51 protein-coding genes (1 of these 51 running past the window's edge) are annotated in these 57,316 nt (G+C 68.2%); 16 read left to right on the top strand and 35 right to left on the bottom strand.

The genetic code is table 11. From position 1 onward, the window contains the following. The 31 genes from WKR98_RS14615 to WKR98_RS14465 form a co-directional block, all read right to left on the bottom strand. Window positions 1–1,141, bottom strand: the 5' portion of a protein-coding gene (locus tag WKR98_RS14615) for an acetolactate synthase large subunit (RefSeq protein WP_341433942.1). Its footprint begins 425 nt before the window's first position; 1,141 of the gene's 1,566 nt are visible here — the first part of the coding sequence; it begins with the start codon at window positions 1,139–1,141; the stop codon falls past the left edge of the window. Then, window positions 1,138–2,421 carry a 4-aminobutyrate--2-oxoglutarate transaminase gene (gene gabT, locus WKR98_RS14610; RefSeq protein WP_341433941.1) on the bottom strand — a complete coding sequence of 428 codons (1,284 nt, stop codon included), beginning with the start codon at window positions 2,419–2,421 and terminating at the stop codon, window positions 1,138–1,140. Before gabT ends, WKR98_RS14615 begins: the two co-directional genes overlap by 4 nt. After that, window positions 2,418–2,651, bottom strand: a complete 234-nt coding sequence (locus WKR98_RS14605; protein ID WP_341433940.1) for a hypothetical protein — start codon at window positions 2,649–2,651, stop codon at window positions 2,418–2,420. Before WKR98_RS14605 ends, gabT begins: the two co-directional genes overlap by 4 nt. Window positions 2,652–2,654: 3 nt before the next feature. Continuing rightward, a complete protein-coding gene (locus WKR98_RS14600; protein WP_341433939.1) occupies window positions 2,655–3,632 on the bottom strand; it encodes a Bug family tripartite tricarboxylate transporter substrate binding protein in 978 nt (325 codons plus the stop codon). Window positions 3,633–3,648: 16 nt separating this feature from the next. Next, window positions 3,649–4,191 (bottom strand): 3-phenylpropionate/cinnamic acid dioxygenase subunit beta, encoded by a 543-nt coding sequence (locus tag WKR98_RS14595; RefSeq protein WP_341433938.1) that lies wholly within the window; start codon window positions 4,189–4,191, stop codon window positions 3,649–3,651. A 12-nt stretch (window positions 4,192–4,203) separates the two neighbouring features. Further along, a complete protein-coding gene (locus WKR98_RS14590; protein WP_341433937.1) occupies window positions 4,204–5,547 on the bottom strand; it encodes an aromatic ring-hydroxylating oxygenase subunit alpha in 1,344 nt (447 codons plus the stop codon). Between the two features lie 184 nt (window positions 5,548–5,731). Next, on the bottom strand, window positions 5,732–9,433 hold the full coding sequence (locus tag WKR98_RS14585) for an AAA family ATPase (protein WP_341433936.1): 3,702 nt from the start codon (window positions 9,431–9,433) through the stop codon (window positions 5,732–5,734). A gap of 407 nt (window positions 9,434–9,840) precedes the next feature. Continuing rightward, window positions 9,841–11,055 carry an MFS transporter gene (locus WKR98_RS14580; protein ID WP_124692381.1) on the bottom strand — a complete coding sequence of 405 codons (1,215 nt, stop codon included), beginning with the start codon at window positions 11,053–11,055 and terminating at the stop codon, window positions 9,841–9,843. 85 nt (window positions 11,056–11,140) lie between these two features. Further along, complete coding sequence (pgsA, locus tag WKR98_RS14575) at window positions 11,141–11,710, bottom strand: CDP-diacylglycerol--glycerol-3-phosphate 3-phosphatidyltransferase (RefSeq protein WP_124689875.1); 570 nt, start codon at window positions 11,708–11,710, stop codon at window positions 11,141–11,143. A 62-nt stretch (window positions 11,711–11,772) separates the two neighbouring features. Then, on the bottom strand, window positions 11,773–13,653 hold the full coding sequence (uvrC, locus tag WKR98_RS14570) for an excinuclease ABC subunit UvrC (RefSeq protein WP_341433935.1): 1,881 nt from the start codon (window positions 13,651–13,653) through the stop codon (window positions 11,773–11,775). Window positions 13,654–13,667: 14 nt separating this feature from the next. After that, complete coding sequence (gene nagZ / locus WKR98_RS14565; protein WP_341433934.1) at window positions 13,668–14,732, bottom strand: beta-N-acetylhexosaminidase; 1,065 nt, start codon at window positions 14,730–14,732, stop codon at window positions 13,668–13,670. An 11-nt stretch (window positions 14,733–14,743) separates the two neighbouring features. After that, window positions 14,744–15,175 carry a holo-ACP synthase gene (acpS, locus tag WKR98_RS14560; protein WP_124689878.1) on the bottom strand — a complete coding sequence of 144 codons (432 nt, stop codon included), beginning with the start codon at window positions 15,173–15,175 and terminating at the stop codon, window positions 14,744–14,746. Beyond that, complete coding sequence (gene pdxJ, locus WKR98_RS14555) at window positions 15,175–15,921, bottom strand: pyridoxine 5'-phosphate synthase (protein ID WP_341433933.1); 747 nt, start codon at window positions 15,919–15,921, stop codon at window positions 15,175–15,177. The genes acpS and pdxJ overlap by 1 nt, the downstream gene beginning before the upstream one ends. A gap of 38 nt (window positions 15,922–15,959) precedes the next feature. Next, on the bottom strand, window positions 15,960–16,892 hold the full coding sequence (gene recO / locus WKR98_RS14550; protein WP_124689880.1) for a DNA repair protein RecO: 933 nt from the start codon (window positions 16,890–16,892) through the stop codon (window positions 15,960–15,962). After that, window positions 16,885–17,784, bottom strand: a complete 900-nt coding sequence (gene era / locus WKR98_RS14545; RefSeq protein ID WP_124689881.1) for a GTPase Era — start codon at window positions 17,782–17,784, stop codon at window positions 16,885–16,887. The genes recO and era overlap by 8 nt, the downstream gene beginning before the upstream one ends. 2 nt (window positions 17,785–17,786) lie before the next feature. Continuing rightward, on the bottom strand, window positions 17,787–18,764 hold the full coding sequence (gene rnc / locus WKR98_RS14540) for a ribonuclease III (RefSeq protein WP_341433932.1): 978 nt from the start codon (window positions 18,762–18,764) through the stop codon (window positions 17,787–17,789). A 234-nt stretch (window positions 18,765–18,998) separates the two neighbouring features. Continuing rightward, a complete protein-coding gene (gene lepB / locus WKR98_RS14535) occupies window positions 18,999–19,901 on the bottom strand; it encodes a signal peptidase I (RefSeq protein ID WP_124689883.1) in 903 nt (300 codons plus the stop codon). A gap of 37 nt (window positions 19,902–19,938) precedes the next feature. Beyond that, window positions 19,939–21,732 (bottom strand): translation elongation factor 4, encoded by a 1,794-nt coding sequence (gene lepA / locus WKR98_RS14530; protein WP_124689884.1) that lies wholly within the window; start codon window positions 21,730–21,732, stop codon window positions 19,939–19,941. A 227-nt stretch (window positions 21,733–21,959) separates the two neighbouring features. After that, window positions 21,960–23,420, bottom strand: coding sequence for a DegQ family serine endoprotease (locus tag WKR98_RS14525; RefSeq protein ID WP_124692382.1), 1,461 nt, complete (start codon window positions 23,418–23,420; stop codon window positions 21,960–21,962). Window positions 23,421–23,499: 79 nt separating this feature from the next. Continuing rightward, window positions 23,500–24,519, bottom strand: a complete 1,020-nt coding sequence (locus WKR98_RS14520) for a MucB/RseB C-terminal domain-containing protein (RefSeq protein ID WP_238160012.1) — start codon at window positions 24,517–24,519, stop codon at window positions 23,500–23,502. Between the two features lie 11 nt (window positions 24,520–24,530). After that, window positions 24,531–25,172 carry a sigma-E factor negative regulatory protein gene (locus tag WKR98_RS14515; protein WP_341433931.1) on the bottom strand — a complete coding sequence of 214 codons (642 nt, stop codon included), beginning with the start codon at window positions 25,170–25,172 and terminating at the stop codon, window positions 24,531–24,533. Between the two features lie 82 nt (window positions 25,173–25,254). Continuing rightward, window positions 25,255–25,857, bottom strand: a complete 603-nt coding sequence (gene rpoE / locus WKR98_RS14510; protein ID WP_124689886.1) for an RNA polymerase sigma factor RpoE — start codon at window positions 25,855–25,857, stop codon at window positions 25,255–25,257. After that, complete coding sequence (locus tag WKR98_RS14505; protein ID WP_124689887.1) at window positions 25,854–26,390, bottom strand: hypothetical protein; 537 nt, start codon at window positions 26,388–26,390, stop codon at window positions 25,854–25,856. Before WKR98_RS14505 ends, rpoE begins: the two co-directional genes overlap by 4 nt. Before the next feature lies 1 nt (window position 26,391). Next, complete coding sequence (gene fabF, locus WKR98_RS14500) at window positions 26,392–27,621, bottom strand: beta-ketoacyl-ACP synthase II (RefSeq protein WP_124689888.1); 1,230 nt, start codon at window positions 27,619–27,621, stop codon at window positions 26,392–26,394. Between the two features lie 144 nt (window positions 27,622–27,765). Then, window positions 27,766–28,005 (bottom strand): acyl carrier protein, encoded by a 240-nt coding sequence (gene acpP, locus WKR98_RS14495; protein ID WP_087779058.1) that lies wholly within the window; start codon window positions 28,003–28,005, stop codon window positions 27,766–27,768. Window positions 28,006–28,110: 105 nt separating this feature from the next. Further along, the gene (gene fabG, locus WKR98_RS14490) at window positions 28,111–28,854 is read right to left on the bottom strand and encodes a 3-oxoacyl-ACP reductase FabG (protein WP_341433930.1); all 744 of its coding nucleotides are present in this window, start codon (window positions 28,852–28,854) and stop codon (window positions 28,111–28,113) included. Between the two features lie 163 nt (window positions 28,855–29,017). Beyond that, the gene (gene fabD, locus WKR98_RS14485; protein ID WP_124689890.1) at window positions 29,018–29,956 is read right to left on the bottom strand and encodes an ACP S-malonyltransferase; all 939 of its coding nucleotides are present in this window, start codon (window positions 29,954–29,956) and stop codon (window positions 29,018–29,020) included. 36 nt (window positions 29,957–29,992) lie between these two features. Further along, window positions 29,993–31,009 carry a beta-ketoacyl-ACP synthase III gene (locus WKR98_RS14480; protein ID WP_124689891.1) on the bottom strand — a complete coding sequence of 339 codons (1,017 nt, stop codon included), beginning with the start codon at window positions 31,007–31,009 and terminating at the stop codon, window positions 29,993–29,995. Then, window positions 31,006–32,082 (bottom strand): phosphate acyltransferase PlsX, encoded by a 1,077-nt coding sequence (gene plsX, locus WKR98_RS14475; protein WP_124692384.1) that lies wholly within the window; start codon window positions 32,080–32,082, stop codon window positions 31,006–31,008. The genes WKR98_RS14480 and plsX overlap by 4 nt, the downstream gene beginning before the upstream one ends. Window positions 32,083–32,311: 229 nt before the next feature. Then, window positions 32,312–32,494, bottom strand: coding sequence for a 50S ribosomal protein L32 (rpmF, locus tag WKR98_RS14470; protein ID WP_087840528.1), 183 nt, complete (start codon window positions 32,492–32,494; stop codon window positions 32,312–32,314). 245 nt (window positions 32,495–32,739) lie between these two features. Continuing rightward, the gene (locus WKR98_RS14465; protein WP_238160013.1) at window positions 32,740–33,312 is read right to left on the bottom strand and encodes a YceD family protein; all 573 of its coding nucleotides are present in this window, start codon (window positions 33,310–33,312) and stop codon (window positions 32,740–32,742) included. A 178-nt stretch (window positions 33,313–33,490) separates the two neighbouring features. On the opposite strand from WKR98_RS14465, the gene WKR98_RS14460 reads away from it, so the two are divergent. The 8 genes from WKR98_RS14460 to WKR98_RS14425 all read left to right on the top strand — a co-directional run bounded on the left by WKR98_RS14460 (window position 33,491) and on the right by WKR98_RS14425 (window position 40,477). After that, window positions 33,491–34,108, top strand: coding sequence for a Maf family nucleotide pyrophosphatase (locus tag WKR98_RS14460; protein WP_124689893.1), 618 nt, complete (start codon window positions 33,491–33,493; stop codon window positions 34,106–34,108). Then, complete coding sequence (locus WKR98_RS14455) at window positions 34,105–34,824, top strand: SAM-dependent methyltransferase (protein ID WP_341433929.1); 720 nt, start codon at window positions 34,105–34,107, stop codon at window positions 34,822–34,824. Before WKR98_RS14460 ends, WKR98_RS14455 begins: the two co-directional genes overlap by 4 nt. Before the next feature lie 174 nt (window positions 34,825–34,998). Continuing rightward, window positions 34,999–36,639: an FAD-binding protein gene (locus WKR98_RS14450; protein ID WP_341433928.1), complete on the top strand. Its 1,641-nt coding sequence runs from the start codon at window positions 34,999–35,001 to the stop codon at window positions 36,637–36,639. After that, window positions 36,636–36,959 (top strand): 4Fe-4S dicluster domain-containing protein, encoded by a 324-nt coding sequence (locus WKR98_RS14445; RefSeq protein ID WP_124689896.1) that lies wholly within the window; start codon window positions 36,636–36,638, stop codon window positions 36,957–36,959. The genes WKR98_RS14450 and WKR98_RS14445 overlap by 4 nt, the downstream gene beginning before the upstream one ends. A gap of 47 nt (window positions 36,960–37,006) precedes the next feature. Continuing rightward, on the top strand, window positions 37,007–38,062 hold the full coding sequence (locus WKR98_RS14440; protein WP_341433927.1) for an ABC transporter substrate-binding protein: 1,056 nt from the start codon (window positions 37,007–37,009) through the stop codon (window positions 38,060–38,062). Between the two features lie 14 nt (window positions 38,063–38,076). After that, on the top strand, window positions 38,077–38,907 hold the full coding sequence (locus tag WKR98_RS14435) for an ABC transporter permease (RefSeq protein ID WP_341433926.1): 831 nt from the start codon (window positions 38,077–38,079) through the stop codon (window positions 38,905–38,907). Next, a complete protein-coding gene (locus tag WKR98_RS14430; RefSeq protein ID WP_341433925.1) occupies window positions 38,900–39,697 on the top strand; it encodes an ABC transporter permease in 798 nt (265 codons plus the stop codon). The genes WKR98_RS14435 and WKR98_RS14430 overlap by 8 nt, the downstream gene beginning before the upstream one ends. Beyond that, entirely contained in the window at window positions 39,698–40,477 is a 780-nt protein-coding gene (locus tag WKR98_RS14425; RefSeq protein WP_341433924.1) for an ABC transporter ATP-binding protein, read from the top strand. Between the two features lie 40 nt (window positions 40,478–40,517). Here WKR98_RS14425 and sppA read toward each other — a convergent pair whose 3' ends face one another. The 3 genes from sppA to WKR98_RS14410 all read right to left on the bottom strand — a co-directional run bounded on the left by sppA (window position 40,518) and on the right by WKR98_RS14410 (window position 43,282). Further along, window positions 40,518–41,513 carry a signal peptide peptidase SppA gene (sppA, locus tag WKR98_RS14420; RefSeq protein ID WP_124689901.1) on the bottom strand — a complete coding sequence of 332 codons (996 nt, stop codon included), beginning with the start codon at window positions 41,511–41,513 and terminating at the stop codon, window positions 40,518–40,520. A gap of 96 nt (window positions 41,514–41,609) precedes the next feature. Next, window positions 41,610–42,290, bottom strand: a complete 681-nt coding sequence (locus tag WKR98_RS14415) for an HAD-IA family hydrolase (RefSeq protein WP_124689902.1) — start codon at window positions 42,288–42,290, stop codon at window positions 41,610–41,612. Continuing rightward, window positions 42,287–43,282, bottom strand: coding sequence for an RluA family pseudouridine synthase (locus tag WKR98_RS14410; RefSeq protein WP_341433923.1), 996 nt, complete (start codon window positions 43,280–43,282; stop codon window positions 42,287–42,289). Before WKR98_RS14410 ends, WKR98_RS14415 begins: the two co-directional genes overlap by 4 nt. A 707-nt stretch (window positions 43,283–43,989) precedes the next feature. On the opposite strand from WKR98_RS14410, the gene WKR98_RS14405 reads away from it, so the two are divergent. The 5 genes from WKR98_RS14405 to WKR98_RS14385 all read left to right on the top strand — a co-directional run bounded on the left by WKR98_RS14405 (window position 43,990) and on the right by WKR98_RS14385 (window position 53,136). Continuing rightward, entirely contained in the window at window positions 43,990–47,034 is a 3,045-nt protein-coding gene (locus tag WKR98_RS14405) for an Rne/Rng family ribonuclease (RefSeq protein WP_341433922.1), read from the top strand. 183 nt (window positions 47,035–47,217) lie between these two features. Beyond that, window positions 47,218–50,712 (top strand): response regulator, encoded by a 3,495-nt coding sequence (locus WKR98_RS14400; RefSeq protein WP_341433921.1) that lies wholly within the window; start codon window positions 47,218–47,220, stop codon window positions 50,710–50,712. Window positions 50,713–50,728: 16 nt separating this feature from the next. Next, window positions 50,729–51,556: a CheR family methyltransferase gene (locus tag WKR98_RS14395; protein WP_341433920.1), complete on the top strand. Its 828-nt coding sequence runs from the start codon at window positions 50,729–50,731 to the stop codon at window positions 51,554–51,556. Between the two features lie 12 nt (window positions 51,557–51,568). Beyond that, window positions 51,569–52,129 (top strand): chemotaxis protein CheB, encoded by a 561-nt coding sequence (locus tag WKR98_RS14390; protein ID WP_124689907.1) that lies wholly within the window; start codon window positions 51,569–51,571, stop codon window positions 52,127–52,129. Beyond that, a complete protein-coding gene (locus WKR98_RS14385) occupies window positions 52,126–53,136 on the top strand; it encodes a two-component system response regulator (protein ID WP_202865540.1) in 1,011 nt (336 codons plus the stop codon). Before WKR98_RS14390 ends, WKR98_RS14385 begins: the two co-directional genes overlap by 4 nt. A gap of 9 nt (window positions 53,137–53,145) precedes the next feature. Here WKR98_RS14385 and WKR98_RS14380 read toward each other — a convergent pair whose 3' ends face one another. Then, window positions 53,146–54,441, bottom strand: a complete 1,296-nt coding sequence (locus WKR98_RS14380; RefSeq protein ID WP_341433919.1) for a GGDEF domain-containing phosphodiesterase — start codon at window positions 54,439–54,441, stop codon at window positions 53,146–53,148. A 357-nt stretch (window positions 54,442–54,798) separates the two neighbouring features. Between WKR98_RS14380 and bcsP the strand changes: the two genes are divergently transcribed. The 3 genes from bcsP (at window position 54,799) to moaA (ending at window position 57,261) form a co-directional block, all read left to right on the top strand. Further along, window positions 54,799–55,290 carry a cellulose biosynthesis protein BcsP gene (gene bcsP, locus WKR98_RS14375; RefSeq protein WP_341433918.1) on the top strand — a complete coding sequence of 164 codons (492 nt, stop codon included), beginning with the start codon at window positions 54,799–54,801 and terminating at the stop codon, window positions 55,288–55,290. Next, window positions 55,287–56,060: a cellulose biosynthesis protein BcsQ gene (gene bcsQ / locus WKR98_RS14370; RefSeq protein ID WP_341433917.1), complete on the top strand. Its 774-nt coding sequence runs from the start codon at window positions 55,287–55,289 to the stop codon at window positions 56,058–56,060. The genes bcsP and bcsQ overlap by 4 nt, the downstream gene beginning before the upstream one ends. A gap of 97 nt (window positions 56,061–56,157) precedes the next feature. Beyond that, a complete protein-coding gene (gene moaA / locus WKR98_RS14365) occupies window positions 56,158–57,261 on the top strand; it encodes a GTP 3',8-cyclase MoaA (RefSeq protein ID WP_370282396.1) in 1,104 nt (367 codons plus the stop codon). Window positions 57,262–57,316 lie beyond the last annotated feature (55 nt).

Genomic DNA, 57,316 nt, shown 5'->3' with positions numbered 1-57,316 from the left:
AGGTCCGCGCGGCGATGGCGTTGAAGGGAAAGGCCAGGGTCTTGCCCTCGGCCGAGATGATGGCCTGGTCCGGCAGCCAGGCGGCCACCACGCGCGCGGCGCTCTCGGGCGTCAGGTTCTCGCCCAGGTCCTGGTCGGTCACGCGTTCGACCGTCTCCAGGCCGCGCCGGGCCAGTTTCAGATCATCGGCCAGGGCCGCCAGCGTGGCCGCGCCGCCCCGCCCTTCCTGGCACAGCTCGACCATGCGCGCCGGATCGCCCAAGTAGCTGGGGTAGCCCTCCACGCCGAAGAACGCCACCGGACGCCGCGCGCCGACCAGCGCCACGAGGTCGAAGCCCAGCAGATAGGCATGGGCCTGTTCGGCCGCGGGATTGAAGCGGCGGATGGCCGGCAGGCCGCCGCCATGTTCGCTGCGCGCGGGGAAGGTCTCACCCACGACCTCGACGTTGGCCAGGCCCCGGAACCGCAGCGCCTCCATCAGCGCCGGCTCGTGCAGGGCGTCGCCTCCCAGCAGCAGCAGGATCTTCCTGCCCGCGGCGACGTGGGCCGCCACCTGTTCGACCAGGCCGGCATCGAGCATCGCCGGCGTATCCGGCGCGCGGGCGGCGAAGACCGGCTCGTCCATCGCCGTCGCCTGCAGGTCCATGGGCAGGATCAGGGTATGGATGCCGCCCTGGGGCGCCATCGCGTTGGCCAGCGACTGGCGCACCGACATCACCAGCGAGGCCGGCGAATCGGCCCGGTAGACGCCGGCCGACACGGGCCGCGCCAGCGACTCGATGTCGCTGGCCAGCGGCGGATCGGCCTCCACATGCCACGACATGTGTTCGCCGATCACGTTGTAGACCGACGAGCCGGCGCGCCGGGCGTTGTGCAGGTTGGCGATGGCGTTGGCGAAACCCGGGCCGAGGTGGGTCAGCGTCATCGCCGGCGTGCCGCGCATGCGGTAGTAGCCGTCGGCGGCGCCCGAGCACACGCCTTCGAAGGCGCACAGGATAGGCCGCACCTGCGGCACGGCATCCATCGCGCCGACGAAGGGCAGCTCGGTCGTGCCGGGGTTGGCGAAACAGACCTCGATGCCCGAGGCGGCGGCGCTGCGCAGCAGCCATTCGGCGCCGGTCTGCCGATCGGAAGCGTTCATGCCACCATCTCCTGCCGCGTCGCCTCGGCCAGCGCCTCGTCGATGATGTCCAGGCCTTGTTCGAACACGGGCATGGGGGTATTGAGCGGGAACAGGAAACGGATCACGTTGCCGTAGCTGCCGCACACCAGCAGGATCAACCCACGCGCCAGCGCGTGCTCGCGCACGGCCTGCGCCAGCGCCGCCGAGGGCCGCCCCTGCTCGTCCAGCAGCTCCATGGCCAGCATGGGCCCGAGGCCGCGCACCTGGCCGATGCAGCGATGCCGGGCGCGCGCCGCCTCCAGCCGCTCGCGCATCGCGCGGGCCAGCCGGTTGCCGGTCTCCAGCAGGTCTTCCTGTTCGAACACGTCCAGGACGGCATGCGCGGCGGCCACCGCCAGCGGCGCGCCGGCATAGGTGCTGCCCAGGCCGCCCGGCGCCACCGCGTCCATGGCCTCGGCCCGCCCGACCACGGCCGACAGCGGCATGCCGCCGGCCAGGCTCTTGGCCACCGTGGTCAGGTCGGCCGCCACGCCGAAATGCTCCATCGCGAACATCGCGCCGGTACGTCCCATGCCGCACTGGATCTCGTCGGCGATCAGCAGCATGCCGTGCCGGTCGCACAGCGCGCGCAGGCCACGCATCAGCGCCCGCGGCGCGGGCTGGAAACCGCCCTCGCCCTGCACCGGCTCGATCACGATGGCCGCCACGCGCGCGGCCTCGACGTCGTAGCGCAGCAGGTCCTCCAGCGCGGCCAGGGAACCTGCCACCGCCTCCGGCGTATCGGCGGACGGGAACGGCACGCGGTAGACGTCCCCCGGGAAGGGACCGAAGCCGGTCTTGTAGGGCGCGACCTTGCCGGTCAGCGCCAGGCCCATCATCGTGCGTCCATGGAAGGCGCCGGTGAAGCCGATGATGGCGGTCCTGCCGGTGGCCGCGCGGGCGATCTTGACCGCGTTCTCCACCGCTTCCGCTCCGGTGGTGAAGAAGACCGTCTTCTTCGCGAAGTCGCCCGGCACCAGCGCGTTCAGGCGCTCGGCCAGCGTCACGTAGGAAGCGTAGGGCACCACCTGGTAGCAGGTATGTGTGAAGCGCCGCGCCTGCTCGACGATGGCGGCCTCTACCCGCGGATGCCTGTGGCCAACGTTCAGCACGCCTATGCCGCCGGCGAAATCGATGTAGCGGCGGCCGGCCACGTCGGTCAGTTCGCTGCCCGACGCCTGCGTGGCATAGATTTCGGTCACCAGGCCCACGCCCCGCGGACAGGCCGCGTTCTTCCTGTCGGTCCAGCTAGCGGTCACGACCCCTCTCCTTGTTGATGGCCATCGGCCAGGCCGACGATGTCCTGCGCGAACACGGTCTGTTCGTCATCGCCGACCAGCTCCGGCTCGGACGGGTGTTCCACATAGCGGCAGATCAGCCAGACGCCGTCCTGCGGATTCTCGATCAGCTCGACGATGGCGCCCTCGTTGGTCCGCAGCCGGGCTCCCGGCTTGATGTCGATCAGATTCAGCGCGTTGTGTCCGCTCATGCTTCACCCTTCGGCGCGGATGTTCGCCAGCCGCGCCACTTCCTTCCACCGCGCCAGTTCGGCCCGGTTGAAAGCGGCATAGGCGGCCGCGTCCTTGGTGGCGACCTGGAAACCCACGGTCTCGAAACGCTGCACGTTCTCGGGCTGCTGCGCGCCGCGCACGATGACCTCGCCCAGTTTGCGGATGACGTCGGGCGACGTGCCGGCCGCCGCGTAGGCGCCCAGCCAGCTGGTCACGACGAACTCCGGCATGCCCGACTCCATCATGGTCGGCACGTCGGGCAGGTCCTTGGTGCGCTGGGCACTGGTCACCGCGATGGCACGGAGCGTGCCGGCCTTGACCAGGGCATTGACGGCGGGCGCGTTGGCGAACGCCATGTGGACGTCGCCGTTGCGCAGGCCCGAGATGACTTCGCCGCTGGACCGGTACGGGATGTGGATCACCTTGGTGCCGGCCTGGAGGTTGAACAGCTCCGAAGTGAAATGGGCCGAGGTGCCCACGCCGTTGGTGGCGTAGTTCAGCTTGCCGGGGTTGGCCTTGGCGTACTCGATCAGTTCGCTCACGTTGCGCGCTTTTACGTCGCGCCCCACCAGCAGCACGTTGACGAACTCCGCCACCTGCGCCACCGGCGTGAAGCTGGCCTGGGGATCCACCGGCAGATTGGGATTCAGGATGACGGGCAGGATCAGGCCGCCCAGGCCCCCCGACAGCAGCACGTGACCGTCGTGCGGCTGTTGCAGCACGTATTGCTGGGCGATCGTGCCCGTACCGCCGCCCTTGTTCTCGACGATGGCGGGCTTGCCGAGTTCCTTGCTCAGGATTTCCGCCATCAGCCGCCCGGCGATGTCGGTCACGCCTCCCGGCGGATAGGCGACCACGACCTTCATCATGCGCGACGGAAAACCGTCCTGGGCCCACGCGGGACAGCCACCCAGCGCCGCGGCGCCGGCCAGCATCTTCAGCACATCTCGACGATCCATGTTTCGATACCCCCAGTCAGAAGAAGACGGTCAGCGCCTTGCCCAGCAGCACGGTCTGATCCAGCAGGATCTCGCGCCGCAGGACCTTCCAGCCCGATTCGGTGCGGCGCAACGTGTCGTTGCGCTTGCCGACGAACCAGGCCACCTCGGTGTCCAGGCGGTTCTGGTAGACGATGAAGCGCGAACGGGTCCGGATTTCCTCGTCCAGCCCGGAGCCGGACGTCTCCAGGATGCGTACGTTGGTCAGCAGGTGCGAGGTGCGCGAGGCGGGTTCCTCGGCCCAATGCATGCCGGTGTTGATCTGCTCGACCCGCTGGCGCAGCGTCGGCAGGCCTTCGTCGAACCACGCCGCCTCGAGCCCCTCCCGGGTCCGTTCGCGTTCGCGGTTGTCGCGCCTGACGTTGCGCGCGATCGGCATCCAGTAGCGGATGTCCTCGTGCAGCAGCGTCAGCCATTCGTCGAAGCGGCGCTCGTCCAGCAGGTCGGCCTCGCGGTAGAAGAACTGTTCGACCTCGCGCAGCAGGAAGGCGTGGTCGGGATTCAGGTGAGTGTCGGTCATGGCGCGCTCCGCTTATTCGCCGTAGGTGGGCATGAGGTCGTCCCACGAGCGCCCTTCCATGAACTGCGCCCATCTCGCGTAATAGTTCCGGTTGTTCTCTTCAGTGAACTCGCCCGTCGTCACCGCGCCGCGCAGGCCCGGCACCGGCTTGGCGTGCCCGATGCCCATCTGGTAGTTGTAGTGCAGCGTGCGGGCGATGGTGCCGGTGCTCGACTCGGTGGCGTAGCACCAGTTCTCCATGTCATCGGACTCGGTCATGCCGCCCGGCCCCGAGTAGCGCAGGTAATAGGCGCGCGCCGCGTCCTTCACCTCCTGCGGGGCGTCCTTGTCCACGAGATAGATGCGCCACATCTCGGTCTCGGTCGCGCTGACCGGATGGAACACCGCGATGGTGCGCGGCTGGCGACCGTGCACGGCCATGTTGGGGAATATGGTGCCCACGCTGTGCAGCACGCGCATGGTGCCGGCCAGGTTCCGCTCGCGTTCCTCGTACACCTTGCGGTAGTACTGTTCCACCTCGGGATAGTTGGCGAAGATGGGCGTATAGGGATTTTCCTCGTAGTACGGCGCGCGTCCGACCAGCCCGTGCCCCAGGTCCTTGAAGGAGATCGACACCCGGTGCGGCGTGGGATCGCGCCGGCCCTTGCCGCCGGGCCCGATGCCGACGACGTCCACCGAGCGGTGGCTGATGTCGTGGTAGAGATCGGCGTTGAAGTTCTCGGCCGCGGTCTTCCAGTTGCAGGGAATGCGCCATTTCTGCACGCCGCCTATCATCTCCGATCCGCCCGCGCTGCCGTCGCGATGGTCCAGGGCGAAGTCCAGATACAGCTTCATGTCGCCCAGGTACTCTTCGAACGACGGCGCGTTCTCGTCCCAGGTCGCCCAGATCGTGCCCTTGTAGTTGACCAGCTTGGCCACCGCCTTCAGGCCCCAGTTCTTCTTGTCCAGCTCGCCGTAGTAATGGGTCTTGAAGCCCGGCACGCCGACCAGTTCGCCGGCCCGTTCGACCAGCTTGCCGTCGGTGGAATAGCTCCAGCCGTGATAAGGACAGGTGAAGGTGCGGTTGTTGCCCTGGTCGTAGCGGCACAGCCGCATGCCGCGGTGCAGGCAGCTGTTGAGCAGGACCTGCAGCTGGCCCTGGCGGTCACGGGTCAGGATGACCGAATCGTTCCCCATCCGGCTGACGAAGTAGTCGTCGGGATTGGGCACCATGCTCTCGTGTCCGACGAACAGCCAGGCACGGGAGAAGATCTGTTCCATCTCTTCCTGGAAGATGTCTTGATTGACGTAGACTTCGCGGCTGACCGTGCCCAGCTCGACGTCGACCAGTTGCTGCGGGGACCACTTCCGACTCATGTGTCGTTCTCCGGATTGCGTGAACGGCGGCGGGGATGCGGGCGCGGCCTGATGGCGCGCCGGCGTCCTGCCGGACATGTGTCTAAGGTAGAGGTGGGGCCTTCGGGTGTCTACGCGGGCCCAGCCATACCGGGTATGGCTGACGTGAATATCGGGCCCGCGCGGCCGGGACGGCGGGGTACCGTCAGCGCAGGGAATGGACCACCCGCGCCCCGTAGCGGGACAGCAGGCCGCGCGCGGCGCGGACTTCCCACAGCTGGTCGCCCCCCTGCACGCGCGCCATCATGCGGGCCATCAGCGCCATGTGGTCGGAACTGGGGATGGGGCACGCATAGCGCACCAGGTTGGTCAGCGCGCGCAGCGCCAGCGGCGGGGAGTCCAGCGCGCAGGCGGTGGCCAGCGCCCGCTCCAGCCAGGGGCGGAACACGCTGGCCGGCTGTCCCTGGCGGAACAGCTGCTTGCCCTTGATGCGCTCGAATTCGGACTGCACGTAGCGCGCCTGGGTTTGCGTGACCTCTCGCAGCCCGTGCGCCGTGGCGTCCAGCCCCGCGCCCACGTCCTCCACCAGGTCGCAGGCGTCGGTCCAGCGCGCGACCAGCAGCGGCGCGATGCCCTTCATGATGGCGGGAATCCTCTGGACGCAGGAGGCCATCTCCCCCAGCGCCGAGGCATCGCCGCGCACGGCCTTGACCCAGGCCTCGCTGGTCTCGGCGCAGACGGCCCACAGCGGCGTTCCCATTTCGCGCGCGATCTGCAGCGCCTCGGACGACAGGGTGGCGACCTGGTCGACCTCGCGGTTCAGGCGGTGCAGCTCGGTGGCCGACACCAGCGCGTACAGCAGCGAATAGCGGTGGCCGATCCGGCGCGCGTGGGCCACCGATTCGCGCGAGGCCTGCAAGGCATCCTCGACGTGGCCGGTGTGCCAGCAGGCGATGGACAGAACGGCCAGGTTCGTCACGCGGGCGTCCTCGCCCAGGACCAGGTTGGCCTGCTGAGGCTGGTAGGCCTTGGCGCCGTGTTCGAGATCCGCCACGGCTTCGGCGAAGCGCCCCAGGAAAAAATGGCTGTAGCCCCTGGCGTAATAGGCGTGGGACAGAAGATTGGGATCCTCGGCGGCGCCCGCCATCCGCAGCAGCGTTTCTGCCAGCGTCAGCGTCATCGAGAAATTGGCCCACGAGCTGGCGCTGGTCCACAGCCCCCAATAGATCGGGAACAGCCGAGGATCGTCGCCCAGCGGCTGCGCCAGGGTCAGCGCCGACCGGAAGGTCTCCACCGCCTGCTCGGAACCGAAGCCGTAGAGCGCGCACAGCTGGATGCCGAACTCCATCCGGATGCGCAGTTCCTCCATGATGGCGTCGATACCCTCGCCCTGGCGCTCGAACCATTCCAGGGCGCTGCGGTAGTAGCTGACGGCCTCCCGATAGGCGCACTGCGCGGCCGCCTTGCGCGCCGCCTCGAGCAGGTACTTGACCGCGGGGGCGCGGCTGCCTGCGCCGGAGTAATGCCAGGCCAGCACCTCGGGACTGCCCTCGGCCAGGCTCGACTCGAGCCGCCGGGCCAGGCGCGCATGCGCCTGGACGCGCGCCACCCGCGTCTGCGACTGGTAGGCCGCCTCGCGCAGCAGGGCATGGCGGAAGGTGTAGGTTTTCTCGTCGCAGCGCACGATGATGTTCTGGCGCAGCATGATGGCAAGCGCCTCGGCCAGTTCGGCGCGCGGCTCGCCCGTGGCCTCGGCCAGCAGGTCCAGCGTGAAGTCGCCGCCCACCACCGAGGCGAACTGCGCGACGTGGCGCGCCCGGCCCACGCTGTCGATGCGGGCCATCAGCAGGTCCTGCAGCGAGGCCGGCAGCGACCAGGGCGCCACCGGGTCGCGCCGTTCCGCCAGCACGTCGCGTGTCAGTTCCTCGGCATACAGCGGTATTCCTTCGGAAAGCTTGATGATGTCGCGCAGCAGGTCCGCATCGATGTCCTTGCCCTCGGCCACCGCGTGGACCAGGTCGACGACCGCGAAATCGTCCATGGGCCCGAGATCGAGATGGTCGACCTCGACCGAGTGCTTCCAGGGCGGCACGAATTCGGGACGGGCGGTGATCAGCAGCATCCTGTCGGGCAAGGGACACTCCACCAGCAGCGCCAGGACGTCGCGCGTGGACGGATCGGCCCAGTGCACGTCGTCGAAGCAGATCACGCCGCCCGGGGGCACCATCACGCGCAGCAGCTCATGGCACAGCGAGCCGATCTCTTCCACGCCGCCGGGCCCGCCCGGCCCCGGCGCGCCCATCTGCGCCCCGGCCAGCATGCGCTCGCCGATTGCGTCGAGTATGCGCTCCGCGCTTTCAGGCAGGCCGGGCTGCTCGGCGGCCAGGCGCTCGCGCCAGGCGCGCATCCAGCGCACGAAGGGATGGTAAGGCATCTGCCTGAGCGCGGACGAGCACTGCAGGACCACGCGCTCGACCTGCAGGGTGTCGCAGAAATGCTCGACCAAAAAAGACTTGCCGAGTCCCGCCTCGCCCCGCACCAGGCCGACGTAGCCCCCTCCCCGGTGGTACGCATCGACCAGCCGCGCCATTTCCTCGTCCCGCCCGCAGAACGCTCGCGCCGCCTCCGGCCGTTGCAGGGAACGCTGCCCGCTGACCAGGAACACGTCCACCTCGACCCCGCGGGAACGGTCGGTCAGTTGTCCCGCCGATTCGGTGCTGTATCCGTCGCCCAGCAGGTGCAGGGTGACGTCGCTCACGGCCACGCCGGATCCCCCGGCCATGGCGCCGAGCTGGAAGGCCAGGCGCGACACCATGCCGCCGGCGTCGGGCACGTCGTTCTCGGTGGAGCTGATGGCGATGCCGGTATGCACGCCCAGGGCCGCGCGCACCGGCAGGTTCGTCGATTCGTCGCCCCATTGCCGCGACCAGATGCTGTCGTGGCAAAGCAGCGCCGCCGTCACGGCGCGCCGCGCGGCGTCTTCCTGCGCGAAGGGATAGCCGAAGTAGCCCAGCAGGCCGCTGGGCATGCGCACCACGTGCGCGCCGGCGGCACGCAGCGTGGGCTCGCAACAAGCCATCAGCTGGTGCTGGACCTCGGCGATGTCCTCGGGTTCGCCGGTCACCTCGAACTCGCACGACAGCACGGTCAACTGGCGCCGCTCCCCCAGCGGCGCCTGCCGGCGCGTACCGGCCTCGCGGCCCGCGGCGGACGTCTCCAGCAACGCGGCCACGGCGGCATCCGGGGCAGCGCCCAGTTCCATGTCGAGCAGGTGGCGATAGCGCTGGAATTCCCGTCTTGCCCGGTCCAACTGGCCGGCCTTCACCAGCAGGCGCAGCATCTGGTGCCAGGCCGCGTCGTCCAGCGGCGCCACGGCCACCCATTGCTCGGCGCATTCGATGCCGGCCTGCAGGTTCCCTTCCCGCTCGTGGCTTTCGACCAGCATCCCCAAGGCCTGGAGATAGCGCTGGTGATACTGTTCGCGGCGCATCTGCACCCAATTGCCGAAATCGGGCGCGTCGTCCAGCTCCAGTCCCTGGAGGAACTCGCCGCGATACAGCGCCACCGCATGGGCGATGCGTTCAGCGTCGATGACCGCGCCCATGGCCAGGGCGCGCTGTTCGCTGTCCAGGACGGACGTGAAGGCCCCCACGTCGGTCCACAGTCCGGCCTCGGCCCGCAGCCGCAGCACGTCGCGGCTGCTTTCGATGGCATCGGGCTTGAGCGCGTCCTTCAGCAGGAACAGCATGCGCCGCAGATTCTCCCGGCCGGCCTGCACGCTGGCGTCGGGCCACAGCAGGAAGGCAAGCGCCTCGCGCGTATGGAAGCCACCCTCCAGCGCCAGGTACGCCAGCAACGCTCTTGCCTTGTTGTAACGAATGGAAAGCGGTCCATCCGCGCTTTCCATGGCCAAGGGCCCCAACAGGTACAAAGAGAGCGAAGATCGCATAGCTTCTGGGATGCCGCGCAATAGAAATCCGAAGGGAATCACATCGTGGGAAGAAGGCCCGCCAGGGGCTTCCCGGCTGGCCGCCGCCCCGGCTTGCGGCTCATGCGTGACGCGCCAGGCTGGTGCCGAGCATGCCGGAGTTTTTTGCCTGGTTCTTTACACCACTTTAAAGTGATTTAAATACATCATTTATAGACCGCTTTCCAGAGGCTATCGTTCCGTAAATCTTTTCCAATTGAAAAGAATGTCACAACCATGCGAGTTTGGCATGTGCAACATGTTTCAGTCGGTTTTGCGACCACAAAGGAAAGATCGGACGACCGCCGGGAACGAGGGAAATCCCCGCTTCCGGCGGGCATGGCCTGTCAGTGCGCGCGCCGGGCCTTGGCGGCGATCAGCGCGGCGAAGAAGGCCGCCAGGCAGAACGCAAGAAACGCGCCCAGGTAGGGCCCCTGCCGCAGGCCCGCGTCCAGCATGACGCCGAAGGCGAGCGGCGCCAGCGCCGAGCCCGTGTCCATGCCGGAATAGACCAGTCCGTAGACCGACCCCGTGGCGCCGCGCGGCGTGACGCGGCGTACCAGCATGTCGCGGGACGGGCCCGCGACGCCCGCGCACAACCCCGCCAGGGCCACGCAGGGCACGGCCGCCGCCGCCGGCAGCCAGCCCATGGCCAGCAGGGCCAGCAGCGCGCCGGCCGCCACGAAGGACATGCCGACGATGCGCTCGCTGTGGGGGCCGCTGGAAACCAGGAAGCCGCCCAGCACCATGCCGCAGGCACCGGCCACCATGTAGCCGGACAGCGCCGTGCTGGCGGTCACGCTGGAGATGCCGTAGATGGATCCCAGGATCGGAATGGTGTAATTCTGGACCGCCGAGATCGCGACGGACGAGAACATGAAGAACAGGAAGGCGCCCCAGACCACGGGATTGACCAGCAGCGCGCCCAGCGAGGTGCCGGCCGCGGCCGCTTCCAGGCGGCGGCCGCGGGCCGGCCGGCGCGCCGCCTCCACCGCCAGCAGGCGCCGGCCCACCACCGTCATGGTCAGGATGACCGCTACCAGGAGGCCCGCGCCGAAGGCGGCCACGCGCCAGTTGAACAGGTGGGTAAGCGTCGTGATGAATATGGGCGTGGTGGCCCAGCCCAGGTTGCCGGTGATGCCGTGCGCGCTGAAGGCATGCCCCAGGCGGGGGTTGCTGACGCGGCGGTTGAGGATGGAGAAATCGACGGGGTGGAAGACCGAGTTGCCGATGCCGGCCACCACGGCCCCCGCCATCAGCCAGCCATAGTTGCTGGCCAGGCCCAGCAGCAGGCCCGCCACGACGAAGCAGGCCAGCCCGAACCACAGGACGGGACGCGCGCCCGCCCGGTCCACCACGAAGCCGGAACTGGCCTGGCCCACGCCCGAGATCGCATAGAACACCGCGACCAGGACCCCCAGTTCGGCGAACCCCAGTCCGAACTCCGTCGCCAGCGGCGCGAACAGCGAAGGAATCACCAGTTGGAAAAAATGGGAACTGGCATGGGCGATCCCCACCAATCCGATGACCTTCCAGTCGAGCCTGCGCCGGGCGAACTTCATCCCGGGGGCGGCCAATGCTTGCTGCACGTCGTCTCCTGCTTCTTGCACTGCGGCCTGCGCCGCGAATCCTGCCCCTGCCGGCGCCCTAAGTCGATCGCCGGATGACCGGCCAGGCCCGCTGCAGGTAATACATCATCGACCACACCGTCAGCACGGCGGCGATCTCGATCAGCCGCGATCCCCACCACAGCAGGTCGATGCCCAATACGCGCCCGCCATACAGCAGGCACGGGATGGCGGTCATTTGCGCCGCGGTCTTGAACTTGCCCAGCCAGTGCACGGCGACGCTGGTGCTGGCGCCGATCTTGGCCATCCACTCGCGCAGGGCCGAAATGGTGATCTCGCGGCCGATGATGACCAGCGCGATCATGGCGTCGACCCGCCCCAGGTTCAGCAGCACGAGCAGCGCCGCGCTGACCATGAGCTTATCGGCCACGGGGTCCAGGAAGGCGCCGAACGAGGAAGTCTGGTTCAGCCGCCGCGCCAGCCAGCCGTCCAGCCAGTCCGTCAGCGCGGCGAAGATGAACATGCCCGTGGCCACCGCATCGCGCACGGCCGTGGGCAGCACATGCTCCGGTACGTAGTACACGCTGACGACCAGCGGGATCATGGCGATCCGCACCCAGGTCAGGATAATCGGCAGGTTCAGAGGCATGGTCGAATGCTAACAGGCTACGGGGAAAAGTTCTCGGGAAGGCTGGGAGCTGTGGACAGGCCCTAGTGCAATTGCCGGTGGATGCGCTCGGCCAGTTCCAGGGAGATGCCCTCGACGGACGCCAGGTCCTCCACGCTGGCCGAGACCACCCCGCGCAGGCCGCCGAAGCGCGCCAGCAGACGCTGCCGGCGCTTGGCGCCGACGCCCTCGATTTCCTCCAGCCGCGACACGTTGCGGGTCTTGGCCCGCCGCGCACGCATGCCGGTGATGGCGAACCGGTGGGCCTCGTCGCGGATCTGCGCGACCAGCATCAACGCGGCCGATTCGCCCCCCAGCGCCAGCGGCTCGCGGCCGTCGGCGAAGATCAGCGTTTCCAGGCCGACCTTGCGCCCTTCCCCCTTGGCGACGCCGACCAGCAGGCCGATGTCCAGCCCCAGTTCGGCGAATACCTGGCGGGCGATCTCGACCTGCCCCTTGCCGCCGTCGATCAGCACGACGTCGGGCATGATCCCGCCCCCGTCGGCGATTTTCTCGTAGCGGCGGGTCAGCACCTGCCGCATGGCCGCGTAGTCGTCGCCGCCGGTGATGTCGTCGATATTGTAGCGACGATACTCCTTGGGCTGCATCGCGTGGTGGTGATAGACCACGCACGAGGCCTGCGTCGCCTCGCCCGCCGTATGGCTGATGTCGAAGCACTCCATGCGCAGGGTTTCCAGCGCGGCCTCGTCGGCGTCTATGCCCAGCACCTGGGCCAGGGCGGCGGTGCGCGCCTGCTGCGACCCGGCCTCGGCCAGCACGCGCGCCAGCGCCAGTTCGGCGTTCTTCCTGGCCTGTTCGAGCCAGCTCTTGCGCACGCCCTGCGGCTGCTTGACCAGATTGACCTTCGAGCCGGCCTGCTCCGCCAGCATCGCGACCAGGTCGGCGTCGGGCAAGGGATGCGACACCACGATGGTGCCGGGCAAGGCGCGGTCGATGTAGTGCTGGGACAGGAAGGCCTCCAGCACCTCGGCGGGCGAATCGCCGTCGGTATGCGTGGGGAAGAAGGCCTTGTCGCCCAGGTGGCGCCCGCCCCGTATCATCGCCAGGTTCACGCAGACCTTGCCCCCCTGCATGTCGACCGCGATCACGTCGGTATCGCCGCTGCCCCCTTCCATGGTCTGCTGGTGCAGCACGCGGGACAGCGCCGACAACTGATCGCGCAGCGTGGCGGCTTCCTCGAAGCGCATCTCCTGCGACGCGGCGAACATCCGGGTCTCGATGTCGGTCAGCACGGCCTGGGTCTGGCCGCGCAGGAACTGCGTGGCCCGCTCCACGTCCAGCGCGTAGTCCTCGGGCGAGACCAGGCCTACGCAGGGCCCGGAGCAGCGATGGATCTGATAGAGCAGACAGGGCCGCGAGCGGTTGGCGAAGACGGTGTCCTCGCAGGTACGCAGGCGGAAGACCTTCTGCAGGATCTGGATGCTTTCGCGCACCGCCCACACATTGGGGAACGGGCCGAAATACTGGTTGGCGCGATCGGTGGCCCCGCGGTAGTAGGCGATGCGGGGAAAGGCGTGGCCGCTGACCTTCAGGTAGGGATAGGACTTGTCGTCGCGGAACAGGATGTTGTAGCGCGGCGCCAGCGATTTGATCAGGTTGTTTTCCAGCAGCAGGGCCTCGGCCTCGGACCGCGTCACGGTGACCTCGACGCGCGTCACCCGGGCCAGCATGTGCGCGATGCGCGGGCTGCCCACCTGCTTCTGGAAATACGAGGACACGCGCTTCTTCAGGTCGCGCGCCTTGCCGACGTACATCACCTCGCCTTCCGCGTTGATATGCCGGTACACGCCCGGCAGGTGCGGAAGCTGCGCCAGGAAGGACTTGATGTCGAAGGCCTCCGGGGCGTCTTGCGGGACCGCCGGCGTTTCCGGAGCCTGGGTCTCGTCCTGCTTGTGGCCGGCCATGTCCCGCCCTTCCCTCAGGCGCCGGCCCGCGCCAGCGCCTGGACCGCCTTGCGGGCCTTGCGATAGGCCGGATCGGCCGTCAGCGTCTGCCAGTCCCGGGCGGCGAATTTCGGCTTGAGCGAACGGATGCGCGCCACCGAGGCCGGATCCTGGGCCCACTCGAGCCGGCCCAGCAGGTCGTCCGCCAGGTCGGGCCGGTTGCAGACCAGCACCATGTCGCAGCCCGCGCGCAGCGCGGCCATCGCCCGGCCATGGATGTCGCCCGCCACCGAGGCGCCTTCCATGGTGAGATCATCGGAGAACACCACGCCGCCGTACTGGAGGCGCTTGCGCAGCACGGTCGTCACCCACTTGCGCGAGAACCCGGCGGGCGACTTGTCGACCTTCGGATAGATGACGTGGGCCGGCATCACGGCGCCCAGGATGGCGTCGCCCAGCCAGCGATAGGGCTGGGCGTCCTCGCCCAGCACCTCGTCCAGCGCCCGGTCGTCCACCGGGATTTCATGGTGGGAATCGGCCGCGGCAAAGCCGTGGCCGGGGAAATGCTTGCCGCAGGCGGACATGCCGGCCAGCCCCAGGCCCTGGATCAGCGCGCGGGCCAGCATGGCCACCACGCGCGGGTCGCGGTGGAAGGAGCGATCGCGGATGACCCGGCTTTCGCCGAAATCCAGGTCCAGCACCGGCGTGAAGCTCAGGTCCACGCCGCAGGCCCGCAATTCGGCGGCCAGCACCCGGCCGGTATCGGTCGCCATGCGCATGGCTTCGAGCGGATCGCTTTCCCACAGGCGGCCCAGGGCCCGCATGGGCGGCAGCGCGGTGAAGCCGTCGCTGCGGAAACGTTGGACCCGTCCGCCCTCGTGGTCGACCGCGATCAGCAGCGGCTCGCCGCGCGCGGCATGGATGTCGGCGGTCAGCCTGGCCAGTTGCGCCCGGTCGCGGAAATTGCGGGCGAACAGGATCGCCCCGCCCACCAGCGGATGGCGCAGCCGCTCGGCCTCGGCGGCGGTCAGCTCGAGACCCGCCACGTCCACCATCACGGGGCCGGGGGCAAACGAAGAGGAAGCAAGGGATGCAGTCATGATCGGATTCTTCACGGGCGCCGCGTCTCGACGATGACGTAGGCGGCAACCATGTCGTGTTCGTCGGTCAGCGACACGTGGGCGGCGCCGAAGCGCGCCTCGTACCAGGTCTTGAGCGGCTCGGCCAGGACCACGATGGGCCGTCCGCCGGGAGCGTTGAGCGTCTGCATGCGGCGCCAGGTCATGGGCATGCGCATGCCCAGTCCCACGGCCTTGGAAAAGGCCTCTTTGGCGGCGAAGCGGGTGGCCAGGAAACGCACGCCGCGCTGCGGGTCGCGGTTCCTGCGCGCGGTGAATTTCGCGAATTCCTCGGCGCCCAGGATCTTCTGCGCGAAGCGGTCGCCGCGCCGGGCCAGGGCCTGTTCGATGCGCTCGACCCGCAGCAGGTCGATGCCGATGCCGGCCAGGGCGGGAAGCGCGCCGTCGCGCAGCGACTCGGGCATCAATGCGCCGGTCTCGGCAAGGCGCCGCTGCGCGCGGTGATCATCAGGGCCTTCATCTCGCGCACCGCGGCCTCCAGGCCGCTGAACACGGATTGGGCGATGATGGCATGGCCGATGTTGAGCTCGGCGATGCCATCCAGGGCCGCGACCGGCTGCACGTTCTCGTAGTGCAATCCGTGGCCCGCGTTGACCCGCAGGCCCTGCCGCAGCCCGACCGCCACCGCATCCCGGATGCGCGCCAGCTCGCGCTGCGCCGCATCGGCCACGGCCTCGGCATAGGCGCCGGTGTGCAGCTCGATCACGGTCGCGCCCGTGCGGGCGGCGGCCTCGATCTGATCCGCCTGCGGATCGATGAACAGCGACACCCGCACGCCGGCGTCGTGCAGGCGCGACACGGCGGCCTTCACCTCGTCGAAATGCCCCAGCACGTCCAGCCCGCCTTCGGTGGTCAGCTCCTGGCGCTTCTCGGGCACCAGGCAGACGTCCTGCGGCCGGATCCGGCAGGCGATCGCCAGCATCTCCGGCGTGATCGCGCACTCCAGGTTCATGCGCGTGCGAAGCTTGCCCCGCAGGTTTTCGACATCCGCGTCCTGGATGTGCCGGCGGTCCTCGCGCAGATGCAGGGTGATCAGGTCCGCCCCGGCTTCCTCGGCCACCAGCGCGGCCCGGACCGGATCCGGATAGGAAGCGTGCCGCTGCTGCCGCAGCGTCGCCACGTGATCGATATTGACGCCCAGATCAATCATAGATATCCAACAATTCCGTCCATTCAGCCCACTCTCGCCTATCGGTCGGCGATTTTTCCAGGATGCGGTGGATCCGGCTCCGCCGGTCCACCCGCATCGCCACCCGGAGGGCGCGCGTCGGCGCGTAGGGGCGGGAAACTCCTCAGGTCGTGCAGGACCTGCCGCGTCGACATCGGCCGGCCATTCATATGATAGTCCAGCCGTTCCCGCAGCAAGCGGCGCAGCTCGGGCTCGGCCGCGACATCGTCGAAGCGGCCCTCGGCCAGCGCCAGCAGCGATTCGCCGGTGATGGGCGTGCCCGACTGCGGCGCTTCGGGCTCTTCCTGCTCCGGCCCCGCCTCCAGCGGGACACGGTAGCGGGCCCCTGCCCGCACGGGCTCGTCCGCGCCCGTGGCGGCCGGGTCGAAGCCATAGCCGATCTCGCACAGCAGCCGCCATTCGAACGCCCGCAAGGCCCCCGACAGCCGGGGATGCGCGGCCAGGCGGGACAAGGCCTCGACATAGGCGTCGTACAGCGACTCGTGGGGATCGTCGCGCCCCAGCAGGCGCAGCAGCAGTTCGTTCAAATACCAGCCCGACATGGCCGCCGCGCCCTGCAAACGCTGCGGGGCCCCGAACCACTCGGCCCGCACCAGGGTCTTGATCTCGCCGGCACCGCTCCAGGACAGGCTCAGCCGCTGGAAGGCGATCAGCACCGGCCGCAGCGCCGAATGGGGCCGCTTCGCGCCCTTGGCCACCAGCGCCAGCCTTCCATGGGAACGCGTGAACACGTCCAGGATCAGCGAGGTTTCGCGATAGGGATAGCTGTGGATCAGGAAGGCGGGAACATCGTCCACCCGCTGCCCGCGGACGCGCGGACGCGCCTGCTTGGCCGGCGCGGGGGCGGCCCCCAGGGGCGTCCGCCGGAACAGCGATCCTGCGGCGTCGGGCAAGATCTCGTCCGGCGCCACGGGATCCTGGGAATTACTCATAACCCAGGTCGCGCAGCGCGCTTTCGCGCTCGGCCCAGCCCTTGCGCACCTTTACGTAGATTTCCAGGTGCACCGGCTTGTCGATCAGCTTGGCGATGTCCTGCCTGGCCTCGGTGGCGATGCGCTTCATCCGTTCGCCGCCCGTACCCAGCAGGATCGGCCGGTGGCTGTCCCGGTCGACGATCACGCAGGCCGCGATGCGGGTCACGCGGGGCTGCTCTTCCCATTGCTCGATGACCACGGTGGAACCGTAGGGCAACTCGTCGCCGACCAGGCGGAAGATCTTCTCGCGGATGAGTTCGCTGGCGATGAAGCGCACCGGCCGGTCGGTCAGGGTGTCTTCCTCGAACATGGGCTCGCCTTCGGGCAGGCCCTTGGCGATTTCGTCCAGCAGATGGTCGAGCTGGCGCGACTTGGCGGCGCTGACCGGCACGACGGCATCGTAGGGGTGCAGCCCCATGATGCGCGATACGTAGGGAAACAGCGCGTCGCGGTCCTTGAGCAGGTCGGTCTTGTTCACGGCCAGGATGCGCCGCGCCCGCGCCGGCAGCAGGGGCAGCAGGTTGGCGTCGCCCTCGGACCACTTGCCGGCCTCGACCACGTGCACCACGGCGTCCACGTCGGCCAGCGCCTGGGTCACCACCCGGTTCATCATGCGGTTCATCGCGCCGCCGTGGCGGGTCTGGAACCCGGGCGTGTCGACGAACACGAATTGCTCGGGGCCTCGCGTGAAGACGCCGTGGATGCGGTGGCGCGTGGTCTGCGCCTTGCGCGAGACGATGCTGACCTTGGCGCCGATCAGCGCGTTCAGCAGGGTCGACTTGCCCACGTTGGGCCGGCCGACGATGGCGACGAAACCGCAGCGGCTGGCGGTGGAGGAATCTGAAGACATGGTCATTTCTTGACAGCGGGCTGGCTCGAGGCGGACAGGGTCTCGCCCGCAGGCTGCGGCGCCGAAGGTACTGCCTGGGGTTCTTTCCGGGGAGCGGCCGCCGGGACCGGCGCCTTGCCTTCGGCCGCCTGGGTCGAGGTGATCTTGGCGACCGGCGCCTCGGTGACGACGGGCGCCTTGGCGGCAATCGGCGCGGCGGCCGAGGCGGCGCCCTCTCCAGCCTTGGCCGAATCGTCCGGCACTTCCTGCGCCACCGCCACCGGCAGCGACAACTGCGCCGTCTTGCGCGCACGAGGCGAGCGCTTGGCGGGCGTCGGGTTGGCGGCCAGCGCCGCCTCCAGTGCCTGCTTGGCGGCCGCCTGCTCGGCGGCGCGGCGGCTGCCGCCTATGCCGACCACCTGCACATCCAGCTTGGGGATGGCGCACTCGACTTCGAATTCCTGGCTGTGGGCCGCGCCGTGCGTGGCCACCACCGTGTAGACCGGCAGCGCAATCTTGCGGCCCTGCAGGTATTCCTGCAGCAGCGTCTTGGCGTCCTTGCCCAGCGTCTTGGGATCGACGGTTTCGAGCACCGGCTTGTAGAGTCGGGCGATTACCGCGCTGGCCGCATCGAAGCCGCCATCCATGAAGATGGCGCCGAAGATGGCCTCGAGCGTGTCGGCCAGGATGGAGGGCCGGCGGAAACCGCCGCTTTTCAGCTCGCCTTCGCCCAGCCGCAGGAAACGCGACAGTTCCACCCGCTGCGCGATATCCGCCAGCGACGCCTGCTTGACCAGGTTCGCGCGCAGGCGGGACAGGTCGCCTTCGTCGATGCGGGCGAAGCGGTCATACAGCAAGGAGGCGATCGCGCAATTCAGCACGCTGTCGCCCAGGAATTCCAGGCGCTCGTTGTGCCTGCTGCTATGGCTGCGATGCGTCAGCGCCTGCTCCAGCAGGCTCTTGTTCTTGAAACTGTAGGCGAGGCTGGTTTCGAGATTCATGACCCCCCCCTACGCGCTGCGCGCGCCCCCCGGGGGGCGGCACTGGCGGACCGGCGGAGCCGGATCCGCTGTGCCCATGGGTACAAACGGGCTGATGAGGGACGGCGATACTGCGTAGCGACGGGGCAATGCGCATGCACGACCGCGCCGCGAAGCGCGGCGGGCGCTTGCGGCGGGGTGCGACAGGCGGAGGTAGGCGACGAGTTCATGCGGTGCGGCGCATGGCGCAAGACATCAATGGAAGCGGCCAATCCGTTTCAGGTCCCCGAAGTTCATCCAGACGAAAAACGCCTTGCCCACGATATTCGAATCCGGCACGAAACCCCAATACCGGCTGTCCGCGCTGTTATCCCGATTATCGCCCATGACGAAATAATTGCCTGCGGGCACTTTGCAACGCACGCCCTCGCGGGAATATTCGCAGGCGTCCCGGTTCGGAAAGCCGCCAAACGGATCGATCTCCGGAGAACGCCGCTCATCTATCAATATCTGGTGTTCTACACCTTTGATATTTTCGTTATACAACGCGGCATAGGAAACCCGGTCGGGGTCGAAGTATTCCCCTATTTTCTTCGTGGGTATTTCCTGGCCATTGATGGTCAACCGCTTGTTCAGGTAGGCCACTTCGTCGCCCGGCACGCCGATCACGCGCTTGATGTAGTCGACCTGCGGATCGACCGGATAGCGGAAGACGACGACGTCGCCGCGCTGGGGGTCACCCAGCGGGACGACCTTCTTGTCCACGATGGGCAGGCGCAGGCCGTACGAGAACTTGTTGACCAGGATGAGATCGCCGATCTGCAGCGTGGGGATCATCGAGCCGGATGGGATGCGGAATGGCTCGACCACGAACGAGCGCAGCACGAATACGAACAGGATGACCGGGAAGAAGCTGACCGAATACTCCACCCACCACGGCATCTTGCCGGCGCGGTCCACCACTTCCTGGCGCTGGCGCACGACTTCGGTCTCGCCGCTGGCGGCGCGTACCGACTGGGCGCGCCCGGCGTCGAACTCGGCGGCGGCGCGGGCCATGCGGGCGGCGCGCTGCGGGCGCAGCGATACGCGGTCGAATGCCCAGACGATGCCGGTCACGACCAGCAGCACGAACAGGATCAGCGCGAAATTCAGGCTCATGCCGCCTTCCCCTCGATATGATTCACAACACCGCGGTTCATTTGTCCTCCACCTGCAGAATGGCCAGGAAGGCCTCTTGCGGAATCTCGACGCTGCCGACCTGCTTCATGCGCTTCTTGCCGGCCTTTTGCTTTTCGAGCAGCTTCTTCTTGCGGGAAATGTCCCCGCCGTAGCACTTGGCCAGCACGTTCTTGCGCAAGGCCTTGACGTTCTCGCGCGCGATGACCTCGGCGCCGATGGCGGCCTGGATGGCCACGTCGTACATCTGGCGGGGAATCAGCTCGCGCATGCGGGCGGTCACGTCCCGTCCGCGGGCGCGGGCGTTGGCGCGGTGCACGATGAGCGACAGCGCGTCGACCTTGTCGCCGTTGATCAGCAGGTCGACTCGCACCACGTCGGCGCTGCGGTATTCCTTGAACTCGTAGTCCATCGAGGCATAGCCCCTGGACACGGACTTGAGCTTGTCGAAGAAGTCCAGGACGATCTCGGCCAGCGGGATCTCGTAGGTCAGGTGGACCTGGCGGCCGTGGTAGGCCATGTTGATCTGGATGCCGCGCTTGGCCGTGCACAGGGTGATGACCGGCCCCACGTACTCCTGCGGCATGAACAGCGTGACCGTGACGATGGGCTCGCGCACGTCGGCGATCTTGCCCACCTCGGGCATCTTGGACGGGCTGTCGACGGTGACCACCGACCCGTCGCGCAGCTCGACCTCGTAGACCACCGACGGCGCGGTGGTGATGAGGTCCATGTCGAACTCGCGCTCGAGCCGCTCCTGCACGATTTCCATGTGCAGCAGCCCCAGGAAACCGCAGCGGAAGCCGAAGCCCAGCGCCTGCGACACCTCGGGGTCGTACATCAGCGCGGCGTCGTTGAGCTTGAGCTTTTCCAGCGAATCGCGCAGCGAGTCGTACTCGCTGGATTCGACCGGGTAGAGGCCAGCGAACACCTGCGGCTTGATCTCCTTGAAACCCGGCAGCGGCGTGGCCGCCGGCTTGGAGGCGTGGGTGATGGTATCGCCCACCTTGGCGTGCTTGAGTTCCTTGATGCCGGCGATGATGAAACCCACTTCCCCCGCCGACAGGTGCGTGCGGGCCTCGGACTTGGGCGTGAACACGCCGACCTGCTCGCACAGGTGGGTTGCCCCCGTGGCCATCAGCAGCAGCTTTTCCTTGGGCTTGAGCACGCCGTTGATCACGCGCACCAGCATCACCACGCCCACGTAGTTGTCGAACCACGAATCGATGATCAGCGCCTGCAGCGGTTCGGTGGCGCTGCCCTCGGGCGGCGGGATACGGGCGATGACCGCGTCCAGGATGTCGTCGATCCCCATGCCGGTCTTCGCGCTGGCCGGGATGGCGTCATCCGCGGGGATCCCGATGACTTCCTCGATTTCCTGCTTGGCGGTTTCCGGATCGGCCTGCGGCAGGTCCATCTTGTTCAGCACCGGCACGACCTCGACGCCCAATTCGATGGCCGTATAGCAGTTGGCAACGGTCTGCGCCTCCACGCCCTGGGAGGCATCGACCACCAGCAGCGCGCCCTCGCAGGCCGACAGCGAGCGGCTGACTTCGTACGAGAAGTCCACGTGCCCCGGGGTGTCGATCAGGTTCAGGTTGTAGGTCTTGCCGTCCCGCGCCTGATAGTGCAGCGCGGCGGTCTGAGCCTTGATCGTGATGCCGCGCTCGCGCTCGATGTCCATCGAGTCGAGTACCTGGGCCTCCATTTCCCGATCCGACAAGCCCCCGCAGCGATGGATGATGCGGTCGGCAAGCGTCGATTTGCCGTGGTCGATGTGGGCAATGATGGAGAAATTGCGAATGTGCTGCATGCGATCCAAGTAGTAAGCCCACCCCCTACGCGCTGCGCGCGCCCCTTCAAGGGGGCGCGGCACTGGCTGACCGGCGAGGCCGGGTCCGCGGTGCCCTTGGGGATTTGCAAAAAAAGGGGGCGCAACGCGCCCCGCCTGTATCAGCCGTGCGGGACGTTCCCGCACGGCCTGCCCGATAGATATGTCGCGACCCGGCATTTTACCGCCGAGCGCGAATGTCTGCCCGACTACCTCGTGGGCCGTATCGGCACCCACTGGGTCAGGTCGTCGCGCCGGACCAGCACGCCATGGACCTTGTTCCGGTCGATCTTGGCCACCAGCCCGTTGAACTGCGACGCGCCGGTGATTTCGGTATTGTCCAGCGCCAGGATGACATCCCCCTGGCGGATACCGGCCCGGGCGGCGGGACCGTCGGCGGCATCCACCTGCACCCCGCCCCGGACTCGCAGCTCGCGGCGGCGGGCGGCCGGCAGGTCGGACACCGCCAGGCCCAGCACGTTGGTCTTCTGGGCCTGGCTGCCGCCCTCGTCCTGGCGGGCGGCGGCGGCCTTGTCCGGCTCGAGTTCGCCCACGGTGATGGACAGGTCGCGGGTGCTGCCACGCCGCCAGACCTGAATCGTGGCCTTGGTGCCCGGCTTGGTCTCGCCCACCGTGCGCGGCAGGTCGGACGAACGCTCGATGGTCTTGCCGTTGAACTTCAGGATGACGTCGCCCGGCTCGATCCCGGCCTTCTCGGCGGGACTGCCCGGCTCCACCATGCCCACCGAGGCGCCGGCCGTGCGGCCCAGCCCGATGGCATCGGCGACTTCCTTGCTGACTTCGCCGATCTGCACGCCGATGCGGCCACGGATGACCCGCCCGCTGGAACGCAGCTGGTCGACCACGCGCATGGCTTCGTCGATGGGAATGGCCAGCGAAATGCCCATGAAGCCGCCGCTGCGGGAGATGATCTGCGAATTGATGCCCACCACCTCGCCGCGCATGTTCAGCAGCGGGCCGCCGGAGTTGCCGGGGTTGACCGCCACGTCGGTCTGGATGAACGGCAGGTAGTCGCCCGTATCCCGGCCGGTGGCGCTGACGATGCCCGCGGTAACGGTGGAATCGAGCCCGAATGGCGAGCCGATGGCCATCACCCACTCGCCCTTGCGCAACTGGGTGGGATCGCCGGGCTTGAGCGGGGTCATGCCCGCGGCCTCGACCTTGATCAGGGCCACGTCGGTGCGTTCGTCCGAGCCGATGACCTTGGCCTTGAATTCGCGGCGGTCCGTCAGCGTGACGTAGATGTCGTCGGCGCCGTTGACGACGTGGTGGTTGGTCAGGATGTAGCCGTCGGCCGAGATGAAGAACCCCGATCCCACGCCACGCGGCACCTCCTGGCCCTCGTCATTGTTGCCCGGAGGGGTCGGCTGCCGGGGCCCCCGGCCGGGAGGCACGAAATCGGGGCCGAAGAACCAGCGGAAAAGCTCGTAGGGATCCTGGCCGCCCCCGCCGCCATAGGGGCCGCGCGCCACGGCCCGGGCGGTGGTTCGGATGTTGACCACGGCCGGATCGGCCTTGGCCACCAGATCGGTGAAATCAGGCAGGGCCCGAGTCTGCGCCTGGGCCGCCGGCTGGCCGGCCACCAGCAGCAACGCGGCGAACAAGGCCAGCAGCAACGCGGTGCCCAGGGTCGAGCACACCCGTTTCATTGGATGCGGATAGCGCGCAGCACCATGGAAAACTGACATGTAAGCTCCGGGTAAAGAAAAGGCAGGAAACCGGCAGCACTCAGGGCTTGCGCGCGGCCACCGGCGTATAGCTTATCGAATCGGCGATCTGCTGGATCGTGCCCAGGGGCGCCTCGCCCAGCACGGTGATCCAATGGTCGCCCAGGCGGCGCCCCACCACGTTGATAGCGCCGCGGACGCCCGGCCCGACCTGCTTGGGATGCGATTCGCTATAGGGTTCGATGAAGACGGAGATCGCCGCCAGGCCATCCGAGAGCATGACCTGCTTGACGTCGGGCTTGCCGCCCATCGACCGCTGGACTTCCATCATCCTGTGGAAACCCACCGGCTCGCCCACCTTCCAGCCGAGATCGGCCAGCTTGACCGGCTTGAGCTGCGTGCGCACGACGCGCCAGCCCTCGGTCTTCCAGCGCGGCTTGAGCTGCTTGCGGTCGACATCCGCCCCCACCTGCAGCGCGATGAACGCGACCTGCTCGACCACCTCGTCCTCGGGCGACAGGGTCTGGGCTCGCAGCAGCAGCCCGGAACTGCTGTCGGCGCACAGCCGGTAGCCATAGCGGTCGTTGTCCCGGGGACGCAGGGTAATGACCTGGCAATCGCGGTCGGCCACGCGCTCGGGCTCGGCCTCGACGCTGACGTCGTAGTGTTCGCCCAGTTGGTCCGGACCGCCTATCATCAGGCCGGGAAAACGGTCGCGGGCGGTGCGCGTCTCGATCAGCACCGCGCGCTTCTGCGGCAGCAGGCACTGGATCTCGTCGTCCTTGCGCAGAAACTCCAACGGCTGGCCGTCGAGCAGTTCCAGCCGCTCGTGCTCGCTCTTGCCGTCGTAGACGTGGGTGATGCGGGAAGACTGCATCGAGGCGCCCTGCTGATACGCGAAGACGCCGGAATAATTGAGTTCCCGGGCCGAGGACTGAATGCGCTGCAACAACCCGGTGCCATCGGCCGGAACCGCGGGGGCCGAGGACTGCGCCTGGGACGCGATCGTCACCAGGCACAACATGGCGAACGCCAGGGAACGCGTGGACCACACCACGGCCGAACGACTAACCTCCGACACGAGACCTTCCTTCAACGTTGCCCTGCGGCGGGTTCGAAAGAGGTGGCCGACACCTGCCGGATGGCGCTCCGGCCAGCGATCTGCCGGTGAGCCTCGAGGTACTCGCCCAGCGAAACGTCGACCACCGGCGCGGCCCGGCGAGCGGCCGGCGCGGCGACCTGGGCGATGGCCGGCGCGGCGGCCGGCTGGGCGCTGGCGGAAAACTCGACCGGCGCACCCTGCCCGCCGAAATAGGGCTGGGCGATCCAGGTGACCGAGGCGACGGCGGCCGCGGCGGCCAGGCCGGGAAAACCATAGCGCGTCATGAAGCGGCGGGAGACCGTCCGTCGGGGGGCCGCGACGATGGGCGCCTCGTGTTCGAGCGCTTCGAGGAAGCGCTGATGGAAGCCGGACGACATGGGCAGCGCCAGTTCGGGCGTGCGCACCACGTCGCCGACCAGATGGTACAGGTCCCAGTCGGCGCGGCCGCCGCCCGTAGCCAGATAGGCGGACACGGCCGCCTTCGCTTCATCGGCCTCGTCGGCGAGTTCGCCGTCCATGTAGGCCGACAGCCATTCCTCTACCCGGGCCCGATTCAACCCGTCCAGTTCGTCCTGCGCAGACGCGGCCGTTTCCTGGCCGAAACCGACGGACTCATTCCGATGCGATGTCACCTGCATTTCCATAACCTCCGGGGCTGCCGATTGCCCGGTTACCTGCCATTTTGCCCAAAATCCATGCCCTGCTCTCCCCCGGCTACCAACGCCTGTCGTCCTGGGTATCCAGCAGAGGCCGCAACCGGGCCGCAATTGCCTCGCGCGCCCGGAAGATCCGGGATCGCACGGTGCCTATGGGACATCCCATCGACTGGGCGATATCCTCATAGCTCATTCCTTCAATCTCGCGCAACACGATAGCCGTTCGCAACTCTTCGGGAAGAGCCTCGATCGCCAAATTGACCGTTTCGGCAATTTCGCGGGTCGCCATCATGGATTCTGGCGTATTGATATCGCTTAGGTTGTCGGTTTCGTCGAAAGTTTCACCGTCCTCGTTCTCATATTCGGACGGCGAGCTGGGACGCCGGCCCGAAGCCACCAGATGGTTCTTGGCGGTGTTGATCGCGATGCGGTAGAGCCAGGTGTAGAACGCGCTTTCCCCGCGAAACTGCGGGAGCGCGCGATAGGCCTTGATGAAGGCCTCCTGGGCGACGTCTTCAATTTCGCTGGGATCGCGGATGAAACGCGACAACAGGCGCAGGATCTTGCGTTGATACTTCAGCATCAACAGCTCGAACGCCTTCTTGTCGCCCCGCTGCACGCGGGCGACCAGCTCGGCGTCGATCTCGCGTTCGCTCGTCATGCCGGGGTTCCCAGGCGGGGATCACGGGCCTGGGGCGCGACCAGCAGGCCCTCGCCCCGCTGCTCGGTCCAGGCGACGGCTATGCGCAGCTGCCGCCACTCCCCGGCATCCAGGCTGTCGGCCCATACGGTAAGCGTCGCCCGCGCGGGCGGCTGGAGCCGTCCCGGCGGCGGCGCGAGATCGCCTTGCAGCGTCAGCCAGCCCAGGGGGGAACGCCAGATGCGATGCGGCCGGAAACGCCGCCAGCCCTGCCGGTCGGCCAACGACCAGTTGCCGCCGGCGTCGACGGCAAGCGCGCGAAACGACAGGCGCGCCCGGCGCTGGCAGCCAATGGCGCCCAGCGCCAGGCCCAGGCCGGCGGCCGGGGCTGCCGCCCAGGCCAGCGGCGAACCGGCCAGCGCGAACCAGGTCCCGGCGGCCGCGGCCCATCCCGCTGCCAGGGCGATGCAATGCCCCAGCAGGCCGGCGCGGCGCGAAGGCCGCAGATGCGCCAGCATGGACAGGCCGGAGGGTGCCGCCCCGAGATCGTTCAAATCAGACCTTGCGCACGATCATCGTGCCGTTGGTACCGCCGAACCCGAAGGAGTTCGACAGCGCGACGTCGATCTTCATCTGCCGCGCCTGGTTGGCGCAGTAGTCGAGATCGCACTCGGGGTCCTGATTGAAGATGTTGATGGTGGGCGGAGCAATCTGGTTGTAGATGGCCAGCGTCGTGAACACCGCTTCGATGCCGCCGGCGGCACCCAGCAGGTGGCCCGTCATGGACTTGGTCGAGCTGACCACGATCTGCTTGGCGTGGTCGCCGAAGGCCAGCTTCAGGGCTTCGGTCTCGTTCTTGTCCCCCAGCGGCGTCGACGTGCCGTGGGCATTGACGTAGTGGACCTCTTCCTTGTTGATCCGGCCGTTGCGCAGCGCGTTGACCATGCCGCGGCAAGGACCTTCGCGATCGGGCGCCGTGATGTGGTGGGCGTCGGAACTCATGCCGTAGCCGGCGAATTCGCCGTAGATGCGCGCGCCGCGCTTCTTGGCGTGTTCGTATTCCTCGAGCACCAGCACGCCCGCGCCCTCGCCCAGCACGAAGCCGTCGCGATCGCGGTCCCAGGGCCGCGAGGCCGTCTTGGGGTCGTCGTTGCGGGTGGACAGCGCGCGCATGGCGGCGAAGCCGCCGATGCCCAGCGGCGACACGGTGGACTCGGCGCCGCCGGCCAGCATGACGTCGGCATCGCCGTATTCGATCAGGCGCGCGGCATCACCGATGCTGTGCAGGCCGGTGGTGCACGCCGATACCACGGCGTAGCTGGGCCCCTTCATGCCGAAGCGGATCGACAGCTGGCCCGAGATCAGGTTGATCAGCGACGCCGGGACGAAATAAGGCGAAATGCGGCGCGCACCGCGCTGCAGGTAATCGGCCTCGGTTTCCTCGATGCGGGGCAGGCCGCCGATACCCGAGCCGACGATGACGCCGACGCGCTCGGCGTTGGCATCGGTGATTTCAAGCCCGCTGTCCTTCAAGGCCTGCACGCCGGCCGCGATGCCGTAATGGATGAAGGTATCCATCTGGCGCACTTCCTTGGCGGGCACGAACTGGCTCGCGTCGAACCCTTTGACTTCACCGGCGATATGGCAGTTGAAATCGGTGGGATCGAAGCGGGTGATGCGGTCTATGCCTGAACGGCCGTTGACGATGTTGTCCCATGCGGAGGCGATGTCATTGCCCACAGGGGAAACGATACCGAGACCGGTGATGACGACGCGTCGCTTCACTGACTACTCCTCAAGTGCGCGGAGAAAAAGCGAATCCGGCAGCTGCCCTCCCGCCGTTGACTCCGGCAAGGTCGCGCATGGCCGCGCCGAACTTAAAAAACGAAGGCGGCCGATGAGCCGCCTGCGTCATCGCACGAAAACGACTTACTTCTTGATGTGCGCGCCAACGTAGTCGATGGCTTGCTGCACGGTCGTGATCTTCTCGGCTTCCTCGTCGGGAATCTCGGTCTCGAACTCGTCTTCGAGCGCCATGACGAGTTCCACCATATCGAGCGAATCGGCACCGAGGTCGTCGACAAAAGAAGATTCGTTCTTGATCTCGGCTTCGTTGACGCCGAGTTGCTCAGCGACGATCTTCTTGACGCGCTGTTCGATGCTATCCATGGAGATCCTCCAAAAGGGTCTATATCTAACTGAATTATAGCCAAGCTCGCTTGTCTAAAGCGGCCCGGCCGGACGAATGCATATCGCGGTTGCAATACGCGGAAATCAATTCATGTACATGCCACCGTTGACGTGCAGGGTGGCGCCGGTTACATATCCGGCCCCCGGCGACGCCAGGAAGGCGACGCTGTGGGCGATGTCTTCGGGACGGCCCAGGCGGCCCAGCGGGATCTGTCCCAGCAGGGCACCGGTCTGCTCGTCCCCCAGGGCACGGGTCATGTCGGTATCGATGAAACCCGGCGCCACGCAGTTGACGGTAATGTTGCGACTGCCCAGTTCCCGCGCCAGGGCGCGGGTCATGCCGGCCACCCCGGCCTTGGCGGCGGCGTAGTTCGCCTGGCCGGCGTTGCCGCTGGCCCCCACCACCGAGGTCACGTTGATGATACGGCCCCATTTGGCCTTCATCATCCCCCGCATGACGGCGCGCGACAGGCGGAACACCGCCGTCAGATTGGTGTCGATCACCGCCGACCAATCCTCGTCCTTCATGCGCATCGCGAGTGTATCCCGGGTGATGCCGGCGTTGTTGACCAAAATGTGCAGACCGCCGTCGGTCTTGCCGATTTCGTCCACCAGCGCGTCGACCGCCGCGGCGTCGTTCACCTGCAACACCACGCCACGGCCCTTGGCCGGGAACCCGCCCAGCGCCTCCGTGATGGTGTCGGCGCCGGCCTGGGTCGTCGCGGTCCCGATCACGGTCGCGCCCCGCGCGGCCAATTCCGCCGCGATCGCCTTGCCTATCCCCCGCGACGCGCCCGTCACCAGCGCGACCTTGCCTTGCAATTCCATGATTTTTCCTTATCTCACCCCGGCGCGCCCCAGCGCCCCGGACTATCCATCCAACCCCGAGTTACCCCCCCGTTCCTGCTTTTGCCAGGACGCGGTGGATCCGGCTCCGCCGGTCCACCCGCATCGCCCCCTGGGGGGCGCGCGAAGCGCGTAGGGGGGAGCCCTAATTGGAGGCTACCGCCGCCAACGCGGCTTCAAGCGATGCCTGGTCCGTCACGGCCAGCGCCGTCAGGTCGGGAGCGATGCGCTTGGCCAGGCCCGTCAGCACCTTGCCCGGCCCGCACTCGACGACATGGGTGATCCCCTGGGACTGCATCAGCTGTATGGTTTCCACCCATCGTACCGGATGCCAGGCCTGGCGGACCAGCGCGTCGGCGATCGCCGCCGGCTGGGTCGGCGCGGCCACGTCCACGTTGTTGAGCACCGGGATATGGGGCGACTGGATGTCGATGGCTTCCAGCGCCTTGGCCAGCGTCTGGGCGGCCGGCTGCATCAGGCTGGAATGGAAAGGCGCCGAAACCGGCAGCGGCAGCGCGCGCTTGGCGCCCGCCTGCTTGGCGGCTTCGCAGGCACGCTCCACGGCGGCCTTGTTGCCGGCGATCACCACCTGCGCCGGTGCGTTGAAGTTCACCGGCTCGACCACCTCGCCCTGGGCCGCGGCGGCGCAGGCGGCACGCACCTGGTCGTCGGTCAGGCCCAGGATGGCCGCCATCCCGCCCTGCCCCACGGGCACCGCGGACTGCATGGCGTCGGCACGGATGCGGACCAGCCGCACGGCATCTTCGAGCGTGAGCGAGCCGGCGGCGACCAGCGCCGCGTACTCACCCAGGCTGTGTCCGGCGACGACCGCCGGAACCGGCCCGCCCGCCGCCTGCCAGGCGGCATAGGCCGCCACGCCGGCGGTCAGCATGACCGGCTGGGTGTAGGTGGTCAGGTTCAGTTGTTCGGCCGGGCCGTTGGCCATCAGGCCGCCCAGGTCCTCGCCCAGGGCGGCGCCGGCACGGGCCACGACGTCGGCCACCGACGCATTGCCCGCGAAGCCGTCGAGCATGCCGACCGACTGCGAACCCTGGCCGGGAAAGACGAATGCGATTTTAGTCATGGGTAAAGCCCCGCTTGTTCTGTTTTCCTACCGGACTCACATGCGCGCCAGCACGGCGCCCCACGTGAATCCGCCGCCCACGCCCTGCAGCATCACCAGATCGCCCCGCTTGACGCGGCCATCGCGGCGGGCGGCGTCCAGGGCCAGCGGCACGCTGGCCGCCGAGGTGTTGGCGTGCAGGTCCACCGTGGACACCACGCGTTCGAGCGGGATGCCGAGGCGCTTGGCGGTGGCGTTGATGATGCGCACGTTGGCCTGGTGGGGAATGAGCCAATCCAGGTCGGACAGCGGCACGCCCGCTTCCTCCATCACTTCCTGCGCCACCCGGTCGAGCACCGTGACGGCCTGCTTGAAGACCGCCTGCCCCTCCATCCGCAGAAAGGGGTCGCCGGTCACCTCGCCATAGGCCACGTTGCCCGCGGCGCACAGGATCTTGGTCTGGCTGCCATCGGCATGCAGCTTGGCGGCCATCACGCCCGGCTCGGGCGAGGCCTCGAGCACCACGGCGCCGGCGCCGTCGCCGAACAGCACGCAGGTCGACCGGTCGTTCCAGTCCAGGATGCGCGAGAAGACCTCGGTGCCGATGACCAGGGCCTTGCGGGCCCGGCCGGCGCGCACGAAGCTGTCGGCGGTGGTCAGCGCGTAGATGAAGCCCGTGCACACGGCCTGGACGTCGAAGGCCGCGGCGCGCGAGGCGCCGAGCCTGGCCTGGATCAGGCAGGCCGTGCTGGGAAAGACGAAATCGGGCGTCGAGGTCGCGACGATGATGAGATCGAGCTCGGCGGCGTCGATCCCGGCATCCTGCAGCGCGCGTCGCGCGGCCTCGGTACCGAGGTCGCTGGAGGTGACGCCGCGCTCGGCGATGTGGCGCTGGCGGATGCCGGTACGCTCGACGATCCAGGCATCGGACGTCTCGACGCCGCGCTGGGCCAGTTCGGCCGCCAGCTCGTCATTGCTGACCACGCGCTCGGGCAGGCAACTGCCCGAACCGACGATTCTCGACCATGCCGCGGGAGCCGGGCTGCTGGACGGATGCGCCGTTGTTGCACTCATGCAATATCTCCGTGCGAGGACGGCTCGAGGCCGGCCTCATGCTCGATCCCGCCGGCCGGCACGCTCGTGATCTGCGCAATGGTTTGCGCAGTCCGGCCGAGCAAGCCGCTTTCGACCGCGTCGTAGGCGTCCTGCAGGGCCCATTCGAACGCGTAGGTATCGGCGGAACCATGGCTCTTGATGACGACGCCGCGCAATCCCAGCAGCGCCGCTCCGTTGTAGCGGCGCGGGTCCACGCGCTGGCGGAAGCGGTTCAGCACCGGCGTGGCGATGGCGCCCATCAACAGCGTGAACAGGTTTCTCTTGAACTCTTCCTTGATGAAGACACCCAGCATCTTGGCCAGGCCCTCGGAAGACTTGAGCACGATGTTACCAACAAAGCCATCGCAGACGACCACGTCCACGGTGCCCTTGAAAATGTCGTTGCCCTCGACGTTGCCGTGGAAGTTCAGCGCGCTGCCGCGCAGCAGCTCGGCGGCCTGCTTGACCACGTCGTTGCCCTTGATCGCTTCCTCGCCGATGTTGAGCAGGCCCACGGTGGGCCGCTCGCGATGGCCGACGCTGGAAACCAGCGCCGAACCCATGATGGCGAACTGCAGCAGGTGCTCGGCCGTGCAATCGACGTTGGCGCCCAGGTCCAGGATGACGGTCATGCCGCCCGACTGGTTGGGAATGGCCTTGGCGATCGCGGGACGGTCGATGCCGTCCAGCGTCTTGAGCACATAGCGGGAAATGGCCATCCATGCACCGGTGTTCCCCGCCGAGACGCAGGCGTCGGCCTGGCCGTCGCGCACGAGTTCGGCGGCGATGCGCATGGAGGAGTCTTTCTTGCGGCGCAGCGCGACCTCGACCTTGTCGTCCATGGTGACGACTTCGGTGGCGGGCACGATGCGCAGCCGCTCCCGCTGGGCGGGCGCGGCCTTGGCCTGAGCCAGGCGGGCTTCGATCTGGTCGGCCAGGCCGACGAGCAGCAGCTCGACGCCGGGATGACGGTCGGAGAACGCCAGGGCAGCAGGAATCGTCACGGGCAGGCCGAAATCGCCTCCCATGCAATCGATCGCGATACGGATCATAGCCATGGACGCAGAAACGCCTGTCCGCGCGCCTCAGGACTGCCCGGCTCTCTACAGACACATGCTGTATCGGTCATCGGCAAACCTGGTTCGGCGGGACAGACAAGACCGGAAAATGCATTCCGCAAGTGCCCAGGGGAAGAACGCCGACCTGTAGGCCTCGCGGCGTCCGCATTCCACCCCTGAGTAAACGACCCCAGTGCAAGGGACTGCCCGGGGCCGTTCGGTATCACTCGTCGTTCTTGGTCTTGAGGACTTTGCGACCGCGGTAGATGCCGTTGGGGCTGATGTGGTGACGCAGGTGCGTCTCGCCCGTGGTCGGTTCGACGGCGACCGGGGGATTGGTCAGGAAATCGTGGGCGCGGTGCATACCACGCTTGGAGGGCGACTTTTTGTTTTGCTGAACGGCCATGTGACTGGACTCCTAGGAACGGCGCGCATTGTAAGCCAGATGCCTACGCGTGACCGCCGCGAGTTCTAAAACCTGCTTTCTCGAATGATGACGGCGGTCTGCGCAGGCTTGCCCGAAACGCCGTCCAAAAACCCAAACTGCCGCGAAAACGCTTACAACGCTCGCTTACTTATCCGCATCGCGCCGGACCGGGGAATCAAAGGCCCCTTGTCCGGCCCGCTGCGACTATACACAAAATATGTCGCTTATTTGCCGACATCGCCCGCCGAGCCCTTCAGCCCGGCCAGCACCGCGAACGGCGACGGCTTTTTCTCGGGTTCATCGCCCGAGGGCCCGCCCCCGCCATCGGGACAGATGTCGTGCCGGGGAACGTACGGCACGCTCAGGATCAACTCGTCCTCGACCTGCTCGAACAGATCGAACCGGCGCGACCCCAATACTTTCTCGAAATCCTGCTCCGCGTCGAGCTCTTCCAGGTCGGACTCATCGAACGTATTCGGATCGTCGAGCTCGGCCTCGGTTTCGACCAGCTGCAACGCGACCTCGGATTCGATGGGCATCGCCAGCGGCCCCAGGCAACGCTGGCACTGCACGGTCAGGACCGTTTCGACCGCGAGCCGGATCAGGGGTTCGCCCAGCGGACCGCGATCGGCCTGGGCCGACCAGCGCACCACCGCCGAAGGATCCTGCCCGGGCAAGCCGTCCAGCAAGCGGACGAAACGCGCGAGCGGCGCGCTGCCTTCGAGCGATCGCCCGAGCCTGACGAACTCGAACGCATCGATGTGGCGCACCGCGCCGGATTCGCTGGAGTCTTTCACGACCTGCCGCCTTGCATGTTTTTCCACCGCACTTTCTTCTGCCTGCTTTCCGAAACGTCCACGCAGTCCCGCCATGCAGTCCGTGAAGACACCCGGAAAGGAAAAGAAGCTCGGGAAAACGTTGGATAATAGCGTGAAAACCCGAAAAGAGTCAAACAAGTCAAACACTTATCCCACCATGGCAAGCCCTGAAACCACGGCGCGGTCCCTGATCCTCGCCTCGACCTCCCCCTACCGCCGCGAACTGCTCGAACGCCTGCGGCTTCCCTTCTCCGTGGCCGCGCCCGGCGTGGACGAAACACCGGCCCCGGGCGAAGCGCCCCGGGACCTCGCCCTGCGCCTGGCCCTGGCCAAGGCCCGCGCCGTGAGCCAGGCCCACCCCGGCGCGCTGGTGATCGGTTCGGACCAGGTCGCGACGGTGGACGGCGCCCCCATCGGCAAGCCCGGCGGCTTCGAGCAGGCGCTCGCGCAACTGCAGGCCATGCGCGGCCGCACGGTGGCCTTCCACACCGCCGTGGCGGTGGACGACGGCCGGCACCCCGCCAGCGCCGTCGTGACCACGCGGTGCATGCTGCGTGAACTGTCCGACCGGGCGCTGCGCGCCTACCTGCACGCCGAGCGCCCCTACGACACGGCCGGCAGCGCCAAGGCCGAGGCCCTGGGCATCGCACTGATGGAGCGGATAGAAAGCGACGACCCCACCGCCCTGATCGGCCTGCCGCTGATCGCCCTGACCCGGCTGCTGGCCGGCTTCGGCATGGACCCGCTGGACGCGCTCGAGGAGCCCCGCGCATGAAATCCTCCGGCATCCTGCACCTGGTCCCCGTCTCGCTCGGCGACACCCCGCCCGAGCGCTGGCTGCCCGCCGAGGCCCGCGCCCTGGCCGGCCGGCTGGACACCTACATCGCCGAGAACGCCAAGACCGCGCGCGCCTTCCTGAAGGCCATCGGCACCGTGCGGCCGATCCAGGAAATCATCATTCACACCCTGGATGCCCGCACCGACGACCGCGACATCGCGGCCTGGCTCAAGCCCATCGCGGCGGGCGGCGAGATCGGCCTGGTTTCCGAGGCCGGCTGCCCGGCCGTGGCGGACCCCGGCGCGCGCGTGGCCCGCGCCGCGCACGCCCTTGGCATACGCGTGCAGCCCTGGGTGGGCCCCTCCTCCATCCTGCTCGGACTCATGGCCAGCGGCCTCGACGGCCAGCGCTTCGCCTTCCACGGCTACGCACCGGTCGATGCAGGCGAGCGCGCACGCCAACTGCGGGAATGGGAGCAGGCCTCGGCGCGGCACAACCAGACCCAGCTCCTGATCGAAACACCCTATCGCAACGGCGCCATGTTCGCGACGATGCTGGCCACCCTGCGGCCCGCCACCCTGCTGTGCGTCGCCCGCGCGCTCACGACCGAGCGCGAATGGGTGCGCACACAAAGCATCGCGGACTGGAAGCGCCAGCCGCCGCCCGAGCTGGACAAGCAGCCCACGCTGTTCCTGTTCCTGGCCAAGGCTTAGCGCCGGCAACACATGCGATAAACGGATAACCAAGCGCGAAACAAATCGTTGGGCGGCCAGCCGTCCGTCTCTAGCATTCCTGGACATGCATGACCGGCATGCGGGCGAAGGCGTTCCTTTCTCCGCTGCGGTCCCCCGCACTCCGGCCCATGGCCGGTTCCAGGAGAGACGAACATGGCGGTACGCGATTTGCACCCCCTGTCCGGCACCGAAGCCTCGGTCCGGCACGATGCCGATGTGCTGATCATAGGAGGCGGCCCGGCGGGCACGTGGGCCGCCGTCGGCGCGGCCGCGAGCGGCGCGCGCGTGGTGCTCGCCGACAAGGGATACTGCGGCACCTCGGGCGCGACCGCGCCGTCCGGCACGGGCGTCTGGCATGTCCCGCGCGACGCCGCCGCGCGCGAGAAGGCCAAGGCCAGCCGCCTGGAGATGGGCGGCTTCCTGGCCGAGCACGCCTGGATGGACCGCGTGCTCGAACAGACGTGGAACAACATCGAGACGCTGACGGAATGGGGCTATCCCTTCCCCCAGGACGAACACGGCCAGTTGCGGCAGACCTCGCTACAGGGCCCGGACTACATGCGCCTGATGCGCAAGGCGGCCAAGCAGGCGGGCGCGCGCATTCTCGACCACAGCCCGGTACTGGAACTGCTGGTGGACGAACACGGCGCGGTCTGCGGCGCTGTCGGCATCAACCGCCAGACGGGCGCGACGTGGGTGGCCCGCGCGGGCGCCGTGGTGCTGGCCACGGGCGGCTGCGCCTTCCTGAGCCGCGCGCTGGGCTGCAACGTCCTGACCGGCGACGGCTACCTGCTCGGTGCCGAGGCCGGCGCCGAACTCTCGGGCATGGAGTTCTCCAACGCCTACGGGCTGGGTCCGGCCTTCGCATCGGTCACCAAGTCCCTGTTCTACAACTGGGCGACGTTCTATGACCGCGACGGCCGGCGCATCGAAGGAGCGGGTTCGTCGCGCGGGCGCGGCGTCATCGCCAGGACGCTGGCGACGCAGCCCGTCTATGCCTGCCTGGACCGCGCCGACGGCGCCATTCGCGCCTGGATGCGCACCGCGCAGCCCAACTTCTTCGTCCCCTTCGACCGGCAGGGCATCGACCCCTTCACCCAGCACTTCCCGGTCACGCTGCGCCTGGAAGGCACGGTGCGCGGCACCGGCGGCCTGCACGTGGTCGGCGACGACTGCGCCACGACAGTCGCCGGCCTGTATGCCGCGGGCGACGCCGCCACGCGCGAGCTGATCTGCGGGGCCTTCACCGGCGGCGGCAGCCACAACGCCGCCTGGGCCATGTCCTCGGGTTTCTGGGCCGGCGCGGGCGCCGCCCGGTTCGCCCGCGAGGCGCGAGCCTTCGGCCACCGCAACGTCCACCGCGCCGGCGTCGCCGGGCTGGACGGCGATCCGTCCGCTTCCTGGGACGCGGACGCGGTCATCCGCGCGGTGCAGGCCGAGGTGTTTCCCACCGAACGCAACTGGACGCGCAGCGGACCGCTGCTGGAGGACTCGCTGGGGCGGCTGGATGCGCTGTGGGCCCGCGTGCGCCGCGGCCGGCCGGCGGGCACGGGCACGCAGTGGGTGCGCGCCCGCGAGGCGGCGGCCATGCTGGCGACCTCGCGCTGGATGTATCGCAGCGCCCTGCAACGCACCGAGACGCGCGGCATGCACCGGCGCGCCGAGCACGCGGCCGTCGATCCCGCCCAGCACCACCGGCTGGTCAGCGGCGGACTGGACGACGTCTGGGTGCGGGCGCAGCCTGTCTCGACGCCCGCGACGCCGGGCGCCTACGCGGGCAAGGTGGCGGCATGATCGAGATCGTCAGCGCCGAACGCTGCACCGCCTGCAACATCTGCGTGCACGCCTGCCCCACCAATGTCTTCGACCTCGTTCCCGGCGGCCCGCCGCGCATCGCCCGGCAGTCCGATTGCCAGACCTGCTTCATGTGCGAACTGTACTGCCCGGTGGACGCCCTGTACGTGGCGGCGCCGGCCGACGCCGCGCAGGCGGTCGAGGAAACCGCGGCGCGGCCCCTGATGGGCAGCTACCGCGCCGCGATCGGCTGGGGCGCCGGGCGCACGGCAACAGCGCAGCGGGACAGCAGTTTCGAGCTCCTGAGCCGAGCCCATTGAATAGCCCTGGCAACGGCAAGAGCATCGTTTTTTAAAAGGATAGGAATATGCGGTTCATACGTTATGCGGCGGCGGTCGTGGTGTCGGGGTTGGTAGCGGCGGGCGCGCAGGCGCAGGGCTGGCCGGAGCAGGTGCGGTTCGGCGGTTTCGGGCAGGGGTTCGGCAAGCCCTATGGGCTGGCGGTGCTGGCGATCGCGCAGGGCAAGGGGTTCATCGCCGATGAATTCCAGGGCACGCCGGTCAAGCTGAGCTTCGAGTACTTCACCGGCACGGGGCCGGCCATCAACGAGGCCATCGCCAACAGGCGGCTGGATTTCGCCCAGTACGGGTCGCTGCCCAACATCGTCGGCCGCGCCAACGGGCTGCCCACGCGCATCGTGACCTCGTACGGCTACACCACCATCTTCGGCGTGGCCCGGCCCGACCTGCCCGTCAAGTCGTTCAAGGACCTCAAGGGCAGGCGGGTGGCCGTCGCCAAGGGCACGGTGCTGCACTGGGCCTTCCTGAAGGCGCTGGAAGGAAACGGCCTGACCCTCAAGGACGTGACGCTGCTCGACCTTGCCACCGCCGACCAGCTGGCGGCGCTCACGGCGGGCAGCGTGGATGCGGTGATCGGTTCGAGCGTGCTGCTGTCGCTGCGCGACAAGGGCCTGGCCAAGGTCTTCTACAGCTCGCACGACATCGGTCCCAAGGCGGCCGGTTTCGGCGCCATCACGGTGACGGAATCATTCGAGCAGCGCTATCCCGAGGCCACGCAGCGCGTGGTGCGCGGGCTGGTGCGCGCGGCGGAGTGGCTGGGACATGAGGAAAACCGCGAGGAAGCCCTGCGCATCTGGACCCGCTCCGGCGTGCCCTACCCGGCGCTGCGCGACGAGTACGCGGGGGTGGCGCTCAAGGACGTCTTCAATCCGCGCATCGACACGTTCTTCGTCTCCCAGTACCGCGACGCCGTCGCCTTCAGCCAGGAACAGAAACTGATCCGCTCGGGCATAGATCTCCAGCAATGGTTCCTGCCCAGGTACGTCGACCAGGCGCTGGACCAGCTCGGCCTGCAGGGGAACTGGCCGCGGCGCGACGCCAACGGCAAGCCGCTGGAAGGCTGACGGGAGCGATTGCCATGACCTCCCATACCGACGCCCGCCTGGACGCGCTCGCCGTCCCCGCCTCCCCGGCCCGGCCCCGTGCGCCACGGGCGTGGCGCGCAGCGCTGCTGCCGCTCTTGCTGCCGGCCCTGGCCCTGTGCGCCTGGCAACTGGCCGCCTCCCAGGGCTGGATGGCGCCGCAGATCCTGCCGGCGCCGGAACGGGTATGGACCAGCTTCGTGGAACTGCTGGGGAACGGCGACATCGCCGCGAACTTCGCCGTCAGCCTGCACCGCATCGGCCTGGGCTTCCTGCTGGGCGCCGCGCTGGGCCTGGCCACCGGCATCGCGCTGGGGGTCTCGGACACCGTGCGCGACTATCTCGACCCGCTGCTGCGCGCGCTGTTCGCCATTCCTTCCATCGGCTGGATACCCATCCTGATCCTGGTCTTCGGCATCGCCGAAACGCTGAAGATCCTGATCATCGCCAAGGCGGTCTTCGTGCCCATCGTCATCCATACCGCCCAGGGCATACGCGACATCCCCAAGGCCCACCTCGAAACCGCGCGGGTGCTGCGCCTGCGGCCCTGGACCCGCTTTATCCGGGTGATCGCGCCCGCCAGCCTGGGTCCGGTCTTCAGCGGCGTGCGGCTGGGCCTGGGCCACGCGTTCATCGCCCTGATCGTGGTCGAGATGCTGGCCGCCACCGAGGGCATCGGCTACATGATGGTGTGGGGCCGCAAGCAGTTCCAGACCGACCTCGTGATCGTCGGCATGATCGTGGTGGGCCTGGCGGGTTTCGCGCTGGATCGCGCGCTGCTGGCCGTCGAGCAGGCCCTGAACCGCAAGGTGCCCTCCCATGGCTGACACGGCCTGGCCAGGGCCGCTGGCCGCCCTCTCACGCCTTGCGCCCCGCGTGCGGCGCGGCGCCGCCCTGCCCGCCGCCCTGGTGCTGCTGTGGCTGGCCGTCGTCGATACCAGCCTCGTGCGCACCCCGCTGCTGGTGCCGCTGCACCAAGTCCTGTCGTCGCCATTCGTGGATCCGGACGGGCGGCAGATCTGGGCGGCGCTGGCCGCCAGCCTGACGCGGGCCACGGCGGGCATCGCGCTGGGCGCCTGCGCCGGCGTCGCGCTGGGCGTGGCCCTGGGATTGTCGCGCCCGCTCCAGCGCGCAATCGCCCCCACGCTGCACGGCCTGCGCCAGGTCGCCCTGTTCGCCTGGATTCCGCTACTGACCGCCTGGTTCGGCACGGACGAGGTCGCCAAGGTGGTCTTCATCTCGCTGTCGGCCTTTTTCCCCGCCTTCCTGAACACCGAGCAAGGCGTGCGGGCCATCGCCCCCGCCTACTGGGAAACCGCGGCGGTGCTCAGGCTGCGGCCGTGGCGGCGGGTGACGAAGATGGTCCTGCCGGCCGCGCTGCCTGCCATCCTGATCGGCCTGGAAATCGCCTTGCTGACGGCCTGGATAGGCACCGTGGGCGCCGAATACGCGATCGGCGTCGGACGCGGCCTGGGCTCGTTCCTGGTAGCGGCGCGGGAGTTGTTCCGCATGGACCTGGTGCTGGCCGGCGTCGTCGCGCTGGCCCTGGTGGGCTATGCCTGCAACCGGGCCTCGCGCCATGTCTTTTCACGCATCATCACCTGGCGGGACCGCTGAATGACGACCTCCTCCCCTTCCCTTGCCCAACCCGCTTCGTACGCGCTGTCCCTGCGCCGGGTGGGCAAGCAGTACACCGTGGACGACCAGCCGCTGCCGGTTCTGGAGCGGATCAACCTGGACCTGCGGCACGGCGAATTCCTGAGCATCGTGGGCGCGTCCGGTTGCGGCAAGTCGACGCTGCTGCGCCTGGTGGCCGGCCTGGACGCGGCCTTCGACGGCGAGATCCTGATCGACGGCCGGCCCATCGCCGGGCCCGGCATCGAGCGCGGCATGGTGTTCCAGGACCATCGCCTCTTTCCCTGGCTGACCATCGCCGGCAATGTCGCGCTGGGACTGGACAGCCTCGATCTCGCTGCGCGCGAGCGCGACCGCCGCGTGGCGGCGATGCTGGAACTGGTGGGGCTGTCCGCCTTTGCCAAGGCCTATCCGCACCAGCTTTCGGGCGGCATGGCCCAGCGCGCCGCGATCGCCCGCGCGTTGGTCTCGGAACCGGAAATACTGCTGATGGACGAACCCTTCGGCGCCCTGGATTCGCTGACGCGGGTCCATCTGCAGGAGGAATTGCTGCGCATCTGGTCGCAGCGGCGGGTGACGGTGATCGTGGTGACCCACGACGTGGAGGAAGCCGTCTACCTGAGCGACACCATCGCGGTCATGGCGCCACGCCCCGGCCGCGTCGTCGCCGCGACCCGGGTCGACCTGCCGCGCCCTCGCGACCGCGCCGACCCACGCTTCGGCGAAATCCGGCGCGCCATCCTGGGACAACTGCGGCGCTAAGGGCGCCGCGCCTGGCGCCCCGGAATCGCGGAGCGGCCCTTTACTTCCAATGCCAGACGCCGCCGGCCCCGCCCAGGCCGGTCTTGGCCAGTCCGGCGCCGAAGGACACGCCCACGCGCTTGGCGACCCGCTCGGCGAAGTTCTCGCGCACCGTGTAGTCCACCACGGTGTCGGCCTGGATGACGTCGCGCGCCACGCTGTCCACCGTGCCCAGTTCGTCGGTCAGGCCCAGTTCGACGCTCTTGGTGCCGGTCCAGATCAGCCCGGTGAACATGTCCGGCGTTTCATGCAGCCGCTCGCCGCGCCCTTCCCGCACCGCGCCGACGAACTGCTGGAAGATTTCCTGCACCAGCGCCTGCGCATGGGCCTGCTGCCCGGGATTGGCGGGCGAGAACGGATCCAGCAGCGCCTTGTTCTCTCCGGACACGACCAGGCGCCGTTCGACGCCCACCTTGTCCATCAGGCCGGTGAAGCCGAAGCCTTCCATGATGACGCCGATGGAGCCGACCACGCTGGCCTTGTTGACATAGATCTTGTCGGCCGCGGCGGCGACGTAGTAGCCGCCGGAGGCGCAGATTTCCTCGACCACCGCGTACACCGGCTTATCGGGATTCTGGGCGCGCAGGCGGCGGATCTCGTCGAAGATCATGCCGGCCTGGACCGGGCTGCCGCCCGGGCTGTTGATGCGCAGGACCACGCCCTTGGCGTTGTTGTCGTCGAAGGCGGCCTGCAGGGCGGCGTTGATCTTGTCGGCGCTGGCCTCGCCCTGGGCATCGATGACGCCGTCCAGTTCGATCAGCGCGGTATGCGGATCGGGCGTGCTCGACCCCGATCCGCGGAACAGCACGCCGGTGGCGGTCAGTACCAGCAGGATCACGATGGCCAGCATCAGCAGCCGGAAGAAGATGGTCCAGCGCCGCCGCGCGCGCTGCTCCTTGAGCGACGCGAAAACCAGCTTCTCCAGCACATCGCGCTCCCATTCCCCCGGAGCGCGGGACGAAGCATCGGGCGGGGAGGAATAGGCATCCTGGGACATGAAGACAACTCGCTATGAAAGGTCGAAGATCGAGGTAAGCAATCGCTAGGATAGGGCAAGTGGCGGCGCGGCGACAGCGGACGCGGGGGCCGGGCCCTAGGCTGCCCGGGCCGCGATGCGGCCGTGCAGCCAGTCGCCCAGCTCGGCAATGCTGCCGGCCAGCGTCTGCGGCGCGCACCCTGCCAGTTCGTCCACGGCGTGCGCCCCGTAGGTCACGCCCACGCCATGGATTCCGGCATTGCGGGCCATCTGCAGATCGTGCGAGGTATCGCCGACCATCACGGCCGAGGCCGGATCCGCGCCCAGTTCGCGCATGATCTCGAACAACATGGCCGGGTTGGGCTTGGAGAAGGTCTCGTCGGCACAGCGGGTGGTGTCGAAATACCGGCGGATGCCGGTGGCGTCCAGGGCCCGCTCCAGGCCGACGCGACTCTTGCCCGTAGCCACCGCCAGCCGCGCGCCGCGCTCGGCCAGGCGCGCCAGCATCTGCTCGGCGCCGGCGAAAAGGCGCAATTGCGGATCGCGGGTCAGGTAATGGAAGCGGTAGCGCGCGACGAAGGCCTGGACCTGGTCCTGCGCCAGCGTGGGAACGGCGGCCATCAGCGCGTCCTGCAGGCTCAGGCCGATGACCCAGGCGGCCGCTTCGTCGGGCGGCACCGGCAACCCGAGGTCGCGGCAGGCGGATTGGATGGCGGCGATGATGGTCGGCGTCGAATCCATCAGGGTACCGTCCCAGTCGAACACGACCAGCGAATAGCCCGGGAGGGGTGAAGTCATGGATGTTCCAGTTGCTGTAGGAATTTGACGCAATCTTCGGGCAGATGGGCTTCCAGCGCCAGCGACTCGCCGGTCAGCGGATGCGGAATGGCCAGGGTATGGGCGTGCAGGAACATCCTGCGGAACCCGCGCCCGGCCGCCGCGGCGTTGGCGTGGTCGTCGCCGTACTTGTCGTCGCCCACGATGGGAAACCCGCAACTGGTCACGTGCACCCGGATCTGGTGGGTACGCCCGGTCTTGAGTTCGGCGTCCAGCAGGGAATACAAACCGTAGCGCCGCTTGAGGGTGAAGATGGTGTGGGCCGGCTGGCCGTCGGGATCGACCTTCACGCGGCGCTCGCCCGACTGGGTGGACCATTTGGTAAGCGGTTTGCGCACGTGCTGGCGGTCGTTGACCCAGTCGCCCGCGACCAGGACCAGGTAATGCTTGTTCCAGAGCCCGTTGCGCAGCGATTCGTGCAGGCCGACCAGGGCGCTGCGCTTCTTGGCCACCAGCAGCAGCCCCGACGTGTCACGGTCGAGCCGGTGCACCAGCTCCAGGAAGCGCGCCTCGGGCCGCGCCCGCCGCAACTGCTCGATGACGCCGAAATCCACGCCGCTGCCGCCGTGCACCGCCACGCCCGCCGGCTTGTCGATCGCCAGCAGCGCGTCGTCCTCGAACACGACGGGAAATTCGCTGGGGGGCACGAAGCGCACCGGCGCCTCGGGCAGCCGGAACGGCGGCACCCGCACCAGGTCGCCGGTGGCGATCCGGTGGTCCACCGGCACCCGCCCCCGGTTGACCCGGACCTGGCCGCCCCGGATGGCCTTGTACAGGTGGCTCTTGGGCACGCCCTTGCACAGCCGCAGCAGGAAATTGTCCAGCCGCTGGCCGTCGTGCGCCTCGTCCACTTCGACCAGGCGCACGGCGGGAGCCGCCGCAGGTTCGGGGTTCCGGGCGGGGCGGCCCTGGCCGGGCGTGGATTTCGCTTTGCGCAACAATGGTAGCGACATATAATCCTGAAGCCTGATCGAATCAGGCGGGTTGGAGCACAGGGGTGACGTACACGTTGTGTCCCTGAACCGCGCTTCCGGCGTCGAGACGCGCTTTTATGCGGCGTTTCCGCCAGATGTGCGCGAGACCTTTCCAAATCCAGGCCGCGTTCCCTATCGGGCTGCCGCCTGCCGCTGAATGTTTCGCGGCAAGCCGTGCAGCCTTTGCAGCACGCCGCCGGGTCAGGACAGGTCGCAAAGTGTGCCGGAATTGTACCCGTCCCGCCCGCCGGATTCTTCCGGGCCGTCATGGTCGCCCGCTCGTCGCGCCGCAATGGCTTCGAACCCGAAGCCCAACCGCGCGACGACGGATATGCGCCCGCGGACGCAAGTACAAAGAAACCGTCGTCGTATACGCAAAGGCTCGCCCAAGAGGCGAGTCTGTCTGGCTCGCAAATACCGTGAATACCACTGCTTTCGATACCGCAACCGTCCATCTCCCCCACCGCGAACCGCGGTCAGTGGGCGATGGCCGCGGCATCCACGGTGCCTGCGCTCTCTCCCGACCTTGCGCATTCCCACCCGGCCGGTCATCGTGACCTGAGTCCGTGGGTGCGGCTTTTCGCGCACCGGTTTCCTCCACTCGCTCCGCGCACCCCGCATCTTCCGGACGGCCCGAGGCTGCGCGCCGGTTTTTCGGCGCGACACGACCACGGAGAACTTCATACATGAAGCGCATGCTGTTCAACGCAACGCACCAGGAAGAACTGCGCGTTGCCATCGTCGATGGGCAGAAGCTCATCGACCTCGACATCGAAACCGCCGGCCGCGAACAACGCAAAGGCAACATCTACAAGGGCGTCGTCACCCGCGTCGAACCCAGCCTGGAAGCCTGCTTCGTCAACTATGGCGAGGAACGCCACGGCTTCCTTCCCTTCAAGGAAATCGCCCGCACCTACTTCAAGGAAGGCGTGGACGTCCGCAGCGCCCGCATCCAGGACGTGCTGCGCGAAGGCCAGGAACTCATCGTCCAGGTCGAGAAGGAAGAGCGCGGCAACAAGGGCGCGGCCCTGACCACGTTCATCTCGCTGGCCGGCCGCTACCTGGTGCTGATGCCCAACAATCCCCGCGGCGGCGGCGTATCGCGCCGCGTCGAGGGCGAAGACCGCCAGGAACTGCGTGAAACCATGGAGCAGCTCCAGGTTCCGCAGGGCATGAGCATCATCGCCCGCACCGCCGGCATCGGCCGCAACGTCGAAGAACTGCAGTGGGACCTGTCCTACCTGATGCAGCTCTGGACCGCGATCGACGGCGCCGCCCGCGAGAACGCCGGCCCCATCCTGATCTACCTGGAATCGAGCCTGGTCATCCGGGCCATCCGCGATTATTTCTCGCCCGACATCGGCGAGATCCTGATCGATACCGACGACATCGCCGACCAGGCCTGCGCCTTCATGAGCGTGGTCATGCCGGACAACGTCCAGCGGGTGAAACGCTACCGCGACGACGTGCCCCTGTTCTCGCGCTTCCAGATCGAACACCAGATCGAGACCGCCTACGCCCGCACGGTGCCCCTGCCCTCGGGCGGCGCGGTGGTGATCGACCACACCGAGGCCCTGGTCGCGGTGGACGTCAACTCGGCGCGCGCCACCAAGGGCAGCGACATCGAGGAAACCGCGCTGCGCACCAACCTGGAAGCGGCCGACGAAGTGGCCCGCCAGCTGCGTTTGCGCGACCTGGGCGGCCTGATCGTCATCGACTTCATCGACATGGAAGACGGCAAGAACCAGCGCGCCGTCGAGCAGCGCCTGCGCGAAGCCCTCCATTTCGACCGCGCCCGCGTGCAGATGGGCAAGATCTCCCGCTTCGGCCTGATGGAGCTGTCGCGCCAGCGGCTGCGCCCGGCGCTGAACGAGGGCTCGCACATCACCTGCCCGCGCTGCAACGGCACCGGCGTCATCCGCGACACCGAATCCAGCGCGCTGCAGGTGCTGCGCCTGATCCAGGAAGAATCCATGAAGGAAAACACCGCCGCCGTGCACGCACAGGTGCCGGTGGAAGTGGCCACCTTCCTGCTGAACGAAAAGCGCACCGACATCGCCAAGATGGAAGCGCGCTCCAAGGTCAACGTCATCCTCATCCCCAACAAGCACCTCGAGACGCCCCACCATCGCATCGAGCGCCTGCGGCACGACGACCCCAGGCTGGAAAGCGCCAAGGCGAGCTTCGAGCTGGCCGAGGCACCCGAGACCAATCTCGCCTATTCCGCGCAGGAACACGAGGTCAAGGCCCGTCCCGAGGCCATCGTCAAGGGCATCACCCCCGCCCAGCCGGCGCCCGTCTCGTCCACGCCCTCGCCCAGCGCCAAGGCCCAACCCGCCGCGGCACCGGCCACTGGCGGCTTCCCGGCGCTGGTGTCGCGCCTGTTCGCCTGGCTCAAGGGCAGTCCCGCCCAGCCGGCCGAGCCGGCCGCCCGCCCGCGCAAGGACGAATCGCGCGAGGAACGTGACGCCCATCGCAACCGCCGCCGCACGCCCCAGGGCGGCGGCAACCGCGGCCGCCGCGACAACCGCGAAGCGCGCCCCGACGACCGCGATCGCCAGGAAGGCGAGGAAGGCCGCAAGGAAGCCCGTGATTCGCGCGGCCAGCGCCGCGACGGACGCCGGGACGACCGCGCCCGCGCGCCCAGGCAGGAAGAGCAGCAGCGCCCCGTCGCCGCCGCGCCTGCCGCCGACGATGCCGAGCAGCAGTCGGGCGAGGCCCGCAACCGCAACCGCCGCGGCCGCCGCGGGGGACGCCGCGAGGACCTGCCGGCCGATGAGGCCGCCGGCTCGACCGTGGCCGCGGCCGCCGTCGTGGCTGGCGAGACGCTCGCACCCGTCGTCGCTGCGCCCGAAGCTCCTGTCGTGCCGCAGGTACCGGTGGCCGCCGAGCCGCAAGACATCCAGGACGAAGAGCAATTCGCATCCGCCGATGGCGCCGATAGCGCCGATGGCGAACCGGAACGCAAGCGCCGCCGCCGTCGCGGCCGCCGTGGCCGCCGCCAAGGCGAAGCCGGCGCCGCCCTGGGCGAAGATGGCTTGTCGGATGACGAATCGGCCGATGACGAGGATGGCGCGCCGGTGTCCGCCCCGGTCGAGCCGCTGGCCGTCGTGTCCGAGCCCATCCTGATCACCGCCGAGGCCCGGCCCATCGACACGCCCGCTCCCGTGGTGGCGGAAGTCGTGCACGCGCCGGCCGAACCGGTCCAGGAAGCCCAGCCGTCCTCGGAAGCGCCTTCCCAGGCCGAGGAACCCGCCCCCGTGGCGATCCCGCAGCCGGCCGAGGAACCCGCGCCCGCGGCGGCCGCCGAGGCCCCTGTCCAGCAGGCCGCCACGATCCCGGTCGAGCCGGTCCTGCCGGTCGAGGCCGTAAGCACGCCCGCGCCCCAAGCCGAAGCCCCCGCCGCGCAGCCCGAACCGGTTGCCGTGGAAGCCCAGGCCGAAGCGCCCGCGCCCGTGACCGAAACCCCGGTCCCGCAACCGGCCTCCATCCTGGATGCGCCGGCCCAGATCGTGGTGCCGCAGGCCGCCGCGTCGCACGACGAACTCGTGCGCGTGGTCGAGCAGGCCGGCATGCAGTGGGTGGAAACGGACAGCGCCAAGCTGGCCGCCTCCCGCCAGGCCGCGCCGGCCGCCGCGCCGATCCGCCTGGGGCGCGAGCCGCGCGTCCACGCGCAGGCGACGTCCGAGGCGCTGGTCCAGGTCGAAACTCGTCCCGACCTGCATCACTGATCACGCAGCCGGGCCGTCACGATGCCGCACGTTCGCGTGCGGCATTTTTTTTGCCTCGAACCCAGGCCTCGGGCCAAGGAACGCAATACCCGCGGCAGTGCCGCAAAATCACCACAAAGCTGCCCGCGCCCGGCCGCAACGCCTAGAATGGCGGCTTGGCCTGCCCTACGGGATATTCCCTCCATGTCCAGCAAGAAGACCCTCGAGAACTCATGGCTGGGGAACATCCCGCTGACCGGCAAGGTATCCCTGCTGGTGGGCTCGCTGCTGACCCTGTTCATCGTCTCCAGCATCGGCACGTCGCTGGTCCTGGAACAGGAGAAGCAGAACCGGGCCGCGTTCAGCACCACGGTCAACCTGCTGCGCGAGGTCGAGCAGACCAACCGCGTGCTGTACCAGCGGCAGTCCGAACTGCGGCAGTTGCTGCTCAGTTCGGGCGACCCCGACACCAAGACGCTGGATACCGCCAACGCCGCGATCGCCCGGCACCTGGATCACCTCGAACAGCAGGTCCGGCACGACGCCGCGCAAAGCACCCGCCTGGACACCATCCGCGACCTGGACGCCAGCTGGCGCAACAACGTCGAACAGCAGGTGTTGCCCGAATTGCGGCGCCTGGCCAGGGAATCGCCGGCCGAGGCCGCCAGCCAACGCGAGCGGCTCTTCCCGAAGTTCACCAACAGCACTCCGGTCGCCACGCCCGCGATCGTCGCGGCACTCGATGGTTTCGGCACCTATGCCCGGCAGCAGCTGGACGAACGCGAACATGCCCTGGAGCAGTCCGAATCCCAGCGCGAGTGGCTGCTGTGGGGCACGCTGCTGCTGGCGGCGCTGTGCGGCGTGGCCGCCCTGCGGCTGTCGGCCACTCTCGTGACCCAGCCGCTGCGCCTGATGAGCGAACTCATGGAGCGGCTGGCCCGGCACGACCACGCCGTCGAGACGCCCCAGCTCGACCGGCGCGACGAGATCGGCACCATCTCCAGGGCCTTGACCGAGTTCAAGCAGATGGCCATCGACATCTCGGACCAGAACTGGGTGGGCCACTGCGTCGGAACGGTCGCCGACCGCCTGCAGCGCGCCTCCTCGCACACCGAGTTCGCTCAGGCACTGCTGTCGCAGCTCAGTCCCGAGCTGGGCGCGGGCGTGGCGCTGTTCCACCTGCGCGGCGAGGACGACACGCTGCATCCGGTCGGGCACTATGGATACCGGCCCGATCCCGAGAATGGACTCGAGCCGTTCAGGATGGGCGAAGGCCTGGTCGGCCAGTGCGCCCGCGAGGCCCGGACCATCGAACTCGATGCCGTGCCCGGCCATTACCTGCGCATGCGGTCCGGACTGGGCGAGGCGGTGCCTCCCCGCCTGATGCTGATCCCTGTCCTGTCGATGGAGCACGTCCTGGCCGTCATCGAACTGGGCCTGATGAGCCCCCTGGACGCCCGCCGCCATCGCCTGCTGGAAACCCTGCTGCCCGTCGTGGCCTTGTCGCTGGAGAACATCACGCGCTCCGTGCATACCCGGGAACTGCTGGAACGCACGCAAAGCCAGGCCGCCGAACTGCGTACCTCCGAGGAGGAACTGCGCACGCAGCAGGAGGAATTGCAGGCCTCGAACGAGGAATTGCGCCAGCAGTCGGAAATCCTGAACCAGCAGAAGACGCTGCTGGAGGCCCTGCAGCGGGAAACGGCCGACAAGGCGGACGCGCTGGCCCGCGCCAGCCAGTACAAGTCCGACTTCCTGGCCAACATGTCGCACGAGCTGCGGACACCGCTCAACAGCCTGCTGATCCTGTCCAACGACCTGGCCGAGAACCGCGAGGGCAACCTGAGCGAGGACCAGATCGAATCGGCCCGCATCATCCATGAAGGCGGCACCAACCTGCTGCGCCTCATCAACGACATCCTGGACCTGTCCAAGATCGAGGCCGGGAAGATGGAGCTGGCGCTCGAACAGGTCGACCTGCGCGGCTTCGCCTCCCGGTTCAAGCGCCAGTTCGACCACGTGGCGCGCGGCAAGGGCCTGCGCTTCACCGTCGAGATCGGCGATGCCCTGCCGCCCGCGGTGCAGGCCGACGGCGGCAAGCTCGAGCAGATCGTGACCAACCTGCTGGGCAACGCCTTCAAGTTCACCCAGTCGGGCGAAGTCCGGCTGGTGCTGCGGCGCCCGGCCGCCGACCTTCCCGGTTTTCCGGCCGACCGGTCCGTCTCGATCGAAGTGCACGATACCGGCATCGGCATCCCGCCCGAGAAATTCGCGCAGATCTTCGGCGCCTTCGAACAACTCGACGCCGGCACCAGCCGCCAGTTCGGCGGCACGGGCCTGGGCTTGGCGATCTCGCGCCGCCTGGCGCGCCTGCACCATGGCGACATCCAGCTGCGCAGCGAGCCCGGGCAAGGCAGCGTCTTCACATTGGTGCTGCCGCAGCTCCAGCCCGGCGCGGCCGAACCTCCGCCCCCGGTCGAAGCCGCCCCCACCGCCAGCGACGCCACGACGACCTTGCCGGACACGCCGCCCGGCGACCCGGCCTCCCCCCGCGACACCACCATCCTCGTGATCGAGGACGACCCGGCCTTCGCGCGCGTCCTGGCCGACATGATCCGGCGCAAGGGCTGCTCGGCCCTGGTGGCCCACGGCGGCGAAGCCGGCCTGCAACTCGCCCGCCAGCATCATCCCACCGGCATCATCCTGGACCTGATGCTGCCCGACATGGATGGCTGGACGGTCCTGGAACGGCTCAAGGCCGAACCCGGCCTGCGCCACGTTCCCGTGCACATCGTCTCGGCACTGGACGAACCGGCACGCACCCGCGACTCCGGTGCGGCCGGCTACCTGACCAAGCCGGTGTCGGCCGACGCGCTCAACGGCGCCATCGACCGGTTGATGCTGCCAACCGAAGGACAGGCCCGGCGGCTGCTGATCATCGACGACGACCCGGCCTCCCGCACGTCGGTGCGGACCCTGCTGTCGTCCCAGCCCGTCGAGATCTCGGAAGCCGGCTCGGCCGAGCAAGCGCTGGCCATGCTGCGCGACGAGACCTTCGACTGCGTCGTGCTGGACCTGGGCCTGCCCGGCATCTCCGGCTTCGACTTCCTTGAACGACTGTCCGCCGTCGAGCCTCGCCCGCCGGTGGTGGTGTATTCCGCGCGGGAACTGTCGCGCGAAGACCAACTTCGGATACGCCTCCACACCGACAGCGTGGTGATCAAGGGCGCGCATTCGTCGGAACGGCTGCTGGACGAAGTCAGCCTCTTCCTGCACAGCGTGCGGCTGCGGCCCGCGGCGCCGGCCTCGGGCAGCGACGATGACCTGAAGGGGCGCAAGGTCCTGATGGTGGACGACGACATGCGCAACCTGTTCGCGCTGTCCAAGGCGCTGCGCGGACGCGGCATGGAGGTCCTGATGGCGCAGGACGGCAGCAAGGCCCTGCGCCAGCTGGAAGAGAACCCCGACATCGAGCTGGTCCTGATGGACGTGATGATGCCGATCATGGATGGCTACGAGGCCACGCAGGAGATCCGCAAGAACCCGCGCCACGCCCACCTGCCCATCATCTCGCTCACCGCCAAGGCCATGCAGGGCGATCGCGAGAAAAGCCTTGCCTCGGGCGCCAACGACTACCTGCCGAAACCGGTGGACATTCCCAAGCTGCTGTCTATGATGCGAGTATGGTTGCACCGCTAGGCCCGCCTGGAACGCCATGGAACCCGACCTGGACGAAATCGAGCTGGACCTGTTCGTCGAAGCCCTGCGGCGGCGCCACGGCTATGACCTGAGCCAATACGCGCGCCCCTCGCTCAAGCGGCGCGTGCAGGGGCTGGTCCGCCAGCATGGCCTCGCGCACATCGGCGAACTCACCTCGCGCATGCTGCGCGATACCGCCTTCCTGCCGCAGGTGATCGACGGACTGTCGGTGCCGGTCTCGGAAATGTTCCGCGACCCCTTCGTGTTCGAAGCGCTGCGCACCAAGGTGTTCCCGACCCTGGCCTCGTATCCCAGCATCAACATCTGGCAGGCGGGCTGCGCCCACGGCGAGGAAGTCTATTCGCTCGCCATCCTGCTCGAGGAAGCCGGGCTGTACGAACGCAGCCAGATCTACGCCACCGATTTTTCCGACGCCGCGCTGGCGCGTGCCCGTGAAGGCATCTTCCCCGTGCGCGAGGCGCGGGCGGCCTCGCTGCGCTACCAGCAGTCGGGCGGCACCCGCACGCTGGCCGATTACTATCATGCGCGCTACGACCTGGTGAAGCTGGACGAATCGCTATGCCGCAACGTCGTGTTCGCCAACCACAACCTGGCCACGGACGGGGTGTTCTGCGAAGCTCACCTGATCCTGTGCCGCAACGTGCTGATCTACTTCAACAACGGCTTGCAGGATCGCACGCTGGCCCTGTTCGCCGACAGCCTCGTGCGCGGCGGCTTCCTGTGCCTGGGCACCAAGGAGAACCTCGCGCTGGCCTCGGCCGCTTCCAGCTTCGCCACGGTGGACGGCCCGGCGCGGATATTCCGGTCGGTGCGGGCGACCTGACGGAGGGATGCGATGGAACTGGTCGCCATCGGCTGTTCCACCGGCGGGTTGCGGGCCCTGCAAGTCCTGCTGCGCGGCCTGGCCCCCTGCCCCCGGACCGCGTTCGTCGTCGTCATCCACACGGCCTCGGCCGACAGCGACTCGCTGTGCCAGTTGCTCGCCCGCGACACCCCCATGCCCGTGCAGGAAGCGCAGGAGCGTGCGCCGGTGCTGCCGGGCGTGCTGTATGTCGCGCCGCCGGGCTATCATCTGCTGATCGGGCGCGACCAATATTTCTATTTGAATGTCGACCCCAAGGTCTGCTTCGTGCGACCCAGCATCGACGTGCTGTTCGAATCGGCCGCCGATGCTTACCGCCACCGCATGGCCGGCGTGATCCTGACCGGCGCCAACGACGACGGCGCCCGCGGACTGCGCTGCGTGCGGCAACAGGCGGGCATCGCGCTGGTGCAGGACCCGGAGGAAGCGGAAGCCTCCAGCATGCCAGAAGCGGCGCTTTCCCTGGCGGGTGCCGACCATTGCCTCGCGCTCGTCGACATCGCGAGCGAACTCAACCGGATGTGCCTATCTTGAAGACCAATCTGCCCGCTCCCAAGATCCTGATCGTGGACGACACGCCGGCCAACCTGTTCGCCATGCGCAAGCTGCTGGCGCAGATCGACGCCGAACTGGTCACGGTCACCTCGGGCAACGAAGCGCTGGCGCTTTGCCTGGACCAGCGCTTCGCGCTGATCCTGCTCGACGTCAACATGCCGGAGATGGACGGCTACGAGGTCGCCGCCCTGCTGTCCAACGAACCGCTCAATCGCGACACGCCCGTCATCTTCGTCACCGCCGCCTACGCCGACGACCTGAACCAGTTGAAGGGCTATCGCAGCGGCGCGGTGGACTACATCGCCAAGCCGGTCAACGACTCGATCCTGCTGTCCAAGGTCAAGGTATTCCTGGAACTGGAAACCGGCCGCCAGCAGTTGGCGCAGGCGCTGTCCACGCTGGAACAGCGCAACCAGCAGTTGCAGGTGGAGATCGCCGAACGGCGCCGCATCGAGGAGCAGATGCGCCACCAGGCCACGCACGACCAGTTGACGGGGCTGCCGAACCGAGCCTTGTTCATCGAGACCCTGGATCGCTTCCTGAGCCGCGCCCAGCGGCACGAGGAATTGTTCGCCCTGCTGTACGTGGACATCGACGGCTTCAAGCAGGTCAACGACAGCCACGGCCACCAAGCCGGCGACATGCTGTTGCAGGCCTTCTCGCTGCGCCTGCGGTCCGCTCTTCGCGGCGAGGATGTCGTGGCCCGCCTGGGCGGCGACGAATTCGGCGTCCTGCTGTGCAAGGCCGCCGATGGCGGCGCGATCCAGCAGAAATGCGTCGACCTGTGCGAGATCCTGCGCGCGCCCTACCGTCTGACCAGCAACGGCCAGGCCTTCACGGCCCACGTCGGGGCCAGCATAGGCGCCGCGATCGCCATGCAGCACGGCATCAACCGCGACAGCCTGGTGCAGGCGGCCGACAACGCGATGTACGAAGCCAAGCGCAGCGGCAAGAACCAGGCGAGGCTGGCCGCCACGCTGCTGTGACCGCCCGCGCTAAAGCGTGACCGCGACGCCCTGGCGGGCGTCGGCGTGGCGCAGGAAATCGGTGACGGCGGCGCCCCCCATGGGGGGCGAACACAGGAAACCCTGCCAGGCATCACAGCCCAGGTGCCTGAGCGCTTCCAGCTGCTGCGGCGTCTCGACGCCTTCGGCGATGGTCTGGATATCGACCGAGCGGCAGAACTGGATGACGGTGCGCAGCATTTCCTTGTCGTAGGTGTTGTCCAGCATCCCGGCCACGAACTGCCGGTCCAGCTTGACCGCCGCGAACTGCGCCGAGCGCAGCCGCAGGAAATTGGAATATCCGCTGCCAAAGTCGTCCAGGCTGAAGCCCACCCCCATTTCCCCCAGCCGCCGGGTGATGGTGCCGGCCTCTTCCGGATCGGGGATCTCGGCCGATTCGGTCAGCTCGATCTCCAGCCGGCCCGGTTCGATGCCGTATTCCTCGAGGATCCGGCCCACGCTCTCGGCCAGGTCCCCCTGCAATTGGGCGGCGCTGAGATTGACGGCCACCTGGGCACAGAACACGCCTTCCTCGCGCCATTGGGCCAGTTGCTGGCACGCGCGCCTGAGCACCCACATGCCCAGCGCGGAGCTGAGCCCCGCCGCCTCGACCTCGGGCACGAAGTCGTTGGGCATGACCAGGGTGCCCTTGCGATGCCAGCGCACCAGGGCCTCGACGCCACGCACCCGGCCGGTCCGCATCTCGAGCTGAGGCTGGTAGAACAGTTCGAACTCGCCGCGGTCCAGGCCCTGTATGACCTCGGTGACCAGCGTGTCCTCGCGCGACATCAGCACGCCGTCCAGGTCCTCGGGACCGTCGTTCCAGCACACCCAGCGCGCGCGGGTGCGCAGCGCGTAGCGGGCCGCCTGCTGGGCGCGCAGCAGCACGTTGGAAGGCTGGGGCAGGTCGCTGGGCAGCATGACGATGCCGAAGGCCGCCAGCGAGGACCCCTGGCTGGCACCCAGTATCTGCAACAGCGAGGACCGCTGGAACAACCGCTGGGCAGCGCCTATCGCTCCCGATTTGTCGTTGACGTCGCGCAACACGACGATCAGGCTGGCGTCGTCGAGCATGCAAAGCAGGTCGTCCGCCCGGATGAAGCGGCGGATCTTGCTGAGGATTTCGTCGCGCTGATGGGGAGCGGCGTCGGAGGGCAAGGCCAGCGCCATGACGGCGGCGCGCCGGCGCTCGCCGATCAGCACGCCCAGTTCGCGCAACAGCATGGCCCGTTCGCTGACATTGGCGAACTGTCGTACGGCCTCGGCGGGCTTGGACCTTCTAGGCATCGGCGACATGGAAAAATCGAACAAACATCAAGCTTCTTTTAATCGATATACCGCTAGTCCGTCATCGGCGCCAGGCACACGGAGCCGTGATACATGATCATCGCACAGAGGCGATCATCGCAAAAGCGAAACCGCGCCCCGTGGGGCCAGCCCGGTCATCCGGGGCGAAACACGCGCCTTTCGCGGCAAGTTAGTAAACGCCAACATTAGACTTCACCCGATAATCAGTATGGGATCATTACGGGACGCATAGGCGGCAAGAACGGGCTTGCCCGTTACAATGTTAACAACTGTTGCCTTCAGTACGAACCCCCTTCGGCAATACCCTATGCTCTCAAACGGATCAATGGGAAATACATGAAAGAATCCGACGACATCGCCAACCTGTTCCGGCACTTCGGCGGCCAGCCTGGCCAGTACCAGGAAATCAGTCGCGCCAACGAAGCCCGCCAGTCACGCGAGCGCTGGCCGCTGCTGGCCTCGATCGAGGCGGACCAGGCTGCACGGCTTCCCCCGGTGGAAGCGCCTGTCTTCGGAGACCTTCCGCAGGCACCGCAGCCGACCGTCCTGCCCGCGGCCGCCCGGCCGGTTGCCGCGCCGCCGGCCGCCGAACCGGTTCCGTCACCGGCTGGGCGCATCGAGCCCCACCTGTCCGCCTCGCCGGCATCGCCTCCTCCCGCCGCTCCGCGCGCCGACGCCGGCGTCTCCACGACCGACGCCCGCATGGCTCCTGAGCGGGGACCGGAACCCCAGTTGCAAGCGCTGTTCACCCGCCTGGCCCGACCTGCCCCGCAAACCCCGGCCGGCAAGAAAAGCGAATCCCTTCTCGAACGTTTGAATCGACTGTGAAGATCATTGCAGTCGTTTCCGCCAAGGGCGGCGTCGGCAAGACCACGGCCGCCGCGAACCTCTGCGCGGCCCTGCGGCAGGGCGGCCGCAACGTGCTCGCCATCGATCTCGACCCCCAGAACGCCTTGCACCTGCATTTCGGCGACGATCCCCAGCGCATCACGGGCACGTCCCGGGCGACGCTGGCCGGGCAGGACTGGCGCGACATCCGCTTCTCCAGTTCGTCCGGCGTCGTCGTCCTGCCTTACGGGGCCGTCAACGAGGACGACCGGCGGGCCTTCGAGCGCCACCTGGAAGTACACGCCGACTGGCTGCCCCGCAACCTCCAGGGCTTGGGCCTGGGCGCCGAGGACCTGGTCGTGCTGGACACGCCCCCGGGCCCCTCGATCTACATGCGCACCGCCTTGTCGGCGGCGCAGCTGAGCGTCATCGTGACGCTGCCCGACGCCGCTTCCTATGCCACGCTTCCGATGATGGAAGGCCTGGTCCAGACCTACTGCGTCACGCGGCCCGACTTCATCAACCACGTGTTCGTGGTCAACCAGGTCGACAACTCGCGGCAGCTCGCGCGCGACGTACTGCAGGTCATGCGCGCCGACTTCGGCAAGCGCGTGGTCGGCGTCATCCACCAGGACCAGTCGGTCAGCGAAGCCCTTGCCTTCAACCAGAGCGTGCTTGACTACGACCCGCGGTGCCAGGCCACGCAGGACTACCTGGCGTGCGCCCAGAGCATCGAGGCCATGCTGTCCGCCCCCGGGTCCTCGCTCTGATCTCAGGCGCGGTGATACGGCGCAACCCTTCCGTGCCATGGGGTAGTATTACAGTACATGGCGGGCCGGTCCCGCCCCTGCTGCTGCCCTTCGTACCGTGACCGCAAAAACCATCCTGCTGACCGATTACCGCGCGCGCCGCCCCGTTCCCGTCGCCGCCGGCGACCTCATCACGCCCTCCGGCCGGCTGGCGGACACGCGCGGCAGGATGCTGCACGACCTGCGCATCTCCGTCACCGACCGCTGCAACTTCCGCTGCGTGTACTGCATGCCCAAGGAAGTCTTCGGCAAGGACTACCCCTACCTGCCCCACGACGCCCTGCTCAGCTTCGAGGAAATCGTGCGGCTGGCGCGGGTGTTCGCGGCCCACGGCGTCGAGAAGATCCGCCTGACCGGCGGCGAGCCGCTGCTGCGCAAGAACATCGAGACCCTGGTTGCCCGGCTGGCCGAACTGCGCACGTCATCGGGCAAGCCGCTCGACCTGACCCTGACCACCAACGCGTCGCTGCTGGCACGCAAGGCGCGCGCCCTGGCCGAGGCGGGGCTGAACCGGGTCACCGTCAGCCTGGACGCGCTGGACGACGCGGTTTTTCGCCGCATGAACGACGTCGACTTCGCCGTCGCCGACGTGCTGCACGGCATCGATGCCGCGGCCGAAGCGGGCCTGGGGCCCATCAAGGTCAACATGGTGGTCAAGAAGGGCCTGAACGACGATCAGATCGAACCCATGGCCGAGCACTTCCGCCACTCTGGCCATACCCTGCGCTTCATCGAGTACATGGACGTAGGCGCGTCCAACGGCTGGAAGATGGATGAAGTCGTGCCCTCGGCCGACATCCTGCGCCGCCTGGATGCCCGCTGGCCGCTCGAAACCCTGGAGCCGCACTACACCGGCGAAGTCGCCCAGCGCTGGCGCTATCGCGACGGTGGCGGCGAAGTCGGCGTCATCTCCAGCGTCACCCAGGCCTTCTGTTCATCCTGTACCCGCGCCCGCCTGTCCACCGAAGGCCAGCTCTACCTGTGCCTGTTCGCCGACCAGGGCTACGACCTGCGCACCCTGCTGCGCGGCGGCGCCAGCGACGACCAACTGGCCACCGCCATCGCCCGCATCTGGCAGGCCCGCACCGACAACTATTCCGAACGCCGCTCCGCCGATACCCCCCGCTCCGGCCGCATAGAAATGAGCTACATCGGAGGGTGATCGAGGCCCCCCCCCTACGCCCTTACGGGCGCCCCCCAGGGGGCGATGCGGGTGG

It is taken from the genome of Pigmentiphaga sp. YJ18 (assembly GCF_038066655.1).
Lineage (GTDB): Bacteria > Pseudomonadota > Gammaproteobacteria > Burkholderiales > Burkholderiaceae_B > Pigmentiphaga.
The sequence above is the reverse complement of the archived record's forward strand: the minus strand, read 5'-3'. Positions and strand labels throughout refer to the sequence as shown.

What these genes read in the sequence shown, in the direction of transcription:
- WKR98_RS14605 (WP_341433940.1), bottom strand. Translation starts at nt 2,651, where the DNA reads ATGAGCGGACACAACGCGCTGAATCTGATCGACATCAAGCCGGGAGCC.
- WKR98_RS14600 (WP_341433939.1), bottom strand. Translation starts at nt 3,632, where the DNA reads ATGGATCGTCGAGATGTGCTGAAGATGCTGGCCGGCGCCGCGGCGCTG.
- WKR98_RS14595 (WP_341433938.1), bottom strand. Translation starts at nt 4,191, where the DNA reads ATGACCGACACTCACCTGAATCCCGACCACGCCTTCCTGCTGCGCGAG.
- WKR98_RS14590 (WP_341433937.1), bottom strand. Translation starts at nt 5,547, where the DNA reads ATGAGTCGGAAGTGGTCCCCGCAGCAACTGGTCGACGTCGAGCTGGGC.
- WKR98_RS14585 (WP_341433936.1), bottom strand. Translation starts at nt 9,433, where the DNA reads ATGGAAAGCGCGGATGGACCGCTTTCCATTCGTTACAACAAGGCAAGA.
- WKR98_RS14580 (WP_124692381.1), bottom strand. Translation starts at nt 11,055, where the DNA reads ATGAAGTTCGCCCGGCGCAGGCTCGACTGGAAGGTCATCGGATTGGTG.
- pgsA (WP_124689875.1), bottom strand. Translation starts at nt 11,710, where the DNA reads ATGCCTCTGAACCTGCCGATTATCCTGACCTGGGTGCGGATCGCCATG.
- uvrC (WP_341433935.1), bottom strand. Translation starts at nt 13,653, where the DNA reads ATGGCCGGCCACAAGCAGGACGAGACCCAGGCTCCGGAAACGCCGGCG.
- nagZ (WP_341433934.1), bottom strand. Translation starts at nt 14,732, where the DNA reads ATGACTGCATCCCTTGCTTCCTCTTCGTTTGCCCCCGGCCCCGTGATG.
- acpS (WP_124689878.1), bottom strand. Translation starts at nt 15,175, where the DNA reads ATGCCCGAGTCGCTGCGCGACGGCGCGCTTCCCGCCCTGGCCGGCATC.
- pdxJ (WP_341433933.1), bottom strand. Translation starts at nt 15,921, where the DNA reads ATGATTGATCTGGGCGTCAATATCGATCACGTGGCGACGCTGCGGCAG.
- recO (WP_124689880.1), bottom strand. Translation starts at nt 16,892, where the DNA reads ATGAGTAATTCCCAGGATCCCGTGGCGCCGGACGAGATCTTGCCCGAC.
- era (WP_124689881.1), bottom strand. Translation starts at nt 17,784, where the DNA reads ATGTCTTCAGATTCCTCCACCGCCAGCCGCTGCGGTTTCGTCGCCATC.
- rnc (WP_341433932.1), bottom strand. Translation starts at nt 18,764, where the DNA reads ATGAATCTCGAAACCAGCCTCGCCTACAGTTTCAAGAACAAGAGCCTG.
- lepB (WP_124689883.1), bottom strand. Translation starts at nt 19,901, where the DNA reads ATGAGCCTGAATTTCGCGCTGATCCTGTTCGTGCTGCTGGTCGTGACC.
- lepA (WP_124689884.1), bottom strand. Translation starts at nt 21,732, where the DNA reads ATGCAGCACATTCGCAATTTCTCCATCATTGCCCACATCGACCACGGC.
- WKR98_RS14525 (WP_124692382.1), bottom strand. Translation starts at nt 23,420, where the DNA reads ATGAAACGGGTGTGCTCGACCCTGGGCACCGCGTTGCTGCTGGCCTTG.
- rpoE (WP_124689886.1), bottom strand. Translation starts at nt 25,857, where the DNA reads ATGACGAGCGAACGCGAGATCGACGCCGAGCTGGTCGCCCGCGTGCAG.
- acpP (WP_087779058.1), bottom strand. Translation starts at nt 28,005, where the DNA reads ATGGATAGCATCGAACAGCGCGTCAAGAAGATCGTCGCTGAGCAACTC.
- fabG (WP_341433930.1), bottom strand. Translation starts at nt 28,854, where the DNA reads ATGGAATTGCAAGGCAAGGTCGCGCTGGTGACGGGCGCGTCGCGGGGG.
- fabD (WP_124689890.1), bottom strand. Translation starts at nt 29,956, where the DNA reads ATGACTAAAATCGCATTCGTCTTTCCCGGCCAGGGTTCGCAGTCGGTC.
- WKR98_RS14480 (WP_124689891.1), bottom strand. Translation starts at nt 31,009, where the DNA reads ATGAGTGCAACAACGGCGCATCCGTCCAGCAGCCCGGCTCCCGCGGCA.
- plsX (WP_124692384.1), bottom strand. Translation starts at nt 32,082, where the DNA reads ATGATCCGTATCGCGATCGATTGCATGGGAGGCGATTTCGGCCTGCCC.
- rpmF (WP_087840528.1), bottom strand. Translation starts at nt 32,494, where the DNA reads ATGGCCGTTCAGCAAAACAAAAAGTCGCCCTCCAAGCGTGGTATGCAC.
- WKR98_RS14460 (WP_124689893.1), top strand. Translation starts at nt 33,491, where the DNA reads ATGGCAAGCCCTGAAACCACGGCGCGGTCCCTGATCCTCGCCTCGACC.
- WKR98_RS14455 (WP_341433929.1), top strand. Translation starts at nt 34,105, where the DNA reads ATGAAATCCTCCGGCATCCTGCACCTGGTCCCCGTCTCGCTCGGCGAC.
- WKR98_RS14450 (WP_341433928.1), top strand. Translation starts at nt 34,999, where the DNA reads ATGGCGGTACGCGATTTGCACCCCCTGTCCGGCACCGAAGCCTCGGTC.
- WKR98_RS14445 (WP_124689896.1), top strand. Translation starts at nt 36,636, where the DNA reads ATGATCGAGATCGTCAGCGCCGAACGCTGCACCGCCTGCAACATCTGC.
- WKR98_RS14440 (WP_341433927.1), top strand. Translation starts at nt 37,007, where the DNA reads ATGCGGTTCATACGTTATGCGGCGGCGGTCGTGGTGTCGGGGTTGGTA.
- WKR98_RS14435 (WP_341433926.1), top strand. Translation starts at nt 38,077, where the DNA reads ATGACCTCCCATACCGACGCCCGCCTGGACGCGCTCGCCGTCCCCGCC.
- WKR98_RS14430 (WP_341433925.1), top strand. Translation starts at nt 38,900, where the DNA reads ATGGCTGACACGGCCTGGCCAGGGCCGCTGGCCGCCCTCTCACGCCTT.
- WKR98_RS14425 (WP_341433924.1), top strand. Translation starts at nt 39,698, where the DNA reads ATGACGACCTCCTCCCCTTCCCTTGCCCAACCCGCTTCGTACGCGCTG.
- sppA (WP_124689901.1), bottom strand. Translation starts at nt 41,513, where the DNA reads ATGTCCCAGGATGCCTATTCCTCCCCGCCCGATGCTTCGTCCCGCGCT.
- WKR98_RS14415 (WP_124689902.1), bottom strand. Translation starts at nt 42,290, where the DNA reads ATGACTTCACCCCTCCCGGGCTATTCGCTGGTCGTGTTCGACTGGGAC.
- WKR98_RS14410 (WP_341433923.1), bottom strand. Translation starts at nt 43,282, where the DNA reads ATGTCGCTACCATTGTTGCGCAAAGCGAAATCCACGCCCGGCCAGGGC.
- WKR98_RS14405 (WP_341433922.1), top strand. Translation starts at nt 43,990, where the DNA reads ATGAAGCGCATGCTGTTCAACGCAACGCACCAGGAAGAACTGCGCGTT.
- WKR98_RS14400 (WP_341433921.1), top strand. Translation starts at nt 47,218, where the DNA reads ATGTCCAGCAAGAAGACCCTCGAGAACTCATGGCTGGGGAACATCCCG.
- WKR98_RS14395 (WP_341433920.1), top strand. Translation starts at nt 50,729, where the DNA reads ATGGAACCCGACCTGGACGAAATCGAGCTGGACCTGTTCGTCGAAGCC.
- WKR98_RS14390 (WP_124689907.1), top strand. Translation starts at nt 51,569, where the DNA reads ATGGAACTGGTCGCCATCGGCTGTTCCACCGGCGGGTTGCGGGCCCTG.
- WKR98_RS14380 (WP_341433919.1), bottom strand. Translation starts at nt 54,441, where the DNA reads ATGCCTAGAAGGTCCAAGCCCGCCGAGGCCGTACGACAGTTCGCCAAT.
- bcsP (WP_341433918.1), top strand. Translation starts at nt 54,799, where the DNA reads ATGAAAGAATCCGACGACATCGCCAACCTGTTCCGGCACTTCGGCGGC.